Below are 57,671 nucleotides of genomic sequence, written 5' to 3' on the forward strand. Positions count from 1 at the left end.
CGCAGCGGGCTCCGGCGTCCTGGCGCTGGCGGCCGCGTCCCTTGCCGACGGGGACCTCACCCGGCTGCTGCTGGGAGGTTGCACCGGCTGCGCTGCCTACCTTGCGTTCAGCGCACCCATGCTGCGCCGCGTCCTGCCCGCGCACGTCCGCGGCAGGACCGGGCACCTGCTGGACGCCTATGACCGAAGTGAACGTCTGCTGCTCGCACGCCTGCGGCCCAAGGAGGGAACCGCATGACCTCCCAGACCAAACCGCGGCTGCTGTTTTTCCGCTGGGCAAAACCCGGCCTGCCCGGCTTCCTGAACCGGCACCTGGATGAACACGTCCAGACACTGGAGCACTTCTTCGAGGTTCGGGTGGTGGACCGGGACTGCGACTACGCGGCTGAATGCGATGCCTTTGAGCCGGACCTCAGCGTCTTCGAATCCGGGGTCTACGCGGGGGAACGGAGCATCCGGAACACCTCCAGCCATCCGGAGGTCCCGAAACTGGGTTTCCTCCATTCGGACCCCTATGACCTGGCACGCGCGGTCTTCCTCTCGGATATGGACCGGTGGGGGGTTGACCAGTTCTTCACTACATCAGTGGCAATGGCCGAGTACACCCCTGAAATCGCGGACCGGCTCTTTGTCTGGCCCAACTCCGTGGACCCCGCCGTCTTCCACCGCTACCCGGTGGAGAAGAACATCCCGGTCCTGATCACCGGAAGCCAGGAACGCCACTACCCCTGGCGCAACGCCGTCGGAAGGGTTCTTTCCCGCAGCTTTGCAACCATGACCATGCCGCACTACGGGTGGGGCAAGGCCGGAGGCCGCACGGTCTTCGGGCAGGATTATGCCCGGCTGCTCAGTGCCAGTGTCTTCGTTCCCGCGTGCGGAAGCATGTCCCGGGACCTGGTCCGGAAGCACCTGGAGATCCCTGCCTCCGGTGCCTGCCTGATCGCGGAGGACACCCCGGCGCTCGCAGCCTTTGGCTTCGTGGACATGCAGAACTGCGTCCTGGGGGAAGCAGACGCCATCGCCGAGAAACTCGACATCCTGCTGGCCGACCCCCAGCGGCTGCACGGCATCGTCACCGCCGGGCACGACCTTGTGCATGAGTTCCACGTCCAGTCCCGCCGGGACCAGGTCCTTCAATGGCTCCAACTGCAGGCGGTGCGGGGGAGCGCGGACCGCATAGTGCAGGCCGGGCCCGCCGGCAGCCTTTTCCTTGCTCCGGTCCGTGAGCCGCACCCTCCATTCCGGGCCGGCGGCCGGGACCGCGAGAACCTTGCCGAAGGCTGGCGGATGCTGCGCGAACAGGACACCGACGGCGCCCGCCGCGAGTTCCTGAAGTGCCTGAACTTCTACTTCATCCCCGAAGCCGTGGTTGGTGCGGCATGGACGGACCTCTCCGCAGGCGATGCGGAAGCGGCCAGGGACTGGACCACGCAGGCGCTGGTGGACACGTTTACGGACCGTTCCGCACCGGATCCGGACCCGGTGCTGTGGGCTGTACACCTGCGGGCGCTGCTGTGCTCAGGGGAAGCGGAACAGGCGGTGGCCGGGGCATTGCGGTTCCCCGGCCTGCGGCACCCCGAACTGGACCGGATGCGCAGTTACCTGGGGGCACCAGTTCCGGAGAACGTGCCGCTCCGTGCCTCGGTCTGTCCGGTGCCGGAGCAGCCAGCGGAAAGCTGGGAGGCCGAAATCCTGCGGCAGCTGCGCGCGTGCGGGCAGCCCGCGGCAGGGCTGACGCCCTCCGGTGCACTTTTCGCGCCGGGCGGGGAAGCCGGAGCGCAGACCGGAACGCCGCCGGCTTCGCCGGGCACCCGCAGGCAGCCCATGGCACCTGCCGCCGTTGAATCCAGGCTGCGCCGGGCACTGAACCGGATGCTGCGCAGGCTCCGCTGGCGGCTCCGCACCGGCGCAGTGAAGCGGCTGCGGATGAAACTCTCGCCGCTAAAACAGCGCCTGCTGACCGACGAATTCTCCCGGACCCTCACGGACAACCTGCGCCGGGAGGGGCTTGACTCAGCGGTCTTCTATGGCAAGCCGACCGACAGCGGCCTCCAGCGTGCGCTGCAGCGCGGCCTCGCCTTGAACCCATCCCTTCCCCCGCTCGAGTTCATCCCGTCCGCCAACGCGCCGAGGGCTTCCGGGAACCCGGACCCCTCCCGTACGGCTGCCTTCGTAGCCGACGCCGAAACCGCTGAAAGCGACATGGACTTCCTCTCCGAGTGTGCCCTGGTGGTCATCGCCAACACTGTCTCGCCCGGCGGGTACCGGATTCTCTCCGGGCTGGGCGCAGGCAGCTGGCTTGTGCTGCTGGCGCACGACCCGGTCCGCGGGACTGCGCTGCTGGCAAGCAGGGGACGGGCGGGCAGCAAAGACGGTTCCGGCGAAGGACATCCTTCCCGACGCACGGAAGGAAGCCTGCCATGAGCACCAAGGGCACCCTGGTCTGGATCGCCGGCACGCGGTGGGAGAACCTGGCCGGGACAGAGAAGCGGCTGGCGGCCGCCCTGGCCGAGTACCGGGAAGTTCTCTGGGTAGATCCGCCGGCACCTTTTACGGGCGGCACCGTTCACGGGCTGCGTCCCCGGAGAACGGTGGTTTCACCGCAGCTGACCCGGTTGACGGTCCCTGTCCTTCCCGGAGCCTTCCGGCCTGTCCTGGGCACGGTGGCCGGCTGGCTGCTCCACCGGGCCGTGCGGTCTGCCGCGAAGACCGGTCCGGCGGCGGGCGCAGTCGTCGCGGCAGGGCCGCTGGCACGTTTTCCCCGGCTTGAATCCGGCGTCAAGGTCTACTTCGTGACCGACGACTGGCTTGCCGGGGCAGCACTTATGGGTCTCTCCGCAGCGCGTATCAAGCGCTGCATGCTCCGGAACCTCCAAGAAGCGGACCTCGTAGCTGCGGTCAGCGAGGCTCTCGCTGACCGGCTGCGTACGCTGCGCCCGGACATCCAGGTGCTCAACCTTCCCAACGGCTGCGTACCGGAGGCGTTTGCCCCGGACCAAAAGGACCGGACGGAACAGCGGGGAGCCATCCTGCTGGGGCAGCTGAACGAACGCCTGGACTTCGACGTGCTGGACGCCGTCGCGGCAGCAGGCATTCCGCTCAGCCTGGTAGGTCCGCGTACGGAACGGGACCCGGCGGTCCGGGCCCGGCTGGATTCCCTCCTGGCCAACGGCAATGTGACGTGGGAGGGGGAAATACCTGCGGTTGAAGTCCCCTCCCGGCTCGCCGGTGCCGCTGCCGGAATCACCCCGTACGCGGATACCGGGTTCAACCGGTCCAGCTTCCCGCTGAAGACGCTGGACTACCTCTCCGCGGGGCTGCCGGTTGTCTCGACGGATTTGCCTGCCGCCCGCTCGCTCGGCGCCGGCCACGTGGCGCGTGCGGCCACTCCGGCGGACTTCACCCGCGCCCTCCGTAAGGTCCTGGCCGACACCCCGGATCCCCGACAGATCCGTGAACGCCAGCGGTTTGCGCGCGGCCATTCATGGAATGCCCGCGCACGCACCCTGCTGGACGCCGTCGAGGGTGCCTCACCGGCCTGGAAGGGTGACCATTTCCTTGTCACGAGGTTCAACCTGCCCACGCCCGGCCCCGAGTCCCTGGTGCGCGCCCGTGAGGGATGGCTTCGCGAACGGGCGGAACTTTTCGAGTCCTACTGCATGCGCTCCGTGGCCGCACAGTCCAACTCCCGGTTCCGGTGGCTGATTTATTTCGATCCAGAAAGCCCGGCCTGGCTGCGCGAACGTATCCGCCAATGGTCCGCGGACGGGCTCTTCACACCCGTCTACCGGACCGCCGTGGAGCGGGCAGACCTGCTGTCGGACCTGCGCAGCATGGTTGCGGAGCCGTCCGCGGAACTGATGACCACCAACCTGGACAACGACGACGGCGTGGCCACGGACTTTGTTGAGCGGCTGCAGCGCGCCGCGGCTCAAGTACAGGGGAGAACGGCGCTGTACCTGCCAAGCGGGCTGATCCTGTCCGGTTCCGGGCTCTTTGCACGCCGGGACCGGACTAACGCATTCGCCAGCGTGGCAGAACCGTGGTCCGGCGCCGTCAGCTGCTGGGCAGACTGGCACACCCTCCTGGGCCGCAGCATGCCCGTGCGGGAAGTTGACGGCCCTCCCGGCTGGCTCCAGGTGGTCCACGGCGGAAACGTCAGCAACAGGGTGCGGGGAATCCGGGTTTCCCCGCATCCCCACCAGGGGCGTTTCCCCGGGTTGCTTGCCGGTGCCCGGCCGCCTACTGCAGGCCAGCGCGTCAGGGAAATCCTGTTCCACACGCCGAGGCGGAGCATCGGGTCCGGGCTGCGGACGGCCGCTAAGACCGTGCTGCTGAGGGCGGCAGGCAAAGAGGGACTGGACCGGGTCAAGGAACACCTGGGCGCCCTGCACAGTACCGTGAACAAGGGGACGCCGTGACAACACCCCAAAGCCTGGCCGTGCTCCTGCGCCGCTGGTACCTGGTCCTGTCCGGGATTCTGTTCACGGTGCTCCTGTGCTGGGGCGCCGCCTGGATTGTGCCCCCGTCCTATGACGCCCAGGGCAGTATGGTGCTGATGCCGCCTTCTGCGACCGTTGGAGACGAGGGCAACCCGTACCTCCAGCTGGGCGGAATGAGCGAAGCGCTGGACGTGCTGGTGCGCCAGGCTAACGCCCCCGCTGTCCGCGACCGGGTTCTGGAAGAGTATCCCTCGGCGTCGTACACCATCGAGCCGGACCGCAGCACCAGCGGATCAATCGTGGTTGTGCAGGCAACGGCAGAAACCGAAGCCGAATCCCTGACCGTATTGGACACAGCGCTTCAGACCCTCCCGGCCGTGCTGACCCGGATGCAGGATGAACTGGAGGTCATACCGGCACAGCGCATCGACATCATGCCCGTGGTGGTGGACGCCGAAGCCGCCCTGAATTCAAAGCAGACCCTGCAGGCGCTGGCAGTGGCCGTCGTCGCCGGGCTCTCTGGGACATTCCTGCTCACCGGGCTGGCGGACGGCCTGCTGCTCTCCCGGCGGGCCAGGCCGCAGTCGGCTGCCGTGGATTCGGGCGCCGGGGAGGCAAGCCCGGAGCCGGTTTCGAAGGACCTGCCGGCCCACGCAGGAAGCAGTACGGCAACTGCCCTTTTCGCGAAACGCAGACAGCCCCGAGGGAACAGGCCGGGTAAAGCCGGGGTGCGGGCACCGCGCCAGCAGGCGGGTGCTGAACCTGTCTCCGGGGAAGACGCCCGGACACGGTGACTGCTGTCCAGCTCCTGCGCGTGCTGCGGCGCCGCTGGTATGTGCTGCTGGCGGGACTGTGCTGCACCGGGTTCGCATTCCTCTCGCTCGGCACGTCACCGGCCGTTTATGCAGCGCAGGCGGATCTGGTGTTCATGGAACCGGCTGTCCCGGGACAGAGCCGCACCCTGACCGGGGCGGAGCCGCAAACCCTCATCGACTTCACCGCGATCGTGGAGCGGAAGTACCTGGCAGGTGCCAAGTCCGCGAAACTCGCGTCCCCCACTGCGTCGCTGTTCGGCACCGGGATCCGCCGAGGTACCTCCGTGGGCATGCTGGACACCGGCGGCCAGTGGCTCTCTTCCTTCAACCGGCCCGTGCTTTCAGTGCAGGCCGCCGGGCCGAGCCCGGAGGTGGTGTCGGCCGAAATCGACCGGGTGCACAACGAGGTGAGTGCCTTGAGCGACGATCTGCAGCTCGCCGCGGGAGCCGGGCCGGCAGAACTGATCACCGTTGAGCGCGCGCCGGAGGACCTGATCATCAATTCCTTCGGAAAGACGCGCATGGGCGAGGCCAAGGCCATGATCGTGCTGGCACTTACCGGCACGGGCCTGTCCTGCGCGGCGGCGGCAGGAACGGACGCTTTGGCGGCCCGGAGCGCCCGGAGTCTTCGGACCCGCGGCCGGGGCAGACACCGGGAGGCACATCCGAAACCGGCAGCGGAGCCCGCGGGGAGCATCCGGTGAGCGCGCCGGAAACGGGAGCCACGTCCGCACTGCGGCAAGCTGTCAATCCGGCCGCCGGCGACGTCGTCTCCTTCCTCACCGTGTACCTGATCCTGACGCTGGCAGTACCGTCCTACCTGACCGTCGCGGCGCTGGGCTCCATGGGCAGGCCCTCCACCCTCTGGGCGCTGCTGGGTCTTTTCTGGTGGTTCTTCGAACGCCTGCGCCGCACCAGCACCCTGGAAACGGGTTCCAGGGTGGTGCGGTGGATCCTGCTTCTGTTCCTGGCCTCGGTGCTGGTCAGCTACGCGGTGTCGAACCTGCAGGGAATTCCGCCCAGCGAATCCTCGCCGGCCGACAGCGGCATGCTCCGGGTTGCGGGGTGGGCGGGCGTTGCGCTGCTCGCCAACGACGGAATAGCGTCCCCTCAGCGCTGGCTGACCCTGGTTCGCCGGCTGGTCCTGATCAGTGGCCTTGCCGGCGTGCTGGGGCTGGCGCAGTTCCTGGCCGGCCAGAGCCTGCTTGAGTGGGTGTCCCTCCCGGGTTTCAGCGCAGAAGGCGGCCACGAGGTTTCCAGCCGGGGGGACTTCATCCGGCCCACGGGAACAGCGACGCAGCCGCTGGAATACGCCGTCGTGCTTTCCATGGCGCTGCCCCTTGCACTGACCCTGGCGCTCGCGGAGAAGAACCGGGGCCTGGCGGCGCGCTGGTGGCCGCCGATCGCGCTGTCCCTTGCCTGCCTCATGTCCGGCTCCCGGTCGGCGTTCATCGGAGCAGCCGTGGGCCTGGCCGTGCTGATTCCCACCTGGCCCTCCGCCCAACGGACCAGGGTGCTCGGCGCGCTCACCGTCCTGTTGGGAATCGTGTACGTCACGGTTCCCGGCATTGCGGGCACCATCCGCGGCATGTTCCAGACACTGGGAAACGATTCCAGTTCACTGTCCAGGACAGAGAGCTATGTTGTCGCCGCAGAGATCGCGTCCAGGAACCTGTTTTTTGGCCGCGGCTTTGGAACGTTCCTGCCCAACTACCGGATCTTCGACAACGGCTACCTGACAGCCCTCGTTGAGGTAGGAACAGTGGGACTGATACTGCTGCTCCTGCTGCTGCTCAGCGGGGTGCGGGCGGCGGTTTCAACGGCGTACAACCTGTCCCCGGCCGGGAGCCTGTCCCGTGCGTTGGGCTCCGGGCTGGCTGCGTCGATACTGGCAGGCGCGGTGCTGCTGTCCTTCTTCGACGGTCTCAACTTCCCGATTTCGGCGGCGCTGCTGTTCCTCTCGGCAGGACTGGCAGGTGCCTACCGCGGACTCGCCCGGCAGGGAACCGGTTTCCCGGAGCCGGCCCCTGCCCTGCTGCCCGGCAAACCCGCAGCAGGTTCCCCGGTGGAGCTGTAGTGCCGACCGGCGTGCGCGTACCGGCAGCAGCTGCTGCCGCGGCAGCCGCGGGGATTGCCCTGGCCGGATGCAGCGGCGATGCCATGCCCGCACCGGCCGAGCCTTCTTCGCCCGGGCTGGCTCTGCCCCGCATCCCGTGGGAAGGAGGGTCCGAATACTGGGCTTCCTTCCCGAACGCAAAGGCTGCAGGGTGGACTGACCCGGAGTTCTTTCCCGTCGTGGCGTGGCACAACGGCATCAGCACCGACGCCGAGGTGCAGTATGACAAGTCCCTGGGAATCAACACCTACATCGGCATGTCCGAAGGCACTCCGTTCAGTCTTTTCGAGGACAACGGCGTGTATTGGATCGGGGACAGGATCAACGGCTCCTTCGACCCGGGCAGCCCCAACTGGGTGGGCACGTTCCTGGACGATGAAGTGGACGGCCGCTTCAGCCCGCCGGACGGAGTGCACCAGCTGGAGGCGCGGGCAGCGCAGGCACCGCCGGGGACATTCAGGATGGCGAACTTCACGCAGATGGTGATCAGCAATGATCTTCCCGCGGCGGACGCCGAAGCCCTGGTGAACGGTCCCACCGACGTGGTGTCCATGGACATGTACTGGTACACGGTTCCGCACTGCGCCCAGGAGCCTTACCGCAGTCCGTACCTGGTGGAGATCACCCGGCCGGCGTGCCGGAGCGCTTCCAGCTACGGCCGCGCCGTCGAGGCCCTGCGCATCCGCGACGCCGCTGACGGGGAGCTGCAGCAGCTGTGGCATTTCGTGGAGAACCTGAACGGGGGCCCGGTGGAGGGGACGTACTCAGGGTATGTGCAGCCGGGCCAGGTCAAGGGAGCTGTCATGAGTGCGGTGATCAATGAGGCGAGGGGCATTCTCTATTTCAACCAGAGCTTCTCCGGGGACTGCCAGAGCTCCAATGTCTTCAGGGCCTCGCAGATGGACCCCGGCTTCTGCGGCGGGGCGCAGGTGCAGGCCGTGGGGGAGGTGAATCGGCAGATCCATGAGCTGGCGCCGGTGATCAATACCCAGTCCTACGACTATTCCTTCGGTCCCGGACTGGACACCATGCTCAAGGTCAAGGGGGAGCACGCCTACGTATTCGCCATGCTGGAGGGCGGCTCCCAAACCGGTGGGCGGAACTTCAAGCTGCCGCCCGGCGTCAGCAGCGCGGAGATAGAAGTGCTCTTTGAAAACCGGTTCCTTGCGGCCGGCCCCGGCGGGACCTTCGAGGACACCTTCGAACACGAGTACTCCTTCCACATCTACCGTTTCCCCCTGGACGGCTAGCGGCGGGGGACTACCCGCCTTCTGCGCGTTCCCCTCCCCGGGCCCGCACGCAGGTGTCCGGCCTGCGGGGGACGAAAAGCACGCACCGGCCGGTAACGTCCACTCACTCACATTCCGGCCCGGACTTTTACGCTGTGGAGCCTTGTATGTCAGTGAAGAACAGGTCACCACAGATGAACAGCGCATCCCCGAACAGTTCATCCCGGCCCCGCCGCCGGGCACATGCGGCACTGATACTCGCTGCGGTGCTGGCAGCGGCCCAGCTGGCGCTGCCGGATGCACTTCTGCTCCCCGCCGGGGCGACAGGTGAGTGCACCGCCAGTCCGGTGGTGTGTGAGAACGCCAAACCCGGTGCGGACCCGGATGAATGGGACATAGAGAAGGCCGGGGACCCCGGCATCCAGGGCTTCTCCACGGATATCAGCGTCGACGCCGGGCAAAGCCTGGACTTCAAGGTGGACACGGACGCCTCTGCCTACACCATCGATATCTACCGCACCGGCTGGTACCAGGGACTGGGCGCCCGGCACATCGCCTCCGTGGCGCCGTCGGCGGCACTGCCCCAGACCCAGCCCGAATGCCTCCGCGACGTGTCCACCGAACTGGTGGACTGCGGGACCTGGCAGCGCTCCGCTACCTGGCACGTACCGGCAGACGCGGTCTCCGGCGTGTACGTGGCCCTGCTCAAGCGCACGGACACGGGCGGAGCCAGCCACATCACCTTTATCGTCCGCAGCGACGCGTCCACGGCCGACGTTGTGTTCCAGACTTCGGACCCCACGTGGCAGGCGTACAACACGTACGGAGGTTCCGACTTCTACCGCGGCGCGGCCAACGGACGGGCCTACAAACTCAGCTACAACCGGCCCGTAACCACCCGCGCGGACAACGATGGCAGGGACTTCTATTTCAGCGCGGAGTATCCGCTGGTCCGTTTCCTCGAAAAGAACGGCTACGACGTCACCTACATCTCCGGGGTGGATACCGACCGTGACGGGGACAGACTGCTGAACCACAACGTCTTCCTTTCCGTGGGACACGACGAATACTGGTCCGGGGCGCAGCGTGAAAACGTCGAAGCGGCCCGCGACGCAGGCGTGAACCTGCAGTTCCTCTCCGGCAACGAGATGTACTGGCGGACCCGGTATGAGCCGTCAACCACCGACGGCGGCGCCCACCGGACGCTGGTCAGCTACAAGGAGACGTGGGCGAACACCAAAATCGATCCGGCACCCGAATGGACCGGCACCTGGCGGGACCCCCGCTTCGCCCCGCAGGCACAGGGCGGGGGAATCCCCGAGAACGCCCTGACAGGCACCGCCTATGTTGCCAACTTCTCCGACCTGCCCGTCACCGTCAGCGCCGAAGAAGGTAAATACCGGTTGTGGCGGCACACCGAACTTGCTTCGCAGAGTCCGGGAACGGGCACCGAACTGGCAGCGCACACAGTGGGCTACGAATCCAACGAGGACCTGGACAACGGGTTCCGTCCGCCCGGCCTCGCCAGGCTCTCCACCACCACCGGCCCAACGCCCCAGTACCTGCGCGATTACGGCAATACGGTGACCGAGGGAACAACCACTCACCATGTCACCCAGTACCGGGTGCCGAGCGGAGCGCTCGTGTTCTCAGCCGGCAGCGTGCAGTGGACCTGGGGGCTTGACCGCGAGCATGACGGCTGGGGAGCGCCGGCGGACCGCAGGATGCAGCAGGCCCAGGTGAACCTCCTGGCGGACATGGATGCGCTGCCGGCAACGCTGGACCCGGTACTGGTCCGGGCAGCGGCCGGCACTGACACCGTGCCCCCGTCAACGGCCATTGTCTCTGTCCAGCCCGGCGGCACGGTTGTCAATGGGTCGGGCGTTACAGTCTCCGGTACCGCTGCCGATACAGGCGGCCAGGTTGCCGGGGTGGAAGTCTCTACCGACGACGGCGAAACCTGGTCTGCGGCGCAGGGCACCACCGCGTGGAGCTACACCTACGTCCAGCACGGCATGGATACCCAGACCGTCCGCGCCCGCGCCATCGATGACAGCTCAAATTTCGATGCCGCCGGGGTGTCCGTTCCGGTGTCCGTGTCTGGACCCTTCACCGTCCTTGGCAGCGAGGAACCGGCAACGGCAGACGGCCTGGACCGTTCCGCAGTGGAAGTGGGGATGCGCTTCACGCCTTCGGTCTCCGGATACATCAGCGCAGTGCGCTTTTACAAGTCCGCAGCCAACACCGGCCAGCACACCGGGACCCTGTGGGACTCCGCCGGAAACGCGCTCGCCACGACTGTGTTCACCGGTGAGAGCGTCTCCGGCTGGCAGCAGGCGGCGTTCATGGAGCCGGTGGGAGTCACAGCCGGCCGCGGATACACCGTTTCCTACAGCACACAGACCGGACACTACGCCACGGCTCCTGACTACTGGTCCCAGCACGGCAGCACAGCGGCCCCGCTGTTAGTGGCCGGAGGATTCGGAGCGCCGCCCGCCGGGGTTTACAACACAACACCCGGACGTTTCCCGGCGGACAGCTACCGCAACACGAACTACTTTGTGGACGCAGTCTTCGAAACCACCAGCAACGCCCCGCTCTCCGCGTCCTCGCACACACCGGCGGATGGCGCCACCGGTGTCCCGGCCGGAAGCAGGATCAGCGCCGTGCTCTCCCGCGAGGTGCAGCGGGAGAGCGTCAGCATTGTGCTCAGGGATGCCGCCGGAACTCCGGCGGCCGGGACCACGCGTTACTCCGCTGCCAGCCGCACCGCTGAGTTCCTGCCCCAGGATCCGCTCGAGGAAGGTATCCGGTACACCGCGGAGCTCACTGCCACGGACACTGAAGGCCGAAACCTTGGCTCGGGAGGCAACTGGTCCTTCACCACCGCACGGACCGTCGCGGAAGGCGAATGCCCGTGCAGCCTCTTCACGGAAGACTCGATCCCGGCGCTGCCGCAGCTTTCCGACGGTATTCCGCTGAGCCTCGGCGTCGCCTTCCGGCCCGACGCCGCGGGTACCGTGACTGGAATCCGCTTCTACAAGGGGCCAGGCAACACCGGAGTCCACACCGGACGGCTCTTCGCCCCCGGCGGAGCAGAGCTTGCAGCGGTGACGTTCAGCGGTGAATCGTCCTCCGGCTGGCAGAGCGCGTCCTTCGCGGTTCCGGTGCCCGTTCAGGCCGGGAAGGAATATGTGGCTGCCTACAGCTCACCTGCGGGCGGATATTCCGCCAACCTGGGCCAGTTCGCCGGCAGCTACACGTTTGGTCCGCTGACCGTCCCGGCGGAGGGCGGCCGGTTTGTCTACGGCGGAACCTACCCCGAGCGGAAGTCCGCCTCCGGCTACCTGGTGGACGTGGTGTTTGAACGGAGCGGTCCCGCCCTGGGCGTGCACGCCAGGACACCGGCCGACGGCGCAACCGGGGTTCCGGCGGACACCGCGGTATCCGGTGTGTTCTCCCACGATGTGCTCCCCGGTTCCGTGTCTTTCGACGTCCGCGGCCCGGACGGAAGGACCGTCCGCGGGCAGACCGGCTACGACCCCGGAACCCGCACCGCCGTATTCACTCCCGCCTCCCCGTTGGCCGGTGCGGCCGGTTATACCGTGCAGCTGTCGGCCACGGCGGCTGGCCTGCAGCCGGACGGCAGCGGAAGCTGGTCCTTCACCACTGCAGAGCCCACCCCCGGTTCCGCATGCTGCAGCCTGTTCCCGCCGGACGCGGTACCGGCAGTGCCGGTGGTCGCTGACGGTGCGCCGGTAGTGCTGGGCACTGCCTTCCGGACATCCGCTGACGGATTGCTCCAGGGGCTGCGTTTCTACAAAGGACCCGGCAACACCGGAACCCACAGCGGGCAGGTCTTCACGATCGACGGCACCGTCCTGGCCTCAGCGACGTTTACCGGAGAGTCCGTGAGCGGCTGGCAGAGCGTCCGGTTTGCCTCCCCCGTTCCGCTCCGGGCGGGGGAGCGGTACGTGGCGGCCTACACTTCGCCGTCGGGAACATATTCAGTGTCTCCGGGCCAGTTCGCCGCGGCGTACGAATACGGGCCGCTGAGCGTGGAACCCTCGGGCGGGCGTTTCACCTACTCCGGCGGATTCCCTGCCAGCCCTTCGGCGGCCAGCTACCTGGTGGATGTCCTGTTTGAGCCCGGGGAGCTTCCGCCCGAGCCACAAACCCCGGAAACCGCGTGCCCCTGCAGCTTGTACGCCGCGACGGACGTCCCGCTCATCGACCGTGTCCTGGACGGGACCCCGGTTACGCTGGGCACCGCGTTCCAGGTTGCCGAGACCGGCCGGATCAACGCGCTGCGGTTCTACCGCGGGCAGGGCAATGCCGGCCCTCACACGGGGTACCTTTACGACGCCGCCGGCACGGAACTCGGGCGGGTCACGTTCCCGGACGGCGGCGCCGACGGTTGGCAGACCGCACCGCTGGCGGTCCCTGCGAGGCTGGTGCCGGGCACTGAGTACACGGTGGCCTATACCGCGCCGGCCGGGGTCTACTCAGCGACTCCGGACGGTTTTGTGTCCGGCCGGAGCCGGGCTCCGCTGCTGGTTCCCGTGAACGGCGGGCGCTATTCCTATGCCGGGACGTTCCCCATGACGCAGGCCGGGGCGGCGTACCTGGTGGACGTCGTCTTTAGCCGGGACCCGTAGCAGTGCCCGGCGGGTGCCGCTTAGGGTTCCCGGACGACGGCGGGGGACCAGGCCTGTTCGATGAACAGGTACGGTTCCCCGCCGGTCCTCTCCAATGCCCAGATGTCAGCGCTGCCGGGAGCTCCGTCCCGCGGCAGCCCGTAGAGCACCGTGTCCTCATCCAGCCACTCAACCTGGTCATCAACACTGCGTGTTTCGGTCAGGACCGTCTCGCTGAGGGTATCCAGCCGGAGCACCGCGATCCGCCAGTGGGGTGCGGCGGTCCCGGAGACTTCCTTCTTGAAAGCTATCCATTCGCCGTCCGGGGAGAGCGAGGGACACTCCACCCCGTCCCTCAGCGCGGTGAGGGTTCGCGCTGAGAGGCTGCCGCGGACCAGCCAGGTGGAAGAACCGCTGGCCGCCGTGGCATAAAAGGTATCTCCGTCCGAACCGAACGTGACGCCCCAGATGTTGCGGTCCGCGGCGGTGACTTCTTCGCCGTCGACCATAAGGGTGAAGTCTTGGATGTTGCCGTACTGTGTGCCGTCCACTGAAGTGATCCGGGTTTCGGTGGAGAAGCCGCCTCCTGCGTAGGAATGTCCGGTCACGAACGCGGTGGAGGCGACGAAGACGCCGTCTGGAGACACCCTGGTACGGCTGGGGATTCCTGCCAGCGGCCAGGAGGCAAGGGTGCCGCCACCGGCGTCGAGGACGACGTCGGAGAACGTGGTCAGGACACCGGCTGTGGCCTGCAGGCAGGAACGCACCGGGCCTGCCGCATGGATCCGCTCACAAACCGCTTCCTCGATCCGCCGCGGACCAGCGGGGTTAGTGACGGGCACCGTGGCGATGTGCCCGTACCCGGCGCCGGCCGCCGTATTGCGGAACACCAGATGAGTTCCCTCCGGCGTCGGGCTGGATGTCTGCACTGCCACCTGTGGTTCCCCGGACGAGCGCTCGCGGTAATCCTGGAATGCGGCGAATCCGTAGAGGGCGCTGCCGGCAACGACGGCGGCAGTCACCACCGCGAGGATCCGCCAGCGGACCGGGGACTGCGCAGGAAGCTCCGACGACGGGCCGCTCGTCCCGGAAGGCGGCGGGGGAGCGGAACCCTGCGGTATCAATGCGCCGCCGCCCCGCCCGCGGGTATCGGCCGTTGGGATGCTGAACGTATCAGCCACGCCGCGGCAGGCAGGGCCAGGGCCAGGGCTCCCGCCGTTGCCCAAAGGGCTGTCTGCGGTCCGAGGCTGTACCAGAGGACCCCGAAAATGCTCGATGCCACCAGCCTGCCCAGGGCGACCACAGTTTGGGCCGCAGCAATTCCCGTGGCGCGGATGCGTTCGGGCACCAGGCCGCCCATCAGGGCAGCAAGGACCCCGTCGGTTGCCGCATAGAACGCTCCGAGGGCCAGCAGGCAAGCGACAGTGGCCGCCGGTCCGCCGAATCCGGCGCATACATAGGCGGCGAGCAGGCCCGCATGGCCCAGCAGGAAGACGCGGTGCCTTCCCCACCGGTCGGCCGCCCGCCCGCACGGGACGGCGAGAAGCAGATATGCAGCGTTGGTTCCGACGAACAGCAGCGGGAACCACACCGGGTTGAAGCCTCCGGAGGTCAGCAGGAGCAGATAGAGGAACCCGTCACCCACGCTCAGCACGGAAAGAAGGCCCGCCGCCAGCAGCAGGCGCCGGACAAGAGGCGTGTCCAGGGACCGCAGGGATCTGCGCCTGCCCTGCCGGTCCCCGGGCCGCCGCACCGTGCGGGCGGGGGTTCCTGGGCTGGCCTGGGGTCCTGAGCCGGCCTGACTTCGTGTGCCGGCCTGTGTCCCGGCGCCGGCGGTGGCCCGGCCAGAATTGGACCGCAGGTTTGGTACCAGCAGAACCAGCACTGCTGCCCCCAGTACCGCAGCGCCCAGAGAGAACACGAACACCGTGGTGTATCCCTGCGGTATCAGCAGGAGCACCCCGAAGGCCAGGAGCGGTCCGGCAGTGGCACCAATCGTGTCCAGCATCCGGTGGACGCCGAAGGAACGGGCCAGGTGCTCCGGCTGCGCCGCGGCGGTGATCAGCGCGTCCCGCGGTGCGGTCCGGATACCCTTGCCGATCCGGTCCACAGCGATGACGGAGGCCACCGCGCCCACTGAAACGGAAAAAAGCAGTCCTGCCCGCGCTGCCACGGACAGCCCATAGCCGGCCGCAGCCACCCACTTGGGCCGGTCCACCGCGTCAGAGGTCCAGCCCGCAGCAATCCGGACCACTGCGCTGACGCCCTGCTGCAGTCCGTCCAGGAAACCGTACGCAAGGATTGAAAGACCGAGCGCGCCTGTTAGGTACACCGGCAGCACCGCAGCTGCGGCTTCGGAGGAAATGTCAGTGAGCATACTGACGATGCCCAGCCAGATGATCACGGGAGAGAGCCGGAAGGGCACGGCGGCGGAGGTTTGGCGGCCCCTGCGGCGTGCTCGCTGATCGGCCAGTGACAGGTACATCGGCTTCTACCGGCTGGCCCGCAGGACGGCGAAGACAAAGTACCCCGGCCCGGCCCCTGACGCGGCGGCCCCGGTGATTACGGTGACCGAGCTGTTGCCGTAGGACCAGGAAGCCGTGGTGGTTCCGCCGGCAGCTTCGATGGAACCGGCATGGAATCCCAGGGCACCGAAGTGGTCAGCGTAAAAGGCCAGTACGGCTGCGGCTTCGCCCGTGCCGTTTAACCCTGCCTGGAGCGTGTTGCCCGAGGAGGCCACAGATGAAGAGATGATGGTCGACGCCGGTGCCGGCGGCACCAGGGTCCCGGGGAAGTTATGTACGAGGCGCCCCTGGGCGGAGTCCGCGGGCGGCAGCGGAAGGGACAGCAGGGTGTCCGGTTTGGGCAGTTCGCGCGAGGCAGGCAACGGCCCCCCTGCGGGCCCCGCCGCGCCGGGAGGCACTTCCAATGGGCGGCCGGGATCCGGTGCCGGAGCCGGGGGAAGGGAATTCGGCACAGCGGCAGTCCGCTGCGGAGCCGGTCCTCCCGGCGCTGCCGGCCCTTCTGAGACAGGCGTTGCGGCGGCCTGCGGGTACGCGGGGACCGGAACCGCTCCGCCGCCGCCGGGAAGCCGGGACAGCATCGCTCCTGAGGCAAGCAGCAGCACGGATAGCGCAAGCCCCAGGATCACTGCGGTCCGCCCGCCGGCCCGCCGGGGCCGCTTCCCCCCGGGCAGTGACGTTCCGCGGCGCAAAGTCTCAGGACGCAACGGTCCGCTGCTGCCGTCCGGTGCGGGTGCTTTCGTCCCGCTCCCATGCACTGCCCGGCCGGGACGACGCTGCGAGCCTGCGGCCGGCAAGGGTGAAAGCGGTGTACACCGCGGCGTCGAAGGCACTGCGCGGGCCCCGGACACTGCCCAGGACCCCGGCAGCACTCGAACGGAAGGTGCTGGACAGGGCACCCTGTTCGGCATTGCCGCGGTAAGTGCGCCTCAGGACGGCAAGGAGGCCCGGAACGTCCCGGGGCAGCCGCACCAGCACTGGTGGGCAGTCCAGCACGCTTTTCTCCTCAGCGGGGAAGAAGCGCTCCACATAGAGGTCATCGGCGACGACGGCGGGCAGCTGCCCCAGCCTTTCCCCGGCCACGGCACTGAGAGCGTAGGCTCCGGCCCCCCAAAGTGCCTGACCGGCCGCGGGCAGGTTGCGCCGTGCCCGGTAGTAGGACCTGATCAGCAGGCCGGCACCGTCGAGGTCGTACTCAACCGCCGGCCGCACTGCGATGGAACCGGCTCCCAGCGCCTCGAAGATGGCCCTGAGCGTCTCCGGGCGTACCCGGATATCCGCGTCCAGGTAAAGGCGCGGCCAGAAGGAGGCTGCGGCATTACCGGCGTTGATCGCGGCAGTCTTGGACGCCTCGTCAAGTTCGAGCACCCGGACCCCTGCCCGCTCCCGGGCCTGGCGGGCAGAGCCGTCGGTGCATCCGTTGCAGACTACGATCACTTCCGTTCCGGCGGCCACCGCCGGGCCCAGCGCGTCCAGGGTCTGGCCAATGACCAGTTCCTCGTTGTGGCAGGGAATGATGACTGTTCCCTGGGGAAACGGTGCGGGGGACGAGCCGGTCCCTGCCCGCTCTGCGGCGTCCCTGCCCGTTCCCGCATCCGGGGGATGCTGTGCGCGGGGAAGCCTGCTTCGCCTGTCCGCGAGCAGAAGGGCCGGTACCGCTCTGCGGTGCCCGGCCCTTCCGGTCCGCAGCACTTCGGAGAGCAGCACTGCGGCACGGAATGCCGCCACATAGCTGCGCCGACGGTGCAGCTGGGCATATCGAACCCGGTTTACAGCCATCAGTGCGGCCAGGTCCTCGGACTGGCCGGAGCCGCCCCGCCTGTGGACCATGGCGGCAGCCGGTTCGAACCACACCTGCGCACCTGATCGGCGTGCGCGGCGGAAGTACTCCGTCTCTTCGGAGTACAGGAAAAACGACTCATTCCAGTCTCCAAGCCTGCGTGCCAGGGGCATGTCCACGAGGAGGGCCGCCCCGGTCGCCCAATCCACCGGGTGGGCGTACATGTAGGCTTCGGGGTCGTACTCAATCTCCGAGAGCCAGCCCGGCCGCCGGGAAAGCCGGCGTCCGGCCAGGGCGTCACCGAGGGCACGCAGAATACTCGGTTCCCGGCGGAGGGAGTGATAGGTGCTGCCATCCTCGTCGGCGAGCAGTGGCACCACAATGCCGGTGCCGGGCTGCTGCAGCCGCTCCAGCATGGCTGCGAGCGCCCCGCGGCGGACCCGGAGGTCGGGGTTGAGGACCAGGACCGCTCCGGCGTCTCCGGCAAGCCGTGCTGCGGCGTTGATCCCTCCGGCATAACCAAGGTTTCCCCCCGTTTCCACGAGCAGAACGTCGGAATGGGCCGACACCGCGGACACGGTGGAATCCTCAGAGGAGTTATCCGCCACGACCACGCGGATGGCGAGGTCGTCGGTTTCGGCGCGCAGGGAGGCCAGGAGCTCCGGTATGTCATCGGCGTTGTTGTGGGTTACGGCGAGCACACACACGTCGGCGTATCCGCCCGGGGGCATAAAACAACCACGGACGGGCGACGGAGACGGAGCTGCGGGAGGGGGTACATCGCGCACCGGCACGGCAGGGGCGGCCTCACCCGCGGGGCGCTGAAGCCGCAGATAGGCCGGGGGACCCTGAAGCAGGTAGCGCCGTGCCAGCCGGCGCGGTTCCAGCGCCAGCCGCCAAGCCCACTCAAGGCTGTTTGCGCTGGCCCAGTCCGGTGCGCGCCGGATACGTCCGGCAAGGAAATCCACCACTGCGCCGAAGGCCAGCAGCACCGCGGCTCCGGTAGCTGCACCATGCTCCGCGATCCACAGTTCCTGCCGCGGCTTGCCCAGGCCCACAACCAGTACGTCCACCCGGGCCCGGGCTATCTCTGCGGTCAGCGCCAGGTTGGCGGCAGGGTTGCCCAGCAGGGCGCGTTCGGGTGCCCAGCACCCGGCTATGTGCAGCTTCGGGCGCAGCCGGGGCAGTATCTGCAGGATCCGCTGGTGGGTCTGGGGTGCCCCGCCGAGGAAACCGACGCTGAGCCCGAGCTCCTCGCAGCGGTCCAGGAGCGGATTGATGAGGTCGCTGCCGGCAAGGCGGGGCCACTGCTGCCCGGTGATGGTGCTGGCCCGTGCGGCGACCGGGGCTCCGTCCACCAGGTTCAGCCACTGGACAGGCCCGGAACGTCCGCGGCCGCCCAGCGCGCCCGCCCACCGGCCGCCGCTGCCGAAGTAGTGCAGGTGGTCCAGGTTCACCGATGCCACGGCCAGGGGCGGGCCTGAAGCGGTTTGCGCGCGCTGCGTTATGGCGCTGAGCGCCTGGGCTGCGGCCAGCAGGTCAACGCGGACGCCCGCAAGGACCAGCTCGGTGCTGATGCGGTTGGAGTTGGATTCATACCGTGCGGGCGCCGCGGTGCCCGGGTCACTGCCTAGTTGTACCAAGTCCCTCTCCTCAACCTCGTTGCTACCGCCAGCGACAATATGAGGGAGCGCAAAAGGGGCATTGGGTATCGATTACTGGTCTCTGCGCGGGCAGGACCAGCAGCGGCAGGTAATTCTGCTAGGCCGTACCCGGGCTGTGGATTTGGTCAGGCACGATCCCGGGATTATCCGCCCAAACGGTCTCAGCCCCGGGCCCTCGTTTCGTCCTGTGAACAGCTGGGGAAGGAACCAGCCCTCCATCTTCGGCAACTCGGAAGACGGCGTCGGTAACCGGGCAGCGCCACTCGTCCAGGCCCGGGCCGGCTGTCAGGGGGTGTCCCGCAGGGCCAACCCATCCCACCTGCCGTGCCGGGACCCCGGCGACCACCGCGTAGGCAGGAACGTCCCGGGTCACCACAGCCCCGGCTGCAACCGTTGCCCAAGGCCCGATCCGCACAGGTGCTATACAGACCGCCCTGGCGCCGATTGAGGCGCCCTCTTCCACCTCGACCCCTGCGGGCGTCCAGTCACGGGCGGTCTTGAGGGAACCGTCCGGGTTCACCGCGCGGGGATAGGTGTCGTTGGTGAAGACCACGGCTGGACCTACAAAGACCCCGTTGCCCAGGACTGCCGGCTCATAGACCAGGGCGTGGTTCTGGATCTTGCAGTTGTCTCCAATTCGGACACCCGGGCCTATGTAGGCACCCCTGCCGATGACGCAGTCCGCTCCGATCGCAGCGTTTTCCCGTACCTGGGCCAGATGCCAGACAAACGTCCCGCTGCCCACGGCTGCAGTAGCGGACACATCTGCCGACGCCTCGATCATGCCGTTCATACCGGTTCCCCTTCCTCCGTGCGGACAGCGTGTCCGCCGCGCCTGCCACACCCTACCGCTGCCTGCATGGTCCGGGTAGGAGGCTTTCCGTTCCAAGTAGTCACGGCGCCGGGTGCGCCGGCAGGCCGGGAGCAAGTGGTCCAAAGCCAGTACCGACTACGTGTTGGCGCCGCGAATGCCTGTATCTACGCTCGGTCCCGGGCCTACCAACTTGAGGCAGGAATCACATGCGCGCTGCACCACCCCCACAGTTCTACCGCGTCCGTGCGGCCGCCGGGACACAGCCCAGGCTGGTCGGAAGGTCCGAGGAACTTAGTTCAGCGGTTGCCGCGATCGAGTCCAACGGCGGCGCAGTAATCGTTGGCCCCGAGGGGATCGGGAAGACCGCCCTGGCCAATGCCGCGGCCAGGGCCACTGGGCAGGACTATCACGTAGTGCATGTGCGCGGCAGCAGTTTCTCCGCCGGAACGGCTTACGGGGCGCTGGCCTGGGTGCTCAGCGAAATGCCAGAGACTCCGCTGGATAATCCGGTGCTCGTCCTGCGCGCTCTGCGGACACACCTCACGGCGCGGGCAGGCGGACGGCAGACCCTGCTGGTAGTGGACAACCTGCATGAACTTGATGCGCTGAGCCAGACGGCCATCGTCCAGCTGATGCGTCAGTCCGCCACTGCCATGATCGCCACTACGCCTGACCTGCTGCGCTGCGGCGATGAACTGGTGCGGCTGTGGTCCGAGGGAATGATTCGCAGGATTGACCTGGGTCCGCTGGATCCGGCAGGTTCCCTCGCGCTCATGGAAGAGATCACCGGAGGCAGGCTGTCTGCCCTGGCGGCGCATGCTGTTTGGCGCCAAACACGGGGAAACCCGCTTTTTACCTCGCTGCTCTGCCGTGACCAGGTGAGTGCGGGGCGTTTGAGGGAACGCAGCGGCATCTGGACCCTCGCCGGTCCGCTGTCCTTCAGAGGGGAGATCTCGGACTGGCTGGAATCCTGGTACCGGCAGATAGACGGTCCTGAACAGCGGATTGTGGATGTGGTGTCGCTGTGCCCCGGAATACCGCTGCACGCCCTGCTGGACGTAGCGGATGCCCAGGGCGTCGAAGCACTGGAAGAGCGGGGTGTGCTGACTGTCAGCCACGGGGAGGGATCGGTATTGCTCCGTGACCCGCTCTATGCCCGGCTGGTCGCCGAGCGGGTACCCATGGGCCACTTCTTCGAACTCTGGCAGGAGCTGCGGGGCGCCGGTCTTGACCCTGAGACCTGGCCGGACCTCCCGGCCAGGGCCTTCGCTTTATGGGCGGCGGCAGCCGGCAGCCCCATCGGCGCCGAGCTTGCGGCCCGCGCCTGCGCATCCGCGAACAGCGATGGGGAACCGGCCGCGGCCCTGCGGATTGCCGCAGCCGTCCAGGCTCCGGGACCGCATCCCCGGCTCCAGCTTGAACGCGCGCGTGCCCTTCATGCCCTCCAGGAAATACAGTCCGCCGAAACAGAGCTGCGGCAGCTCCTGGACCTGGGCGATCCCTCCACTACGGTGCCGGCCCTGCTGGAACTGGCCATGGTGGCCCGGTCGGTGCCCTCGCCCCGGCGGTCGCCGTCGGAAGCCCTGAGGCTGGCAGAAGCGGCTGCCCACTCGCGGCAGGAACCTTTCCGAACCGAATCCATCCACCAGGTGACTGCGGCCCGGGCCGCCTTTGCCGCGCTTGAGTCCGATCCGGCGCTAGCCCCGTCGGAGCTCGGGGCGCTCTGCCTCGACTGGGCAGTTCCTGCCGCCGTACTGCTGCCCGCACGGGCCAGCCGGTGCCAGATCCTGGCGCTGGAAGGCAGGTCACAGGAAGCCCTGCTGGAGGCGTCGGGGCTCTGGGAAAGCCTGAAACAGGCTCGTGGGCTGCCACCCACCGTCGGTGCCGAAATCCTGAACGGCATTCTGTGCACCTACATAATGTGCGCTGAGCCGCTGCAGGCACTCCAGATGCTGGACCAGGCCAGGAGGGTCCGCTACCTGGAAACCCATCTGAGCGCCTGGTCTGAACTGCCGGCAGGAGTAATCCACGCTTTGTGCGGCAGGTCCGATGCTGCCCTGGAATGCCTGCTTCCGGCCCATCGCCAACTGGAAGTTGATGACCGGGGCGGGTTATTGCCCTTGGCGCTCGCAGCCATGGGCTACTGCTACGCGGAGCGGGGAGAATGGGACCTGATGGCGGAATGCCTTGCCGCCGTTCCGGAATTCAAGACCGCGCCGGCCTCGCATGTGCTCACGGCGACACGCTATTTCCAACGGGCCGCAGCACTTCGTTTCACTGCCGACGGGCAGCCGTCCGCAGAGCTTGCCGCAGAGGGGCGCCGGGCTGCCGGCCGGGGCAACTATCCTGCGGCCATCCTGTGCCTGGCGGCTGCAGCCCTGTCCGGCGACGCGTCGGCCGCCGCGCTGCTGCAAACCACGGCTGCCGCCGGGGACGGCTCCTCTGCGCGCATGTGGCAGGCCCTCGGCCAGGGCCTCGTGGGGAAGGCGCCGCGGGATCTGTATGGGGCGGCTGATGCGCTGCTCACCCGTGGCTTCTACCTGCATGGTTATCGGGCTGCCCTGGCTGCACAGGACGCAGCCGAGGCCGCTAACCAGCGTGAACTGGGCCGGCAGGCCCGGATGGTGGCGAACGAGTGTTACCGCATGCTGGCTGACGCCAACAGCCTGAAGAGCCGCCTGGGGACACTGTCGGACTTTGAACGGGATCTGGCCCACCGGGCTGCTTCCGGCGCCAGCAGTGCCCGTTTGGGAAGCGCGCTGCATCTCTCCCCGAGAACGGTGGACTGGCACCTCGGACGAATTTTCCTGAAGCTCCATGTCTCCGGGCGGGCGGAGCTGAGGCGCCTGCTCGGTGACGGCAAAGGGGGCCGGAACAGGGACCAGAGCCAGTACTTTAAGTAGCGTCTGTGCCACTCAAGCCCGTGAACCAAGTAGCGATCCCGAATAACACCGGTGTAACCCGAGTAGGTACTGCTGATTACTGGTGATTGCTACTCAGGCCGGTGCCGTAGCCCCTACCTAGTGTGTTGAACGCCTGCTGCCGCGGGCATAGACGGTTTGCTAGGAAGAGGTCTCACAGTGGAGAAGCAACATTCGTCCGGCGCCTACTCACTTGTGGCGCGTACCGCCGGCACGGTCCCTGCCCCCGTCCGGCACGGACACGACTCGCCGTTCCTGGGCCGTGCCGCACTGGTCCAGGCCATGGCCGGCTGCCTGAACCCGGATTCGCCCGCTTCCGGATGCCTGATCATCGGCGAAGCCGGGAGCGGTAAGAGCGCACTCATGCGGCACGTGCTGGCGCTGTACGGGCAGGAGGCCTACACGGTAAACGTCAGGGGGTCGGCATTCGCCGGCAGGACAGCGTTCGGGGCCCTGACCTTCATGCTCTCCGAACTCGATCCGGAGACCGCTTCACATCCGGTGCTCATCCTGCGGGGTTTGACGGAACTGATCCGTGAACGGGCGCAGGGACGGCCGGTCATTCTGGCAGTGGATAACGCGGAGGAGCTTGACGAGTTCTCTGCCATGGTGCTCAGCCAGATGGTGGTAAACCGTTCGGCCCACATGTTTGCAGCCTTCCGGGATTTCAGTGCCGCACCGGCAGAGTTCATGGGACTCTGGCGCGAGGGGCTCCTCACCCGCCTGGACCTGGAGCCGATGCTGCCCTCTGAATGTGCCCATCTCCTGGAAGCGGAACTGCGGGGTCCGGTGAGCCGGGCCGCTGCGGAAGACCTGACCAGGATCAGCGGCGGCAATCCCAGCATGCTGCTGGCCGCTGCGGCGGATTACCGCGAGAGCGGCCGGGTGCGCTCAGGCGACGGTGTATGGGTCCTGGACCGCGGACGCCACAGCGCCTTCCCGCGGCTGGCCGCTGTAATGGGCGCCAAACTGGCGGGACTTACCGATGACCAGCGTGACCTGCTGGACCTGCTGGCGCTGGCAGGTGCGCTGCCGCTCAGCCAGGTCCTCGAGCGGGTGGAGAGCCGTCAGGTGGACGCCCTGCAGGAGTCCGGGCTGCTGCAGCTTGAGCACAGAACAGCTCCCGCCCTGTCTCTGGTTGATCCTGGCCTCGGGAAGGTCCTGAGAGGCCAGATCGACGCAGGCCGGCGCCGCGACCTGCTGGAGAAGCTCCCGCCGGATCCGGTGGTTTCCTGGCCGGCGCACGCGGCCGCGTGGCTGCTCTCCGCGGGGGCCAAGGTGCCCGCCGAGCTGGCGCTGGCAGCCGGCCGGGAAGCGAACGCCGAAGGAGAACCGGGAGCAGCGCAGGAGTTCATCACGGCAGACCCCAACCATCTGTCTTCGCGGGCTGCTGTGCTGGAACTGGCGCGTGCTTTCTTGGCCGGAGGCAATGCCTCCGGCGCTTCCGAGGTCATCGCCCGGCACCGTGAGTTCGGTGAATCCGGCGCCCATTCACCCGAATCCGTGCGTCTGCTGATTGTCGAAGCCGCTGCCGGCTGCCGCTGGATGGCCGAGCAGCAGTTCGTGAACGCCGGGGTAGCCGAAGGCCACGCGGCCCGCCTTGAGGAAGCTGAACGGATCCTTGTGGCCCTCACCGCCGACGGACTTGCCCGAGGTGAGTCCGCCCAGCTTGAGCGCGAACTGGTTTTGGCCCGGGCCCGGTGCCTTGCCCAGCACGGACAGTATGGGCAGGCAGCATCATTCCTGTCCGGCGTCTATGCACGGGGGGATGAAAACGGCAGGGGCTTCAGGGCCCTGGTTGGGTCATGGCTCTGCGTTGCGTGGGGCATGACGGACCGTCAGTCCGATGCGCTGGAGCTTGCCGCAGCGCTGTGGCCTTTGCTTTCCGACGTACAGGAGCCCGACCTCGACCCCGCGGAAGCCGCTCAGGCGCAGGCCCGGATACTCCACGTCCTGATGGTTGCCGGTGCCCTCGAGACCGCTGCCGAGTTCCTTGCCCGGGGGGCGGGGACAGAGGGAGCAGGAAGCTTCGGAGGAACTCTCCACGAAGTCTGCGAAGGTGTCCTGCACGCCTTCGCCGGGCGGGGAGCCGCTGCCACTGCGCGGCTGCTTCCGGCCGCCAGGCAGCTCGGGATTTCCGACCCCGGCGGCCTCCTTCACACAGTCAGCGCCGTCGCCGCTTACGCCGCCGCGCTGCAGGGCCAGCATCAGCGTGCCGAGGCGCACCTGCGCACTGCCGATTCTGTTCCGGCCACGCCGTCGTGGGCGCTGCAGCGCACCGCAGCCCACTTCGCCGTCCTTGCCAGGAACCTGCTGGGTTCCGGGGATTCAGGCGAAGCGCTGGGTGAACTGGCAGTCCGGGATGAGGACCGCGGAGCCGGTGCCTACGCCGTGCTGAGCCTGCTCAGTGCCGTCCGCCTCGGGGACCTGGCCCAGGCCCAGCAGCTGCTGGACGTAGCGTCGGGGCTCCAGGGGCGCTTCGCCCGGATGTGCGAGGACTATGCAAAGGGTGCGGCAGGCCGCGATCCGCAGCTGCTGCTGCTGGCAGCCGATGCCGCTGCGGCCCTTGGGCACGAACTGCTGTCCCGGGAAACGGGGGAGCGTGCCCTGCACATCGCGGCTGGAGCGGGGGACCGCGCAACAGTCCGTTTCATCCACCGCACCCGCCGGCTCCAGTCCGGAGAATCGGAGAGCGACGCCGAAGTCGAGGACTGCCTGCGCGGACTGACGGCCCGGGAACGGGTGATCGCCCGGCAGGCGGCGGCCGGAACCAGCAACAAGACGATTGCCGCTGAACTCTCGATTTCAGTACGCACCGTAGAAGGGCACCTGTACCAGATCTATTCAAAGCTGCATGTGGGCAGCCGAAGGGAACTGGCCAAGCTGCTGAGCGCAAACCAGGCACCCGGTTCCAGCCAGTCGACTGCAGTGCAGGGGGTTCGGTGATGCAGCACCAGACATCGGCGGCGCCGGAGATCCTGCTCAGCGCCGAAGCTGAGCAGGTTTCGAACCATCTCCTGGACCCGATGCTCCGCGGTTCGATCGTGCTGGCGCCGGAAGGGATGGGCAAGAGCGCCCTCGCTGAGGAGGTGCTGCGCCGGCTGGAAGGCATCGTGACGCCTTACCGGATCCACAGCAGCCCGGTGCTGGCGCGGATCCCCTACGGGGCACTGACTCCGTTCATGGAACGGGCGCTCGCTGAAGACATGGATTCCCCGCTGGTGGTGCTCCGGAACATCCGCCGGTTCTTCCGCGTCCGTGCCGAAGCCGGACATGCCCAGGCACTCCTGGTGGTGGAGGACGCCCATCATCTGGATGAGGCGTCCAGCCACGTACTGGTCCAGCTGGCGATGTCGGGGGAGCTGCGGCTGCTTGTCCTCTCGCGTGCCCGCAGCACGAACATCCAGGAACTTCTTTCCCTGGCGCGGGACGGCATGCTCTCGCGGCTGGACCTCCAACCGCTCTCGCGTGAAATGATCCATCGCCTGTGCGTCCAGGAACTGGGAGGGACGGTGCTTCGTGCTTCCAGTGCCGTCCTGGCCCGCGTTTCCGGGGGAAACCCGCTGTACGCGAAGGCGCTGCTGGACGGGGCACGCAGACGCGGCGAACTGCTCCAGCGCAACGGCTCATGGTATTTGCGCGCGCTGCCCGGCGCGCTGGAACCCACGGTTCAGGACCTTGCCAAGCGGCTCCTGGCCAGCCGGAGTGACGGGGAGCGCGCGGTGCTGGAGGCGGTTGCCCTGGCCGGGGTCCTGCCCCGGCCCGCACTCACGGCAGTGGCGGATCCGGCGTCCGTGCAGGCACTCGTCGACGACGGATACCTCCTCCAGGCTCCGGAAGCTGCGGATCAGCTGCAGCTGGCACAGCCGCTTCATGCCCACGCCATCCGCTCCCTCGTGCCGCCGGTACGCAGCATGGAGATCCGCAGGCAGCTCATGAAGGGCGATGGGCCCAAGCTCCGCCACTCCCACACCCTTTACGCGGCATGGGCGCTGGACTGCGGTGAAGCGCCGGAGGGTTTGGAATTGCTGCAGGCAGCGCGGTCGGCAAACGCCGACGGCGACGGCGAACTGGCGCTGCGGCTTGCCCAGGCGGTCCAGCCCGGGCCCTTGGCGGCCCGGGCCCGCATTGAAGCGGCTGTGGCGCAGCTGACGCTTGGAAATATCTCAGAGGCAAGGGCAGGCCTGGAAGACGCCGTTAGAGCAGCAGCGGATGCGGAAACCCTGGACCTGGCGGTGCTGGCTTCGGCACAGCTTGCGGCCTGCTCGGAATCCGCAGGAGAGCGGCTCCGTGGCCTGGCACGGGAGTGGGCAGAGCGGGAAGCCCTGCTCAAGGGACCGGATTCCGGAGACGAACGGGCAGGATGGATGGCAGCGGGACAGAGCGTGCTGGCGCTTTGGGCCCGGATCGCCGATGGAAACCTGCTGGTTCCGGGAGAGACTCCTGCCGCCACCAGGGAACTGCTGGACACGGACGCCGTGAACCAGGGGAGGACGGCGGGGCAGCATGAGCTGAGGGCATTGGGTTATTCGCTGGTGTGCGAGGGATATACCGCCGCCGGCGCCATCCGTGAGGCTCTGCAGGCTGCAGACCAGGCACAGCGGGAACTGGCGCTTGAACCACATGCCCAATGCCGGGTGCGGGGAACCGTGTGGATCAGGCGCTCCTTCGCCCTGCTCCACGGCGGTAGCTTTGGAGAACTTGGCGAGCTGCTCACTGAGCAGCTGCGGGCAACACCCCATAGCCTGCTGGCGTACGGTGGCAGTATTGGCGTGCTTGAGGGGGCCCTGGAGATCCACCAGGGACGGTTCCGCAAAGGTCTTCGCCGGCTGAAGCCTGCCATTGGCGCCCTTCGGTTCAGGGACCCGGAGAGACTGCTTCCCTACGCGCTGGCCATTGCCGGGTATACGGCAGTTGTGGTGGAGGACGATTCTCCGGCCGCCCGGTTCGCAGGCGAGCTAAGGGGCCTGGGCTATTCGGGGCCGAAAGGACTTGAACTGGCTGCCCGCGCATTTGCTGCGGCCGCGATGGCTCCCCAGGGCAATGAAGAACCGCCTCCGCCCCAGGTGCGGTCGTTGGCCGAGGAAGCGCGGGCCCTGGGACAGTTCGCGGCAGAAAAGGACATCCTGGAACTGGCACTCGCCGTCGGTGACCTGAAGCAGGCAAAACGACTCATGGACCTCACCGGCGGGTTCGAGGGCGGGGAAGCAGCGGCGCTCCATGCCTATGCTGCGGCCGTCGCAGCGGACAATCCCGAACGGATGGTCGCGGCAGCGGACGAAGCAGTGCGCCGCAGGAAGTACCTGGTTGCCGTGGAGTGCATCGGCCATGCCATCCGTTACTACGGTGCGCACAACAACCTGCGCCGCCAGCGTGCGCTGATTCAGCAGCTGAGGCGGCGCCGCGAGGAACTTGCAGGGGTGACCGTGTCATACCTCAGCCCCAGCGTGCACCAGGTGAGGCTGACCAGGCGCGAGCATGAAATAGTCGAACTGCTTTTGGAGGGGGCCGGCACCAAAGACATCGCGGCGAAGTTCACGCTTTCCCAGCGTACGGTCGAGGGTCACGTCTACCGCATCTACGTCAAGCTCGGCATCAGCAAGCGGACAGAGCTGGAAGCCGTTTACCGGGCGCTGGAAGCTGAACCGAAGGCTGCTACGCCAAAGTGACGCAGACCCCAAATCGGGGCTCCACTGGGATACGAGAGGGAGCGCGGGTAACTGCGTTCCCTCTTCCACGTGTCCGGACGGAGCGCTCGCGTAGGCGCTACGGGTGCCCTGTCTGAATAAGGCTCCTAGCGTTCACGTGGCCGGGTTCAAGTTCCGGCAGTGCAGGTGCAGCTCAGGAGCTTCACCTGCGGAGACCGGGTGCCGGCGGCGTCGGAGCCTTCTGAGACCGAGGTTCCTCCCCAGCCGCCGTCGGCACCCTTTTCCATGCCCAGCGGTTGGCAAGTAGCCGGTGCGTCCACCCTGGAATGCCGGAGCAAGTAGGACGCGCAGCTTGGGCGGGTAGCGGCAGGAAACCCCCGAGTGGGGAGTCTGCTTTTGTGAGTGCTTCCTACTGATGCGCGGTGGCAGCGGGTGGCATTCACTAGGACCGGTCAGCAGGAAAGAAAGTGCAAAGAAGGTCTCACATGCGCAGTGCAGTCAGTAACCAGGGTCCGGTATTTTTTCCGATCCCATCAGCCCTTTCCCGCAGGCGAATCACAGGACGGGCCCGGCATTCCGCTGGGCTGCGGCCTCCCCAAGCGGAGCCGGCGGCGTCGAAGTCTGCTGAGACCCAGACTTCCCCCCAGCCGTCGCCGGCTCCTTTTTCCGCCGTTCCGGAACGGGGCTGGGCACTGTGAGCGCTCCGGCTAAGAGTCCACGTACAAAGAACAGCGGCATCCGCCACCAGTCCGCGGGGCACAAACGGTCGAACCCGCTGCAGGAGCAGCGGATACTCCCCTCTGAACCCGTTGTATTCACGGAGCACTGGGAAGCCGTAGGGAAGGCGCCCAGGAGGTCGAGGGCGGAGGACCGCTGGCGCCGACGCTACCGCTCGGGACTGGTCCTGACGGACCTGGCGGTCACCGTAGTGGCACTGATCTCCGGCTGGGCGGCGGGTTCTTTCCTGACGAACACGGCCCTGGCAGGCAGCGGCGCGTTGCGCCACGCAGGGTTCCTCCTGGCCCTGCTTGTCGTCTGGAATGCGGGTCTTGCGGTTTACCGGACCCGCGAAGAGCGGCTGCTGGGCACGGGGACGGACGAGTATAAGCGGGTGACCGCCAGCAGCCTGCGCATGTTTGGCGGCGTCGCGCTCGTCATGGTCCTGCTGCAAAAGGACATGCCGAGCATCGCCCTGGCCGTCTCCCTGCCCCTAGGCCTCGCGGGACTCCTGCTCGGCCGGTTTGCATGGCGGAGGTGGTTGTCCTCCCAGCGGCAGCTGGGCCACTATCTCTCCCGGGTCCTGGTGTTCGGAGGATCCGAGGACGTGGCCTACGTGGTCAAGCAGATTTCGGCGCACGCGTCGTCGATCTACCAGGTGGCAGGAGTTGTTGTGCCCGAAGGGGCCGGCGTAGGGCTGGAACGGGTCCTTTCGGATGAGCTGCCGGTGGCTACTGACCCGGAAGACATATCGGCGCTGGTACGCGAGCACCAAGCCGACGCAGTGATCGTTGCAGGCCCTGTCCCCGGAGGAAACCGGTACATCCGCGAGCTTGGATGGCGGCTTGAAAACACATCCACGGAACTGATCCTGGCCTCCAGCCTTACGAACGTGGCCGGCCCGAGGATCCATTGGCGTCCGGTGGAGGGCCTGCCCCTGATGCACGTCGAGCTGCCGCAGTACAGCGGCGGCAAGCACGTCCTTAAGCGGGGACTGGATATCGTCCTGGCGGCGTCGGCGCTGCTGGTCCTGTCTCCGGTCCTGCTGGTGCTATCCCTGATCGTCCACTATGACAGCCAGGGTCCGGTGATCTTCCGGCAGCAGCGCGTCGGCAAGCGCGGCCAGACCTTTGAAATGCTCAAATTCAGGTCGATGGTGACTGATGCGGAACAGCGGCTCTCATCGCTTCAGAAGCGCAACCAGGGCGCAGGCGTCCTGTTCAAGCTCAAGAACGATCCGCGCGTTACCCGCTGCGGCCGGTGGATGCGCAAATTCTCACTCGACGAGCTTCCGCAGCTCTGGAATGTCCTCAAAGGAGACATGAGCCTGGTTGGGCCGCGCCCGCCGCTGCCCTCCGAGGTAAAAGGCTATGAGGGCTCAACGCACCGGAGGCTGCTTATCAAACCCGGCCTGACCGGTTTGTGGCAGATCAACGGGCGCTCCAACTTGGCCTGGGACGAGTCCATCCGACTTGACCTGTTCTACGTTGAGAACTGGTCCCTGACAGGCGACCTGATCATCATGTGGCGCACCTTCAAAGTAATGGTCCAGCCGGAAGGCGCCTACTAATGACGGTCGTAGGGTATGCAGCCGGAGCGTTCGATCTTTTCCACGTGGGGCATCTGAACATCCTCCGGCAGGCGAAATCGCGCTGCGACTTACTCGTTGCGGGAGTCGTTTCGGACGAAGTCTGTCTAGAGACCAAGGGTCGGCTGCCGGTGGTGCCACTGGCCGAACGGCTGGAGATCGTAAGCCACATCGGCTATGTCGACCGCGCGGTGGCGGAGACATCGCGTGACCGGCTCGATATTTGGAAAGAGGTACGTTTCGACGTCTTCTTCAAGGGTGACGACTGGCGTGGGACGCCCAAAGGAATCCGGATTGAAGAAGAGTTCGCAAAGGTAGGCGTCGAAGTCGTTTACTTTCCGTACACCGTCCACACCTCCAGCACACAGCTGCGGCGCACCATCGAACTGCTGCACACTGCCCATGCTGCAGCCCACCCAGTGCTGAGTGCCGACGGACGGAGTATCTGATGGGCAGGCATACAGGTGCCCGGACATCCGGACTTCCGGCTGAGTCCCGGGTGAGGATAGCTGGCGTCGATGTCAGCGCCGTCAACATGGACCAGGCTCTCTCCATCCTTGAGGCACATATCGAGCAGGGGGAGCGCGGATACGTCTGCGTCAGCGATGTCCACTCACTGATGAAGGCAAGCCGTTCCCCCCAGCTCGGGAAGGTGTTTTCAGAGACAGTGCTCACCGTGCCCGACGGTATGCCCCTGGTCTGGGCCGGGCGCAGGGCGGGAGCAACCGGCATGGGCCGGGTCTGCGGTCCCGAACTGCTGCCGGCCCTGCTGGCGGCAGGGATAACGCACGGCTGGCGAAGCTATTTCGTCGGCGGACGTGAAGAGGTGACGCAGGCCCTGCGGGAGAACCTGGAAACGGCTGTTCCGGGAGTCCGTATTGCAGGAATGTGTTCGCCCCCGTTCCGTGAACTGTCCCAGGCGGAGGATGAGGCGCTCGTCGCCGAAATCAATGCCGCGCGTCCGGATATTGTCTGGGTGGGCCTGGGCGCACCAAAGCAGGAGTTCTGGATGGCAGAACACCGCGGTGCACTGGATGCACCTCTGCTGATTGGTGTTGGGGCCGCCTTCGACATGCATGCGGGAAACGTTCGGCGTGCCCCGCTATGGATGCGGGAACGCGGACTGGAATGGCTTTTCCGCCTGAGCCTTGAGCCCCGTCGGCTCTGGAGAAGATACCTCGGAACCATTCCGCGGTTCGGATTGGCACTGCTGCGCGAAAAACCACGACTGGTTACTCCGTCATGACAGCCCTCGCTTTGCGCGGCGTGCGGAGAGGACTCGCTGGTCCGGGCAAACGCGTTGGATGGGGGCTAGCAGACCAAGGGCTTAGCAGCCTCACGAACTTCCTGGTAGGCATTGTCATTGCCAAGAATGTGGGCCTGGAGGATTTTGGAGCATACGCTTTGACTTTCTCGGCGTACTGCCTGGTTCTCGGCGTCGGGCGCGCGGTTGCATCAGAGCCCTTCGCAGTCCGCTACAGCGCGGTGAAAAGCGAACAGTCCCAGGCTGCAGCTGCCGCAGCTGCCGGCACAGCCCTCCTGCTGGGAGCAGCCGGTTCCGTCTTTGCCTTGGCCGCATGTGCGCTCTTGCCGGAAGAATACCGCGGCCTCGCCGCGGCACTGGCCATCATCCTGCCCGGCGTCATCCTGCAGGACGCGTGGCGGCTGCTTTTCTTCGCGAGGGGCGAGGGCAGGGCCGCCTTTGCCAATGACCTGGTCTGGGCTGTGCTCCTGGTCCCCGCCTTCGCTGTAGATTTTCTGGACGGAGACGTCTCGGCCGCATCACTCTTCCTGGCCTGGGGCTGCGCCGGCGCCGTAGCTGCGGTCTTCGGAGCCATCCAGTTCGGAGCGTTGCCCTCCGCTGCCGCCTCCAGGGACTGGCTGAAGGACAACAAAGCGCTCTGGCCGCGGTACGTCTGCGAAGGGCTGGCAATCAACGGTTCACAGCAAATCTACATGTTCGTGCTGGCGGGCATTACTGGCCTGGCTTCGGTGGGTGCCCTCCGCCTGGTGCTGGTTGTCCTGGGCCCGGTCAACGTCCTGGTGCAGGGCATTGGGGCAGTGGCGGTTCCTGAAGCCGCACGGGCGCTCACAGTGGGCAGGGCAAAGCTGCGGCGAACGGCCGCCGTCTTTTCCGTGCTGGTGGCTACCGGAGCCGCGGCATGGGGGCTTGTCGTTTTCATCCTGCCAGAGCAATGGATAGCCGCGGTGGCCGGTCCGGGCTGGTCGGCCGCAACGGCACTGGCCCTGCCCCTTGTCCTGGTTCAGGTCCTCAATGGAGCCAGGACAGGACCGATCGCTGCCCTGCGGGCGATGGGGGAGGCGAGGAGAAGCATGTGGACCCGCATAGCAGTGTCCCTGCTGAACATTCTCCTGGCCGTGGGCGGGGCGCTGGCAGCGGGAATCACCGGGGCAGCGTGGGGCTTGGCACTCGCAGCGTTCCTGAACCTGTGCCTGTGGCTCCTGCAATACAAGCTTGCCGGGGCAAGTACTGGTGAATCAGCACGAATGGTCTCGAACAATCGAACGTCCCCGGCACACCGTGCCAGGGAGTCCAGTACCTCAACGCGGGGAAGAGGGAACAATGAATGAATCATCGGCGCCGCTGGAGTCACTCCGGCAGCTGGTCCGGTCCTATTGGAAACTCATATGCATACTGGGGGTGTGCGGCGTCCTGGCGGCGGGGGCGTTCCTCCTGCAGCGGCCGCCCGTATACCGGGCGACTGCAGAAATCGTGACCGGAACCTACAGCCTTCCCTCCGAGGTGGGAACGGAACCAGCCGTGGACAAGGCCGGGCCGCTGGGACTTGAACTGCCTGCGGAAACCCAGGCACGGATTATCGCGAGTCCTTCGGTCGCGGACATAGCGGCCGAGAGCCTCGGACTTGGAACGCTGGAAGCTGCGGAACTGCCCCACCAGGTTTCGGCCGACCCAACTACCGACAACACATTTTCGGTACGGGTAGAAGGTCCCAGCCCGGAAGAGGCAGCCGAACGCGCAAATGCCGTGGCCGATGCATACCTGCAATACCGGCAGGAAACTGGAAAACGTGAGCTGGAAGCCCTTGCATCACGCGCCAACGAACTGGCTAACGACAACCTGGCGGCTGCACGGGCGCTTGATGCACCAATTGATGCCGAGCTCAGGGACGGCAACTCGGGATACGCCTCCGTCATGCTGACCCGGCGGCAGGAACTTGAGCGGACGGCAGCAACGGCCGGAGCTTCTGCGGCGGCTTTCAGTTCCGCGGCGGGTAGCTTCGACGGCGGCGGCTCGGTTCTCCGCCCGGCGTCGTCCCGGACGGTGACGGAGGCCCTTCCCGTCCTTAACGTGCTTGCCTTTGGGCTGGGAGCCGGACTTCTGACAGGTTTGGGAGCGGCCGCGCTGCGCCGCCAGTTCGGCAATGTGAGAGTCGGTCCCGATGTGCTCCGGCGGACAGCCCCAGGGGTGTTCGCCGTTGGTTCCAGTTCTCCGCGGCCGGCAGCCCGCCTGAGTCTGCGGGCCTTGGAACGTACCGCCCGCGAAGAGGGTCTGGAGCCAGGCAGGATCCTGGTCCGTCCCATCGGCAGCGCCCAGGGCAGCGGCAAGGTGCTGCTGGAGCTTGTGTCCACTCTTGCAGAGGACGGCAAAGCCGTAGTCCTTGAAACGCAGGACGCAGGCGTCTGGAAGGAACTGAACGCCTTCCGTCCACGTAGCGCTCTTCCCCTGGAATGGGAGGAAGCCGTCTCCGGCCCCGGCGGCACTGTGCGGAGTGGAGGCGGCCCGGAGGCGGTCCGCATCTACGTCGCAGTGGCATCCAACTCCCAGGACGCCTCGGAATGGGCGGTCCCAGGTGGATCCGATATTCCCAGCATCCTTCTCCTGCGCAACCGCAGGGAACGGCTCAGGGACGTCCTGGACACTATTGCTCTCCACTCCGCGGCCGGACTGCCCGTCCTGGCAGCATTGTTTACCGACCCCAAGGCTGAGAACATCCACAGGTCCCATGAAGCACCGCAGCGGCGTGAGACTTCCGCCGAGGGAACGCGTCCGGGCAGCGCTGAGCCTCTCCGTGTGCAACCGGAGGTCGCCAGAGAAACAGCCGTGGACGACGGCGCGAGCCTTGCGGAAGCTTCATCCGCACGGCGGAAGAGCAGCGGCTAATGAGCGCCCCGGCCCTGGCAGCTCCGAAAGCGGCTGCCGACGGCTGGAAGCGGGGCATTCCCTCACTGCTGCCCACAGCAGTCTGGCTCATCCTGTTCCTCAACGTGCAGCCATGGTCCCAGTCTGAGTCCGGGACGACGGGGGCACTGAAGGGCGCCGTCCTGCTGGCAGTAGCGCTACTCGTATTGCTTGCACTGCCTCCGCGCGCTGCATTCGTGCTGCCGTGGCCCCTGGCCCTATGGGTGGTCTACGCGGGGTACCTGTCCTGCAGTGCCCTGCTGCAGGACGACTTTGCCGACCCGGCGATGCGCGCCGGCCGGATCGCCGTCGGTGTGCTTATCCCGGCCCTTATATGGGGTTTCATCAGGTGCCGTGAAGGAACCCTGGAAGCCGCTGCCTGCTTCACGTTTGCCGTCCTGGCCCTCCTGATAATTCTGGGAGCAATCGTCGAACCTGGTTCCACATGGCTAAACGGCCGCGAATTCTCCTCGGGGGGGCGACTCATGGGCGCACTGCTTCCCATGATGCCTCCAAGGGTTGGAGAAGTCGGAGCGGTCCTGGCTGGGCTGGCGCTCGTTCAGTGGAGCCTGGGCCGAATCAGTATCTGGGTGCTGGCGCCGGTGCTGAGTCTCGGCATTGCGCTCATCATGCTTAGCCGAACGCGGACCGCGGCCCTGGCGTTGGTTCTGGGGCTCCTCCTCGCTTTCGCTGCGACCTTGAGGCACAGGGCGGGCCAGAAGGGTTTCCTGTTCCTGGCCGGGACCGCAGTGGCGCTGCTGCCGGCATGGGGGGCGGTCAGCCAATGGGGGCTGCGGGGGCAAAGCCCGGAGCTCTTTGCCAGGCTTAGCGGCAGGACTGCTGTCTGGGATTTCATCGCAAACGCCGAAGTGGACACCAGGACGTTCCTCTTTGGCCACGGGCTGGGGGAGAAACGCATCCTCCTGCGCCGGGGTGAAGGTGATTTCCAGGCAGTGCCAATCGACAACAGCTGGCTGGATGCCTACTGGGAAACCGGCGTCATCGGACTGGTCCTGGTTGGCGCCGCCCTCTCGGGGGCATTGGTCTATGCGCTGCGGGCGAAAGGCACAGCAGCGAGGGCAACATCGCTGTTCCTGCTGGGCTATGTGTGCGTGGCCTCCGTGAACGAGAGCGGCTTGTGTGACTTTTCATCGCTCACCCTGCTCGTGATTCTCTCGATTTTCATCTGCGCGGTAGACAGGAACATCCCCGGCGGCCAAGGGGCCAGGGACCCCGCAGTACCCCTAAACGCTATTCCCTCCCGCCGGCCCCATCGTGCCGGTTTTGTGCTCCACGGACATTACAAAGGATCATTATGAGTAGGTTATTTCGCCGGGCCCTGGCCGCTCTGGCGGTGGCAGCCGTGCTGGTCTCCGGGCTTCCTGCTGCAGGACATGCCAGGCAGACTGCACTTGCCGCCAATGACACCGCGACGTGGCAAACGAACAACACCGTAAGGAAGCTCGTATACGCCAACGGCATGATCTTCGCCGGCGGGGAATTCACGTCCGTCCGGCCGCCCGGCGCAGCCCCGGGAACCGGGGAAGTCAGCCGCAACTACCTTGCGGCCTTTGATGCGGCTACAGGGGAGCTCATCCGTGCCTTTAACCCGTCGCCCAACGGCCGGGTGTGGTCACTGGCTGCTTCACCGGACGGGTCAAGGGTTTATGTAGGCGGCGACTTCACCTCGATCGGATCGGTAACACGCCAGCGGCTTGCCGCGATCGACACCGCAACCCTCTCCGTCGTTTCCAACTTCCGTCCGAACGTCAGTTACCGTGTCAGCGCCATTACCGCGACCAATGACACTGTCTTCTTCGGTGGTTCCTTCGGCAGGGTCAACAACAATGACCGGCTCCGCGCAGCTGCTGTCCGTGCCTCGGACAGCAATCTCCTGCCCTGGAATCCCGCGCCGGACGGCGATGTCATGACTATGCTCGTATCTCCTGACCAGTCCCGCGTGTACGTTGGCGGCAAGTTCAGCAACATCGGAGGCGTCAACCAATGGGCGCTGTCCGGCGTCGACACGGCTGCAGGCATGTCCCTGCCGCTTCCTGCGGCCTCGGCCATTCCGCCGCTGGCGTCCAATTGCGTGTCGATCCCCAAAGACATGGTCACCGACGGGACCGCTGTCTACGTTGCAAACTCCGGAGACGGACCGGGTTGCTTTGACGGAACGTTCGCCTTCGGTGCTGCGTCGGGAACACTCGCCTGGAAGAACACCTGCCTCGGAGCTACGGAAGCGCTTGGTCTCGTAGGCGGCTGGCTCTACAAGGGCTCACATGCCCACGACTGCGCCTCTGAAGGACAATTCGCCACCGGCAGCAGGCAGCTGCTGGCCCAGGACCTGCAAACCGGTGAGGTCCAGGGCTGGTATCCGAACACGAACGTAGGCGGCACTACGAAAGTCGGTCCCTTTGCAATGGCGACAGACGGAAAGCGGCTGTGGGTGGGCGGTGACTTCACCACGGTGAACAACCGCGGACAGCAGGGCCTGGGAATTTTTGGGCCGGATCCGCAGACGTCGCCGACCAGGCCCCTGACCCCGTCCGCAGCAAGCGTCCGGCCCGGTGCCGTCAAAGTCACCTTCCAGTCCACCCTGGACAACGATGACGAATACCTGACGTACAAGCTCTACCGGGCCGGCACCACGGAACCGATCCACACCGAGGTCATCAGGTCCAGGTTCTGGTCCAAGCCCGCCGTGACAATCGTGGACACCGGCCTCCAGCCGAACTCCCAGGCCGCCTACCGGGTTGAGGCAAGCGACGGTGCCACCACCGTCGCGTCGTACTGGACTCCCTACGTCACCGTCCGCGCTACTGAACCCGTCTACGAAGAAGCCGCGGCGCTTGACGGTGCACGCCCGTACTGGCGGATGGACGAGGCCGCGGGCACCTCCGCGGCTGACGCATCCGGTGCGGGCATCAACGGCACCTACGAGGGAGTCAGCCTGGGACGCCCCGGTGTGCTGGCGGATTCAACAGCGGCCGAATTCGGGCCGAGCAGCAAGCTGACAAGCCGGAATGTTCTGAACAACCCGCAGACCTTCAGCATGGAGGGCTGGATCAAGACCCAGACCACCGGAGGCGGAAGGATCCTCGGCTTCGGCAACGAGGCGACGAACAACAGCGGGAACTATGACCGCCACCTGTACATGCGCAACGATGGCCGCGTTAATCTCGGCATTTACGACGGCAATACCAACGTGGTCACCAGCCAGTCCGCACTGAACGACGGCGGCTGGCACCACGTGGTGGGCACCTATTCCCCGGGCAGGATGGAGCTGTTTGTTGATGGCGTGAGCCAGGGAACCGCCAATGTCGCTGCCGCCCAGAACTATAGCGGTTACTGGCGCGTGGGAGCTGATTCCCTCGGCGGGTGGCCGGGGCAGCCTTCGAACGCAGGCTTCCAGGGACTGGTGGACGAGGTTGCCGTTTACAGCACGGCCCTTTCGGCCGGTGACGTCAGCTGGCATTACGGACTGGCATCCGGCAACGAGCCTCCGGTTGTATCCTTCGTGTCAAGCTGCACAGGATTGTCCTGCTCCTTCGACGGGAGCAGTTCATCCGACAGCGACGGGACAGTCGAGTCCTGGAGCTGGGACTTTGGAGACGGCGAAACAGCGGAGGGCCGCACAGCGACCCACACCTATGCCTCTGCCGGGACGAAGACAGTCCAGCTGACCGTAAGGGACAACTCCGGCCTGGTTTCCCGCCACTCGGCCCAGGTTGAAGTCTCCGTGCCAAACACTGACCCCACGGCCCAGTTCACCGTGGCATGCACGGCACTGACATGCCAGGTGGACGGCTGGGCGTCGGCGGACCCGGACGGAACGATAGTCCAGTGGGCGTGGGATTTCGGTGACGGCACCACCGCCTCAGGGCCTACTGCAAGCCACACCTACGCTGCGTCCGGCAGCTACCAGATCTCCCTGGCTGTCACCGACGACCGGGGAGCCCAGGCCGTACGCGTGCAGGCCGTGCGCGTCGAGGCATCCGTTGACCCGGTGCCCACCGTCTTCGCCAGTGACGACTTTGGCCGGACCATTGCCCGGGGCCTTGGCAACGCGGACACCGGGGGCGCCTGGACCGTGGCCGGAAGCGCAGCGCGATACAGTGTGGCTCCGGGCACGGGGAAGCTCATCATGAGCGCGCCGGGCAATGCCCCCTCTGCCACCCTTGCTTCGGCAATCGCGCGGGAAAGCGATGTCATGATGTCGCTGTCACTGGATAAGGCAGCAAGCGGGGGAGGCGTCTATGTCTCGCTCACCGGAAGGGGAACGGCTAACGGTGACTACCGTGCCAAAGTCCGCTACATCGCATCAGGCAGGGTCTACCTCTCGATCGTGAGGACCGATGCGGCCGGGGCAGAGACTTATCTGACACCGGAGACGCTGGTCCAGGGAGTCACTGCCGTCTCTGGTGAAAAGATAAGGATCCGGTTCCAGACGGCGGGAACTGCAGAGACACGGCTGTCCGCGAAGGCCTGGTCGGGGGAAACCGAACCGGCGGACTGGAACGTCACCGCCGCTGACTCGGCTGCAGGCCTGCAGCAGCCCGGATGGATTGGCGTCCGCGCGCACCTTTCCGGGTCAGCGACCAACGCGCCGGTTGAGCTGAGCGTGTCCGGGCTCAAGGCAACATCTCCCAGGTAGCACCACCGTCTCCGCGACATCACCATTGCCGTCCTGTTTCCCTGCACTGGGCAGAGAAACAGGACGGCACCTGAAAGGGGGAACATGTTGGCAGACCAGCTGCCACGACGACATTCCGGAGACGGCCGTGGCTGAACCGAGCAGAAGGCTTTTTTTGGGCGCCGGTGCTGCCCTCCTGCTGGCTGGGTGTGCTGCCCAGCCCCCGGGTGGCGCATTGCCCGGCACCCCGGATTCGAGGACAGCCCCGCGGGCCGGCGGAGCAACCGTTTCATCCCTCCTGAATCAGTCTCCCTTTCACATAGCGCACCGTGGTTCGGGCGATAACTGGCCCGAGCACACCATGGCGGCGTACCAGGGGGCGGTGGACGCGGGAGCCCCTGCGATCGAAGTTTCGGTCTGCGCTACCAGGGACGGGGTCCTTGTCTGCCATCACGACACCAACACCCTCAGAATGACGGGCGCTGACCTGGAAATCGCGGACAGCGACTACGGGCGGATAACAGTGCTGAAGAATGACGCGCGTTCCTGGCTGGGGCCGGGCGCGCGGCTGGAACCAATTCCCAGGCTGGAGGACGTGTTGGACCGCTTCGCCGGAAATCAGGTGATCTTTATCGAAGACAAACAGGGAACTAATACGCAGGCTCTGCTCGGCCTCATGGATAAGTACCCCGACGCCAACGAGCACTTCGTCTGGAAGCAGACGGCAGGTGCCCCGGGATACGAAGCTGCGGCCTCGCGGGGCTACCGGACGTGGGGGTATTTCATCGACAATTCGAATAACCAGTTCAAAGCCCTGGCCCCGAAATTCGATTTGCTGGGCATTTACCATGGCGCCACGGATGAGGAAATCAAGGCTCTGGTGGCCTTTGGCAAACCGGTCATCTGCTGGGAAATCCACACTCGCTGGATGCGGGACCGGGTGCTTGGGCTGGGTGTCCGGGGACTCATGTGTTCCAACTATCCGTATGTTGCCGGCGACGAAGCGTCTGCCGCGCGGGATGCCTTTGCCACGGGCGTTCGATCTGCCGGCGACCTGCCGTGGGTCCTTGGCCTGAAGTACCAGCCGGAGATCTTGCCGAGGGAGAAGACGGTGCGGCTGGCCCATGATTCAACGTCCGGCTACCTGCTTGGGTCCATGGGACCGCTCACTTCAGGTGACCAGGAGATCCAGCTGGAAATCCGTTGGCCGGAACTTCCTCCCGGCAGGCACGCCGGGGCCGGCCTGGCTTTTGGCATGCCCGACGACAGCCCGTACCGCGCGGGGATCCCGGGCACAGTGGGCGGCTATCACGTGCTGCTGCGTGCTTCCGGTGCCGTCGAGGTATACCGGCGCAACGTCACGCGGGGAGAGGAAGCCACCGCGGACGAGCTCATTGGCTCGTTCGCCACGGAGCCGGTTGCTTCCGGGACATGGACGGGCCTGAGCGTCAGCATGGATTCCCAGGGCCTGACGGTTAAGCGCAGGGGAGGAGCTGAAGCCTGGTCGGCAAGTATCCCGGACACGGCTTACCGCGGGGGATACCTGGGACTCCTCAAGAGCTATCCCGATCCGGTGGCGGTGGACTTCCGGTCTGTCACGGCAGGCAGCGCGACCGCCTAGCCGGAGGACGCAGCAGCAGCAGTGACCGACTCTGCGTAAATCTTCTCCAGCAGGGCGAGATTCCTTTCGGGCGCAAGGTTCTCCAGGTAGAACGTGCGAGCCTGCGCCCCCATGCGTTCGGCCTCGCCCGGGGCGAGGATGGAGGTCAGGGCATCCGCCAGTGCGAGGGGATTCCCGGCTTCGAAGACGACGCCGTTCTCTCCGGCGCGGACCAGCTCCGGAAAAACACCCCGGTTGGGGACAACAGCCGGAACTGAATGGGCGAAGGCCTCAGCCACGCTCAACCCGAAGGTTTCAAACGCCATTGAAGGGTTGACCAGGACGCGCGCCGAGGCGACGTAATCCATGGCAGTTTCCCGGTCCAGGGCACCAACGAACTCGACGGAACTCCCCAAGGGTGCCGCCAACGCCTCCAACTCGGCACGCAGGGGGCCGTCGCCGGCGATGATCAACTGTCCCATTGAAGGCCGCCATGCCCGGAGTAGGATTGAAGCGCCTTTCTCGGGTGAGAGCCGGCCCAGATACAGGACATGACCCGTGGACGGGACCGTGCGTGGAGGCTTAGGGGCAGGTATGAAATGCGGCTTGACGGAAATCTGTTCCCCCGGAATGCCCGCCCGCACCATGATCCCGTGTGCAAATTCGCTCATGACGATGAACCGTGTGACGCCTTTGACCCAGGTTCCCAGGCCGCGGTGGACGGCGATGGAAGCGGTCAGGGGGGCTGTCGCCGCGCGGCTGTCCCTGTAGCAGGCGTGGGCCAGCCCGGGAAGCGGTGTTCGGGGCAGGCAGTCAAGGCAGGGAGCGCCGTCGCGCAGCAGTGTGCCGGCTGCACAAACAAGCCGGTAGTTGTGCAGGGTCATGACCACAGGCACGCCGTGCTTTCGCGCAGCGGAAAGAATGGACGGGCTTATCAGCGGAAATGGATTATGGAGGTGGATAACATCCGTGCTGGAAGCAGCCAGCATCCGGTCAACGCCGCGCCGGTCTTTTGGCGACCAAATGACCCGGCCGGGTACCACCGCCTTTTGATACGGCGGCATCTGGCGAATGTCGTCGCTGTGGGCGGAGTACGTGCGCACCTCGTGTCCCGCTCCGCGCAGCACCGAGAGTTCCTGCTGGACAACCATGTCTTCACCGCTTGGCTGCTCAGATCTATACGAGTTGTGAATCTGCAGAATTCGCACTACGCTACCGTTCGAAGTTGAGGATTTTGCCTCGCTTGGTCTCATGCTACAGCGTACGAAGCGTCACACTACTGCAGAGACGGACAAATCTTTTGGCTTCCAAATCCGCCATTTCCTATGCCCTCACAGCGGCATTAACCCTGGTTCTTGTGTCTTTTGCGCCGCCGGCAATGGCCGCCGAAAAACCCTGCAACGTTGAGGTGTCGCCCGGGAGTAGTATTCCGGATGCAGTCAATCGACAGCCGGCAGGAGCAGTGGTTTGCCTCAAGGCAGGCGTGCACCGGGTTGACCGGACGATCTCGCCGAAAGACCACCAGACGCTGCGCGGACTTCCCGGTTCCCAGCTCGTGGGTTCGGTTGCCTTGTCCCGGTGGCAAAAGGACGGATCCCTCCAGCGGGCGGACAACGTCCTGCCTTCCGCATACTCTGCGCCGGGGGAGTGCGAGAACCAGGCCGCGCCGCTCTGCCGCCAAGCCGAGGCACTGTTTGCCAACGGCGCCCTGCTGACTCCTGTGGCCTCCCGCGACCAGGTAAAGGCGGGGACCTACTTCGCGGATTATTCACGCGGATCGGTTTTTGTGCTGCCTCCCAGCGGAGCTGCACCGGCGTATGAGCTGGCAAAGACGCGTACCGCTGTCTCGTCGCGTGGAAACGGTGTACGGCTGGAGCGTTTGACGCTCAAAGGCTTCGCCAATCTGCCCCAGAAAGGCGCTATTGAGGTTAGCGGTCCTAACTGGGTCCTGAGCGGCAACGATATTTCCCAAAACCACGGCGCCGGGATAATGCTGGCCTATGGAGACAACGCGCTAATCACCGGAAACCGCATCCATTCCAACGGCCAATTGGGAATCGGCCAGTGGCGGTCGCAGAAGGCCCGCATTGAGGACAACCAGATCCTGGGAAACAACACGAGGGGTTTCTGGATTGCGGATTGGGAAGCGGGCGGCGTGAAAATTACCGAATCCTCCTCAATATTGCGGAACAACACCATCGCCAACAATCTGGGGACGGGCGTTTGGGCGGATGAGGCTGCCGACGGCGTTTCTATTATCGGCAACACGATTACGGCTAACGCAGCCGACGGGGTGCGGTTTGAAATCAGCCGCAACGGGGAGATCCGGGACAACCAGGTGAGCGGCAACGCGCTGGGCCTCAGGCGGGGAGGCGGCACCACCCTGATGTCCGGCGCAGGAATCAACGTCAACACTGCGTCGAACGTGCGTGTCACCGGAAACAACGTGTCAGGCAACCTCAACGGCATCGGAATCCAGATGCGTGTCCGCGGCAGTGGGCCATGGGGTGCCTACAAGCTGCAGGGAATCCGGGTCACGGGCAACACCGTCGACATGACCGCACCGGCATCTCCCGCCGCGGCCGTGTCCGGGGTTGTCCGGGCCTCGCAGGTCAAGGAGTCCCTGGCATCCGCAGACGTCGCCTTCAGCCAGAACACGTACATTTATCCCTCCCGCACCGCGGCAAAACTGGCCCACGCAGGTTCCAGCCTGACGTTCCAGGCCTGGCAGGCCGCAGGATTCGACGCCGACGGCCGCTGGCTGGCCGCTTCCGGTGCGCCGGCGCCCGTCCCGCCAACCCCGACCCCGGCCCCGCCGGCGCCCGTCCCCCCAGCACCGACGCCGACGGCGACTCCGACCCCGACCCCGACCCCCGCGCCGCCAACCCCGGAACAGCCCGGGACCGCAACGGCAGTCGCACGTGATGACTTCTCGCGCAGCCGCACGTCCGGTCTCGGGGCAGCAGCCACGGGAGGAAACTGGACCACAGCCGGGGCTTCATCCCTCTACTCCGTAGCCGCCGGTGAGGGCAGGCTGGTGATGAGCGGGCCCGGTCATCTGCCCACCGCGCACCTGCGAAGCGTCAGCGTCCTCGATGCGGACACCACCCTCAGCTTTTCCCTGGACAAGCAGCTGCAGGCAGGCCAGGTCTATGTCTCCGTCGCAGGAAGATCTGTCCAAGGTGTAGGGGAGTACCGGGCCAAGCTGGTCATGGGCAGGGACAACGGTGCCGTGTCCATCGTGCGTACGGACAGCCGGGGCGCCGAGACAGTCCTGAGCGGTGAACGCATCCTCCCGGAACTGCGTGTGCAGGCCGGCAAGCAGCTGAATGTCAGGCTGGCCGTAACGGGAGCGTCCCCCGCTCAGATCCGGGTGAAGGTATGGCCCGCCGGCACCGCTGAACCCGGCCAATGGCACAGGGAAGCGACGGACGGGACAGCCCCGCTCCAGGCCAAGGGCTCAGTGGGAATCCTCGGATCCCTCTCCGGCAATGCCACCGGACACCCGCTTGCGCTTCAAATCCAGGACTGGACCACTCTGGCACGCGTGCCCAAGCCGTAGTAGTCTCGCCCGGATTCTTGAAGCCAACAGCAGGGGGAGCTGTGCCCGAAACCATTTTCACTTTGTCAGGACCTGGCCGGAAGCCGTCTTACCGTGACCTCGTCCAAACCTTGGAAGGCAGGCAGAAGACCAACAAGGGGGCATCGGCCTATGCCCGTTGGGTAAACCGCCCCCTGGGCAGGAGGCTGGCGGCCCTGGCGTACCTGGCAGGGCTCACTCCCAATCAAGTGACAGGAATCAGCGCCCTGTGCAGCGCGGCGGGCCTTGTCTTGATCATGGCAGGACCCGTGGCGTGGGCAACGGGGGCCGCAGCGGCCTTCCTTCTGGTGCTGGGTTATGCCCTCGACGCCGCAGACGGTGCCCTTGCCAGGCTCCGCGGCGGTGGTACCTTCGCTGGTGAATGGCTGGACCACGTAGTGGACGCGGGCAAGATGGCGCTGGTGCATCTGGCAGTTCTGGTGGGCTGGTGGCGGGGTTCGGACCTGTCCGAAGCCTGGCTCGCGGCACCGCTGGTTTACGAGTTCATTGCCGTGGTCTTTTTCTTCACGATCGTTCTCACTGACCAGCTGCGCCGGGCACACCGGGGTTCTGCGCAGATGAGGCTTGCGGGAGAGGGATCCTCGTCCGTGGCTTACAGTGTGGCGGTGCTTCCGACCGAGTACGGCGTGCTGGCGCTGGCGTTCACCCTTTGGGGGACCCCCACCGTATTTGCCTACTGCTATCTGGGATTGCTGGCCTGCAACGCCGCGTTCATCAGCCTGGCACTGCCGAAGTGGTACCGGGAGGTGAAGACCTTTGGCAGCGTCGGTCCGAAGACGCCAGCTGAGGGGAGGCCACTGCCCGCGGAAAGCGAAAATTAGGCCACACTCAGATGCTGCGGCGACCGGGCCGTGGGATGATTACGACAGACTTGTTTTGCGTAATCCCCTTCCCATCATTTCCGGCCCCGAGGAGCAACGAACGTGCCTGTGGTTTCAACCCCCGCCAATCTCCGTACTTCAGCGGGTTCACTGGACAACAACGAGGTACTGCGAATCCGCAATGATTTCCCGGTCCTGGGACAGGAAATCAATGGCCATCCACTTGTTTACCTGGATTCCGGCGCAACCTCACAGAACCCGCTGTGTGTCCTGGAGGCCGAGCAGGAGTTCTACGAACAGCGCAATTCCGCCGTCCACCGCGGTGCGCACACTCTGGCCGTCGGAGCCACGGAGGTCTTCGAAGATGCCCGCAGGAAAGTTGCGGCGTTCGTCAACGCAGGTCCGGACGAGCTGGTGTGGACTTCCAACGCCACCGAGGGCCTAAACCTGATCACCTATGCCTTCTCCAATGCAGCACTTGGACGTGGGGGTGCTGCTGCCGAGCCCTTCAGACTGGGACCAGGGGACGAAATCCTGGTCACCGAGATGGAACACCACGCCAACCTCATCCCTTGGCAGGAACTGGCCCTGCGGACCGGTGCCACCCTGCGCTGGATCCCTGTGGACGAGGCCGGCCGGCTGCGGCTGGACGAGGCAGAGAACCTGGTCAACGCCCGCACGCGCATTCTTGCTTTCTCACACGCCTCGAACGTTTTGGGAACCATTAACCCAGTGGAGGCCTTGGTTGCGATGGCCCGCAGGGTTGGAGCCTTTGTAGTTCTCGACGCATGCCAGTCCGTTCCCCATATGCCTGTCGACTTCAAGGCACTGGACGTAGACTTTGCCGTCTTTTCGGGACACAAGATGCTGGGCCCCACCGGCATTGGTGCGCTCTACGGGAAGGCAGAGCTGCTGAACGCCATGCCGCCGTTCCTAACGGGAGGGTCAATGATCACGACGGTGACGATGGACCGGGCCGAGTACCTCCCCGCCCCGCAGCGTTTTGAAGCCGGCACGCAGCGCATTTCCCAGGCAGTGGCACTGGGCGCAGCCGTGGATTACCTGAGCGAGACTGGAATGGACCGGATCCACGAGTGGGAGGGCCGGCTTGGCCAGCGGCTCGTGGAAGGCCTGGAAAACATCGAGGGCATCAGGGTTGTTGGGCCTCCTTCAGGATCCGAACGGATTGGACTGGCCTCATTCGACGTGGACGGCGTGCATTCCCACGACGTCGGACAGTTCCTGGACGACCAGGGAATCGCTGTTCGCGTGGGGCACCACTGCGCCCAACCGCTTCACCGCAGGCTCGGACTGGTATCCACAACCCGGGCCAGCACCTACCTCTACAACACCACCGACGACGTCGACAGCTTCCTTGCTGCCGTTGCCGGCATTCGGCCCTTCTTTGGAGTGAAGTAACCATGACTTCGGACAGCCTGCAGCAGTTGTACCAGCAGATCATCCTTGAGCACGCGAAAGCGCGCCACGGGGACGGTCTCGTCCACGCACCCGCCGGCACCCTCACACAGGAATCCCACCAGGTGAATCCCACCTGCGGTGACGAAATCGTCCTGCGGGCCGCCTTTGACGGTTCTGTGGTCGAAGGCGTGAGCTGGGAAGGTAACGGCTGCTCGATCTCCATGGCGTCTGCCTCCGTGCTGACCGACCTGGTCGCCGGACTCAGCCGTGACGAAGCAGCTGAGCTGGTGGACACTTTCCGCGAGCTCCTGCGTTCGCGCGGCACGATTGAACCCGACGAGGAAGTGCTGGGAGACGCCGCCGCTTTCGCGGGAGTCTCCCGTTACCCGGCGAGGGTCAAGTGCGCAATGCTGGCCTGGGTGGCCCTGGACGAAGCTCTCAGCCGACCGGCGGGCTGAACACCGGTTCCCTACTTGGTCCGCTGCTTCTAAACGGGTATTTGCATCCGCTGATTACGCTGTCCGGCGCGGCGCTGCTGTTGTTGACTGGCTTGCAGTCATAGCAAGCTTGCAAGCGGGGGGCAACACAGTGAAAAAACGCGCACTAATCACCGGCATCACCGGGCAGGACGGCTCATACCTGGCCGAGCTCCTGCTCCGGAAGGGATATGAGGTCCACGGACTGATCCGCAGGGCATCCACTTTCAACACGGTGAGGATTGACCACCTCTATGTGGACCCTCATGACGGAGGCGCACTGCACCTCCACTACGGTGACCTGACCGACGGCTCGCGCCTGGTAACGCTGCTGGCGGATATCCGTCCGCACGAGGTCTACAACCTGGGAGCACAGTCGCACGTCCGGGTCTCCTTCGACGAGCCCGAGTACACGGGCGACTCCACCGGTATGGGTACCATCCGCATGCTGGAGGCCGTGCGCCTGGCAGGGATCGAAACGCGGTTCTACCAGGCCTCCTCATCTGAGATGTTCGGAGCCACGCCTCCGCCCCAGAACGAAGAGACGCCCTTCCATCCGCGGTCACCGTATGGAGCCGCGAAGGTCTACAGCTACTGGGCAACCCGGAACTACCGTGAGTCCTACGGCATGTTTGCCGTGAACGGCATTCTCTTCAACCACGAGTCCCCGCGGCGGGGAGAGACTTTCGTGACACGCAAAATCACGCGTGCCGTTGCTGCAATCCAGGCTGGCCGGCAGGAACACCTCTACATGGGCAACCTGGACGCGCTCAGGGACTGGGGCTATGCGCCGGAGTATGTGGAGGGAATGTGGCGGATGCTGCAGGTCGAGGAGCCGGACGATTACGTGCTGGCTACCGGTGAGAAGTACTCCGTCGAGGATTTCCTCCAGATCGCCTTCGGCCATGCCGGCCTGACGTGGCAGGACCACGTCCTCTTTGACGAGAGGTACCTGCGCCCGGCTGAGGTGGACTCACTCATGGGGGACGCTTCCAAGGCACAGTCGAGGCTTGGCTGGAAGGCCACGGTGCACACGCCCGAGCTGGCCCGCATCATGGTCGACGCCGATATCTCCGCTCTGAAGCACGCTGACGGGCGCTACGTGGACTCGGTCGACCTCGGCTCCTGGCTGGCTGCCAGTGCCTAGCTGGACGCCCGGGGTTGCCGGGCCGTTGGACCGCACCGCACCCGTCTACGTTGCCGGACACCGCGGGCTCGTAGGGTCTGCGATACACAGCCTCCTGGCAGCTGAAGGATTTGAGAACATCATCGTGCGCTCATCCGCAGAAGTGGACCTCAGGGACAGGGGCAGCGTCGAGTCCCTGTTTGAGCAGACGCGGCCCGAGGTCGTCATCCTGGCGGCCGCCAAGGTGGGCGGGATACTGGCCAATGACACCAGGCCGGTGGACTTCCTCAGCGATAACCTGCGGATTCAGCTCAACGTCATGGATGCCGCTCTTCAGTACGGAACCGAGCGGCTGCTCTTCCTCGGATCATCCTGTATCTACCCGAAGTTCGCTCCCCAGCCCATCACCGAGGATTCGCTGCTCAACGGCCCGCTGGAGCCAACGAACGAAGCCTATGCAATTGCGAAGATCGCAGGCATCAAACAGGTCCAGGCGGTGCGCCGGCAGTACGGGAAAAACTGGATCTCAGCCATGCCGACCAATCTGTATGGTCCGCGGGACAACTTTTCTCCCACGGGATCCCACGTCCTTCCGGCGCTCATTCGCCGATATGAGGAAGCAGCACGGAACGGTGCCGGTTCCGTCACGAACTGGGGATCCGGCTCTCCCCGCCGGGAATTCATGCACGTCGAAGACATGGCCCGGGCCTGCCTTCACCTGCTGGAGAACTACGACGGACCGGAGCACGTAAACGTGGGTACGGGGGAGGACCTGAGCATCAGGGAACTGGCCGGTCTGGTCGCGGATGCCGTGGGCTACAGCGGCGAGGTGGACTGGGATACTTCCAAGCCCGACGGCACGCCGCAGAAGCTGCTGGATGTTTCAGTGCTCGAAGCCACCGGGTTCCGTCCCGGGATCTCCCTGGCAGCGGGGATCAGCTCGACTGTGGCATGGTACCGGGAGAACATTGCGGACGTTCGTATGGCGCATCACGCCTGACGCGGACCAGCCTTGTCACGCCACCGCAGGGCGCGGGGTGAGCGGAAGCTCCACCCGGAAGACCGTTCCGAGTCCAAGGCGGGACGACACGGAGATCCTGCCGCCGTGTGCTTCAACGATGTCCCGCGTAATGCCCAGGCCAAGCCCGACGCCGGGAATCGCCGCCTTCTTCACCGCTGCCGAGCGGAAGAACCGGTTGAATGCTTCCCCCTGCTCCGCCTCTGTCATGCCCATGCCCTGATCGCGGACCTCAAGGACGGCCAGCTCACCCTCGGAGCGGACACGGACGGTGACCGTGCCGCCGTCGGGAGAGTATTTGATGGCGTTGGAGAGCAGATTGTCCAGCACCTGCTGCACGCGGACCGGGTCAAAGGAACCGCACACGTCCTCAGGAATGTCCAGGGCCAGCTGGACTCCGGCGGCATCCGCACGCGGCTGGGCTGACCAGGCGGCGGAGGCGGCGAGTTCGCGGAGGGACAGGTCCACGGGCTCCAGATGCACTGAACCGGCGGCGGTGGTCAGCAGGTCTGCCACCAGGACCAGCAGCCGCTCCGCGTTGCGCATGGCGACGGAAAGCGACGCCGTCAGGGAGTCGGAGCCATGACGCTCCTCGGACTCGCTGATTGCCAGGTCAAGGTAGCCGATGATGGAGGTCAGCGGCGTGCGCAGTTCATGCGAGACGCTGGCCACGAAGTCTTCCTTGGCCCGCAGCGCCCGCAGCATGTCGGTGACATCCCCGAAGGCGATGACCGATCCATTGAAGTCTCCGGAGTCGTCCGTGAGCGGGCGGGCCGATACGGCCATGGCCCGCTGCTCCGCCCCGCGGCCAACGGCTACCAGGACGTCCGAGAATGCCTCCCGGCGCATGGCCCGGGCAACGGGCCTGTCATCGGCCGGCATCGGAGTGACGCCGTCCGGAAGATAGAGATGCATGTCAGCTTCAGTCCGCTCACCGGTGTTCGAGGGAAGAGCGAGGTCATGGGTGGCCAGCTGGCGGCTGTTCATCAGCATGACGTGTCCGTCCTTTGCCAGGACAACGACGCCGACGTCGATTGTGTCCAGCACTGCGTCCAGGAGCCGGGCGCGGCGCCGGCTGTCCTGCAGGCTCTGTTTCAGTGCCCGATCCGCCGCCTCCAGTGCACGGTGCTGTTCGGAGGCATCCTGGGTCATCACCGTGGCCGCCTTGTGCACCAGCAGCATGATGACGGGTACCAGGGCCGAGCGCGCAAAATCCTGCGCGGAGGGCTGCGTCCCCATCAGCGGACTCCAGATAATCAGCAGCGAACCAGCGGTGGTGATGATTGATGCCGTGCGCGGTGCGAAGCCGGACCAGGCCAGCCAGAAGACCGGAAAAACGGTGAGCAGCAGCATGCCGGTGACATCCGGCTGGACCGCCCGGTAAAGCAGGGCGATCGCCGCGAAGTCCAGGATTGGAATAATCCAGTACGCCGGCTGGAAGAATTTCTCCCAGGGAAGGGCGGCGGAGAGCACGGACAATACGGTCATAAGTGCCAGGCCCGCGAGGAAGGCCGGATCCTGGAAAGCCGAGGGCTTGTTCATAAAAACGATGGGCACGGAAACGAGGACGGCCAGGAAGAGGGGAAGCTGGCTTATTGCCACCCGAAGCCGCAGGCTGAGTTCATGAAAATTGCTGCGAATTCCAAGCAGGGACAGGGCATTGACCCGAAAGCTGGACATCTGCCCGGTACCTCGTATTTTCGCCGTGAATGGAATCCTCAGTTTATGCGCTGAGCCTGTAGGATGCCCAATAAGGGGAAGCGGGTACAGCAGGTCTCGCAGGACAGGAAAAACCAAGAAGCTATGGAAACTCAGCGCGTCGCCGTCATTATCGAAGACGACAAGGACATTCGCGACCTTCTGCACGCAGTACTCCAGCAGTCTGGTTTTGAAGTCCATGCCAGCCCCACCGGACTGGAGGGTGTCGAGGCAGTGCGCCGTCATAATCCGGCCGTTGTCACACTCGACCTGGGCTTGCCGGACATCGATGGATTCGAAGTCATTCGGCAGCTGCGTCTCTTCAGCGACGCCTACATCGTGATGCTGACCGCCCGCGCCGAAGAACTGGACACCCTCATGGGTCTCGAAGCCGGCGCGGACGACTACATCACCAAGCCCTTCCGTCCGCGTGAACTGCGCGCCCGGATCTCCGCGATGATGCGCCGGCCCCGCAAGGACACGGCCCCGGCCATCCCCGAGGCCGAAGCCGCGCCTGCGCCCCTGCCGGCGGCCGTTGAGACCGCAGCTGTGGACAGTGAAGACATTTTCAGCCATAACGGCCTGGTGCTCGACGCCGGAACCCGCACCACCGTGCTCTCCGGCCGCGACGTCGAGCTGACCCGCACTGAATTCGACCTTCTGCACGCCCTGCTGGAGAGCGGACGCCGGGTGCGGAGCAAAACGGACCTCGTACGGCGGCTGCGCGGAGAGGACTACGACACAGGGTCCTACATCAGCGAGTCCGATGAACGCACCATTGAAGTCCACGTGGGCAACCTCCGGCGCAAACTGGGCGACGATTCCCGTTCCCCCCGCTGGCTTGAGACCGTTCGGGGAGTTGGCTACCGGCTGGCACCGGCAAACTAGCGGATCACCCTGAGCAGCGCGGGTGCGGCGCTGCCTCCGGGAGGGCAACGGCGCTAGATGCTGCCCAGCATCTGCCGAAGCGACGCCAGGGTGGCTTCACCACACTCATGTATGGGTTCCAGCAGCGACTGCAGTCCGTGGATATCGGCCCGGCCCACCATTTCCTGGGCTATCAGCGCGTAACCGGCCAGACGCTTGGCCCCGGCCATGTGGCTGGAGATCTTAATGCTGAGCACCACGTCCATGGCTTCGGGATAGTCGCCGCCGTCGAGCGAATTCGCCAGCCGCTGGTACCGGCCTTCCCACATGTCGATGTAATTGCCGACAAACTGGCGGCAAATCTCCGGGCCCATCTGCTGGCTGAGGTCGCGCAGGGACGCGCTCGAGACCAGGACGTGGGAAACCGGGCTCTCAATCACGGCGGTCATACCGGGCGGGAACTGGCGGAAGCAATGGCCCGGGCGCGGATCGCGCGGCCCGGAGGCGCAGTGCTGAGGCGGGGAGACATGGGGGTCCTCCTGGACGGCAGCCGTCCCATTCCTGGGAAGGCAGGTGGATCAGTACCGCCAACGGTCCCATGCCAAGCTCAGGAACTCTCCCCGGCGAGGCTCAAGATCGCAGAAAGTTTGCTGGTGATTCCAGCAGATACCACATACGACGGCGTCTGCCCCCCGCAGGGAACAGACGCCGTCGTTTGTGGCGAAAGTGGCTAGTCGGCGATGTAGAAGAGCCGCTTATTCACGAACTCATCCATTCCCAGCGGCCCGAGTTCACGGCCGTAGCCTGAACGCTTAACACCGCCAAAGGGAATATCAGCTCCCTCTCCGACGCCGTTGACGTTGGCCATGCCAACCTGGAGCTGCTGCGCAACCTTGCGGGCGCGTTCCTCATCAGTGGAGAAGACGGCGCCGCCCAGACCGTAGTCGGAGTCGTTCGCGAGCTTGACGGCTTCCTCGTCGCTGCCCACCTTGTAGACCACGGCCACCGGGCCGAAGAGCTCTTCGCGGTAGGCACGCATCTCAGGGGTGATCCCGGTGAGCACGGCCGGTGCCAGGTAAGCGGCAGGGCCCTCATGCAGGGTGCCGCCGGCATGCAGGACGGCGCCCTTGTCCACGGCGTCCTGGATCTGCTCGGCCAGGGCTTCTGCTGCGGCGCGGGAGGAAAGCGGTGCGAAGGTGCCCTCGGCTGCCGCTGCCGGGTTTCCGGGCTTGAGGTCCTTGGCCAGGTTGGTCAGTTCCGCCACGAAGTCATCGAAGATGTCCTCGGTGACGATCATGCGCTTGTTGGAGTTGCAGGCCTGGCCGGTGTTCTCGATGCGGGTGGCCCAGGCGTTGGCGGCTGCTTCCTTCACGTCCTCGGCGTCCAGCACGACGTACGGGTCCGAGCCGCCCAGCTCCAGCACAACCTTCTTGAGGTTTTTTCCGGCCAGCTCGCCGATGATGGCGCCCGCCCGCTCGGAGCCGGTGAGGGAGACTCCCTGGATGCGGGGATCGGCGATGATGTCCGCGATCTGGTCGTGGCTGGCGAAGACGTTCTGGTAGACGCCGGCGGGAACACCTGCGTCGTCCATGATCTTCTGGATCGCCAGCGCGGATTTGGGGCAGGACTCGGCGTGCTTGAGGATGATGGTGTTGCCCAGCATGAGGTTGGGCGCCGCGAAACGGGCCACCTGGTAGTAGGGGTAGTTCCACGGCATGATGCCGAGCAGCGGGCCGACCGGCAGTTTCTGGATGACGGCGCGGCCGCCGCCGATTGCCTTGATCTCCTGGTCCGCGGCCAGCGAGGGGCCTTCGGTAGCGAAGTAGTTGAAGATATCGGTGCAGTACTCTGCCTCACCGGCGGATTCGGGAAGCGGCTTGCCCATCTCCTCGGTGATGATGGCGGCGAGCTCATCCATGCGCTCGGTGAAGAGCTCGGCTACCCGGCTCACAATCCGGCTGCGTTCCTCAAGAGGAACCTCCCGCCAGGACTCGTGGGCTGCCTGCGACGCTGCAAGGGCATCCTGGATCTCGGCATCGGTTGCCAGGGGGAATTCTTCCCCCGGTTCACCGGTGGCGGGGTTCACTACCCGGTAGGACCTGGCCGTTGTCTTGGAAGTGGTGCTCACGTCCGTACTCCTTACGCATGTATGTGGGTTATGTCATCATGCCGCGAAACTCCCTCCCGGGTAAACAAAATGCCTGATGGTGACGGAAAATCCCACCCGGAGGAAGAACCTATCCGGAAGGCAGGGAGGCATCCTTGGCGGACCGGGAACGCCAGGCGTAGACCGCAACCGTGCCGAGCGCCGCTCCCAGCCCGTTGGCCATAACGTCGTGCGGCGTGGCGTACCGCTCCGGAAGCAGCAGCGCCTGCGCAGCTTCTATGCCCACGGAGACGCAGAGGCCGGCGACGGCGGCGAGCCAGGACCACCGCGGCCCAAGCCAGGCGGCCAGCAGCAGCCCGGCAGGAAGGAAGAGCGCCACATTGGCCAGCGATTCCACCAGCGGGTAGTCCACCCACGCCGGGAAGCCAAGGGCATGCAGCCGGCCGAGCAGCTGGTCCAGCTGTCCGCGCATTCCCCGGTCTACGGGACGGGGCCAGAAAACAATGCCCGCCAGCACAATGCCGTAGGCCGCCGTGCCGAGCCCCAGGGGAAGGCTGTGACCGCGCTTCCGGCCCTGATCCAGTGCCTGCATAGTGACTGCGTCCTTCATTGTCGGGTAGCCCGGGCTGGGCAAATCCGGCGAATCCCTGAGCCGGCTGACATCGGATTGCGCAGATGTTGCGGCCGCATTGCGGGCCTCTTGAGCATTGTTGCAAGGTTTTCCAAACCCTGTGCCGGGACGGTCCGGTTTCTTGAGAATCAGGTAGCAGATTAGCCATGTCGGCAGGAATGGTTCCTGCCGGGCACACCACTCTTTTAGGGGATTCAGAATGAACAAGATGGCAAAAGGCGCACTGGCAACCGGCGTAGGCGTGGCACTGCTGCTCGGCGGCGGCGGAACGCTCGCGATCTGGAACGACACCGCCAATGCCACCACCGGTTCGATCGTGGCCGGTAACCTGGATCTGTCCTCCGGCACGGCAGTGTGGAAGAAGTCCGACGGAACCGTCATCCCCAACATCTCCAACTACAAGGTTGTCCCGGGTGAAACCCTCCGGTTCGAGCAGCCCCTGACCATCCAGCTCACCGGTGACCAGCTCAAGGCCACCCTGGCACCGGACTTCGGCGCAACGTCGAACGGCTTCTCCAGCCAGCTGACCTATAACTACAACATCAAGCAGGGCACCACCGAGCTGAAGGGCCGCGACCTGACCGCCGCCAACTCCGGTGCAGCCACGGTCACCGCTGAGGTTACCTTCAACCAGACCGCTGGAAACAACACGCAGAACGCAGTCCAGGATCTCTCCAAGATCAGCTACAAGCTGGAGCAGGTTATCCGCTAGCCCAAGCCTCCATCTGTTCATTCGTGCCGTGCGCGGCGTCCACCGCCGCGCACGGCACCCCCCCCGGCAGCAAAACCATTGGAGTGCAGGACATGGCAAGGACAGCGCTGAAGGCGTCAGGGCTCGTGCTCTGCGCCGTGCTGCTGGGACTGCTCACCGTCCAGGGAACCTATGCGCTCTGGAGCGCGGCCGCTCCGGCGGCGGGTGGAAGCCTCCAGGCAGCTTCCCTCAACGTGCAGATGGACGGCGGGACCGGCGTCGTCATGATGCGCCAGCCTGATGGAACACAGGGCACCGTTGCCCTGGCTACCGCACCGCTGGGAGCGGTGAACGCAGGCCAGCCCGTGTACGCCGGCATCAGGCTGACCAACCAGACCGACGCCGGAGGAACGTTCACCTTGGCAGCATCCGCCGGCCAGCCGGTCATCGGAGGCAGCCTCGCTCCGCTGCTCACCGTTGAGCACCGGGCTGCCGCAGGTTCTGACCTCGCGGCCTGCTCCAACCCGGCTCTCTTCACCGGTCCTGCAGCGCAGGTCCTCGAACTGCCGAAGAGCGCCTCAGGCGTCCTCTGCTTCCGCGTAACGCTCTCTGCGGCAGCAAACGCCGAGGGCCAGACTTCCACAATTTCGATTCCGCTCACCGTCGAACAAAAAGGATAGTGACTTCCATGTCAACAGGCCGCAGCAACCCTTCACCGGCGCTCCGGGCACTGAAGTTCACCGGATCAGCCCTCAGCCTGGCGGCCATGTGCGGTGCCGCGCTTGCCGCCCTGGTGCTGATCATCATTCCGCTGGTGACAGGCTCACAGACCTACACAGTGCTGACCAGTTCCATGGCCCCGAACTACGCGCCCGGCACTTTCCTGGTTGTGAAGCCCACTCCTGCCGACCAGCTCAAGACCGGTGACGTGATCACTTACCAGATCGAGTCCGGGGATCCCACCGTCATCACCCACCGGATTATCGGCATTTCCTCGGGCCAGAACGGCGAGCGGCTGTTCACCACCCAGGGAGACAACAATGACCTGGCCGACGAAGGCGCGGTCCAGGAAGCCCAGATCCGCGGCAAGCTCTCCTACGCCGTGCCGTACGTGGGGTTTGTAGCCAACGGGCTTGGCAGCAGCGACCGCGGAGAGATGGCCCAGTGGGCGGCTGTTGGCCTGCTTGGCTACGGGATCATCCTGCTTGTCCGCGGCGGACTGGAAGCCAAGCGGAAGTCTCCCGGCCCCGAGGTTGACGCGGTGGTCCTGGAGCTGCCCCTCCGGGACGACGCCGCAGCCTACTCCCGTGCCGGCGAATCCATGCCGGATGCCTTCAGCGACGACCCGATCCTGCACGACTGCGACCACTGCGACCACGCCGTTTCAGGCTTCCACTCAGCACATGCTCCCAAGAGCGTGGCAGTCTGATGAATCCTCTCCGCCGGTCCTTCGCGCCCCGCGGTGCCAGGGCCGGCGCGGCGCTGCTGGGCGCCGGGGCCTTTGCCGCCATGTCCCTGGCAGCAGCCCCCGCAGCATACGCAGACGCTGACTACCTCCAGATCAGCCACGAGGGGTCCAGCTTCTCCGGCTCCGCCCGCCAGCCCATCTTCCCGGCCGGCCTGCACCTGGTTCCCGGCAGCTCGCAGCCAGCGGCCCTCTGGGTCCGCAACAACTCAGCTGAGCCGGCATATCTGTCACTGGCAGTGGCCGGGCGCGGAATAGGTCCTGAGCTTGCCGGTTACCTCGAATTCCGTTCCCGGATTGGTGCAGGCGCTGAATCCGCTGCCCTGCCCGGGAGCGCCGCCTGCAATGACCTCGGAACGCCCGTGCTTCTCGAAGCGGGCGCAGTCCGCCGGGTGGACCTCAGCACGGGCCTGGTCCCGGAAACACCCAACTCCGCCATGGACCAGCAAGGGGCGTTTGA

At 65.9% G+C, this 57,671-nt stretch carries 40 protein-coding genes (1 of these 40 cut by a window edge); 30 read left to right on the plus strand and 10 right to left on the minus strand.

Annotated features, from left to right (window positions below; translation table 11 throughout):
• The 8 genes from ABFX29_RS14210 to ABFX29_RS14245 form a co-directional block, all read left to right on the plus strand.
• On the plus strand, positions 1–238 hold a 238-nt coding region (locus tag ABFX29_RS14210), incomplete at its 5' end, for a hypothetical protein (protein WP_346038500.1).
• Positions 235–2,424, plus strand: coding sequence for a glycosyltransferase family protein (locus ABFX29_RS14215; protein WP_152228678.1), 2,190 nt, complete (start codon positions 235–237; stop codon positions 2,422–2,424). The genes ABFX29_RS14210 and ABFX29_RS14215, both read left to right, overlap by 4 nt.
• A complete protein-coding gene (locus tag ABFX29_RS14220) occupies positions 2,421–4,421 on the plus strand; it encodes a glycosyltransferase (protein WP_170287777.1) in 2,001 nt (666 codons plus the stop codon). Before ABFX29_RS14215 ends, ABFX29_RS14220 begins: the two co-directional genes overlap by 4 nt.
• On the plus strand, positions 4,418–5,236 hold the full coding sequence (locus tag ABFX29_RS14225) for a hypothetical protein (RefSeq protein ID WP_152228677.1): 819 nt from the start codon (positions 4,418–4,420) through the stop codon (positions 5,234–5,236). Before ABFX29_RS14220 ends, ABFX29_RS14225 begins: the two co-directional genes overlap by 4 nt.
• Positions 5,233–5,961, plus strand: a complete 729-nt coding sequence (locus ABFX29_RS14230; RefSeq protein ID WP_152228676.1) for a hypothetical protein — start codon at positions 5,233–5,235, stop codon at positions 5,959–5,961. The genes ABFX29_RS14225 and ABFX29_RS14230 overlap by 4 nt, the downstream gene beginning before the upstream one ends.
• Positions 5,958–7,334, plus strand: a complete 1,377-nt coding sequence (locus tag ABFX29_RS14235; RefSeq protein ID WP_152228675.1) for an O-antigen ligase family protein — start codon at positions 5,958–5,960, stop codon at positions 7,332–7,334. The genes ABFX29_RS14230 and ABFX29_RS14235 overlap by 4 nt, the downstream gene beginning before the upstream one ends.
• On the plus strand, positions 7,334–8,623 hold the full coding sequence (locus ABFX29_RS14240; protein ID WP_152228674.1) for a hypothetical protein: 1,290 nt from the start codon (positions 7,334–7,336) through the stop codon (positions 8,621–8,623). Before ABFX29_RS14235 ends, ABFX29_RS14240 begins: the two co-directional genes overlap by 1 nt.
• Before the next feature lie 173 nt (positions 8,624–8,796).
• Positions 8,797–13,260 (plus strand): DUF4082 domain-containing protein, encoded by a 4,464-nt coding sequence (locus tag ABFX29_RS14245; protein WP_152228673.1) that lies wholly within the window; start codon positions 8,797–8,799, stop codon positions 13,258–13,260.
• A gap of 20 nt (positions 13,261–13,280) precedes the next feature.
• Here ABFX29_RS14245 and ABFX29_RS14250 read toward each other — a convergent pair whose 3' ends face one another.
• From ABFX29_RS14250 to ABFX29_RS14270, 5 genes are all read right to left on the minus strand, one after another.
• Positions 13,281–14,420 carry a TolB family protein gene (locus tag ABFX29_RS14250; RefSeq protein WP_246167583.1) on the minus strand — a complete coding sequence of 380 codons (1,140 nt, stop codon included), beginning with the start codon at positions 14,418–14,420 and terminating at the stop codon, positions 13,281–13,283.
• Complete coding sequence (locus tag ABFX29_RS14255) at positions 14,360–15,724, minus strand: MFS transporter (protein ID WP_246167582.1); 1,365 nt, start codon at positions 15,722–15,724, stop codon at positions 14,360–14,362. The genes ABFX29_RS14250 and ABFX29_RS14255 overlap by 61 nt, the downstream gene beginning before the upstream one ends.
• Before the next feature lie 6 nt (positions 15,725–15,730).
• A complete protein-coding gene (locus ABFX29_RS14260; RefSeq protein ID WP_152228672.1) occupies positions 15,731–16,126 on the minus strand; it encodes a hypothetical protein in 396 nt (131 codons plus the stop codon).
• 331 nt (positions 16,127–16,457) lie between these two features.
• On the minus strand, positions 16,458–19,184 hold the full coding sequence (locus ABFX29_RS14265; protein ID WP_152228671.1) for a WecB/TagA/CpsF family glycosyltransferase: 2,727 nt from the start codon (positions 19,182–19,184) through the stop codon (positions 16,458–16,460).
• A 118-nt stretch (positions 19,185–19,302) separates the two neighbouring features.
• Positions 19,303–19,998 carry an acyltransferase gene (locus ABFX29_RS14270; RefSeq protein ID WP_152228670.1) on the minus strand — a complete coding sequence of 232 codons (696 nt, stop codon included), beginning with the start codon at positions 19,996–19,998 and terminating at the stop codon, positions 19,303–19,305.
• 227 nt (positions 19,999–20,225) lie between these two features.
• Between ABFX29_RS14270 and ABFX29_RS14275 the strand changes: the two genes are divergently transcribed.
• From ABFX29_RS14275 to ABFX29_RS14325, 11 genes are all read left to right on the plus strand, one after another.
• Positions 20,226–22,922: an AAA family ATPase gene (locus ABFX29_RS14275; protein ID WP_152228669.1), complete on the plus strand. Its 2,697-nt coding sequence runs from the start codon at positions 20,226–20,228 to the stop codon at positions 22,920–22,922.
• Between the two features lie 177 nt (positions 22,923–23,099).
• Positions 23,100–25,886 carry a LuxR family transcriptional regulator gene (locus tag ABFX29_RS14280; RefSeq protein ID WP_152228668.1) on the plus strand — a complete coding sequence of 929 codons (2,787 nt, stop codon included), beginning with the start codon at positions 23,100–23,102 and terminating at the stop codon, positions 25,884–25,886.
• Entirely contained in the window at positions 25,886–28,609 is a 2,724-nt protein-coding gene (locus ABFX29_RS14285) for a helix-turn-helix transcriptional regulator (RefSeq protein WP_152228667.1), read from the plus strand. Before ABFX29_RS14280 ends, ABFX29_RS14285 begins: the two co-directional genes overlap by 1 nt.
• Positions 28,610–29,282: 673 nt before the next feature.
• Positions 29,283–30,875, plus strand: a complete 1,593-nt coding sequence (locus ABFX29_RS14290; RefSeq protein ID WP_246167581.1) for a sugar transferase — start codon at positions 29,283–29,285, stop codon at positions 30,873–30,875.
• Positions 30,875–31,342: an FAD synthase family protein gene (locus ABFX29_RS14295; RefSeq protein WP_152228666.1), complete on the plus strand. Its 468-nt coding sequence runs from the start codon at positions 30,875–30,877 to the stop codon at positions 31,340–31,342. The genes ABFX29_RS14290 and ABFX29_RS14295 overlap by 1 nt, the downstream gene beginning before the upstream one ends.
• On the plus strand, positions 31,342–32,139 hold the full coding sequence (locus ABFX29_RS14300; RefSeq protein WP_152228665.1) for a WecB/TagA/CpsF family glycosyltransferase: 798 nt from the start codon (positions 31,342–31,344) through the stop codon (positions 32,137–32,139). Before ABFX29_RS14295 ends, ABFX29_RS14300 begins: the two co-directional genes overlap by 1 nt.
• A complete protein-coding gene (locus ABFX29_RS14305; RefSeq protein ID WP_152228664.1) occupies positions 32,136–33,485 on the plus strand; it encodes an MATE family efflux transporter in 1,350 nt (449 codons plus the stop codon). The genes ABFX29_RS14300 and ABFX29_RS14305 overlap by 4 nt, the downstream gene beginning before the upstream one ends.
• Positions 33,478–35,037 carry a YveK family protein gene (locus tag ABFX29_RS14310; RefSeq protein WP_152228663.1) on the plus strand — a complete coding sequence of 520 codons (1,560 nt, stop codon included), beginning with the start codon at positions 33,478–33,480 and terminating at the stop codon, positions 35,035–35,037. The genes ABFX29_RS14305 and ABFX29_RS14310 overlap by 8 nt, the downstream gene beginning before the upstream one ends.
• Positions 35,037–36,374, plus strand: coding sequence for an O-antigen ligase family protein (locus ABFX29_RS14315; protein WP_152228662.1), 1,338 nt, complete (start codon positions 35,037–35,039; stop codon positions 36,372–36,374). Before ABFX29_RS14310 ends, ABFX29_RS14315 begins: the two co-directional genes overlap by 1 nt.
• On the plus strand, positions 36,371–39,712 hold the full coding sequence (locus tag ABFX29_RS14320; protein ID WP_152228661.1) for a PKD domain-containing protein: 3,342 nt from the start codon (positions 36,371–36,373) through the stop codon (positions 39,710–39,712). The genes ABFX29_RS14315 and ABFX29_RS14320 overlap by 4 nt, the downstream gene beginning before the upstream one ends.
• Positions 39,713–39,839: 127 nt before the next feature.
• Complete coding sequence (locus tag ABFX29_RS14325; RefSeq protein WP_275124666.1) at positions 39,840–41,312, plus strand: glycerophosphodiester phosphodiesterase; 1,473 nt, start codon at positions 39,840–39,842, stop codon at positions 41,310–41,312.
• Here the strand turns inward: ABFX29_RS14325 and ABFX29_RS14330 are convergent.
• Positions 41,309–42,442: a glycosyltransferase family 4 protein gene (locus tag ABFX29_RS14330; protein WP_170287776.1), complete on the minus strand. Its 1,134-nt coding sequence runs from the start codon at positions 42,440–42,442 to the stop codon at positions 41,309–41,311. The genes ABFX29_RS14325 and ABFX29_RS14330 overlap by 4 nt on opposite strands.
• Positions 42,443–42,753: 311 nt before the next feature.
• Here ABFX29_RS14330 and ABFX29_RS14335 point away from each other — a divergent pair, with 311 nt between their 5' ends.
• The 6 genes from ABFX29_RS14335 (at position 42,754) to ABFX29_RS14360 (ending at position 49,734) form a co-directional block, all read left to right on the plus strand.
• A complete protein-coding gene (locus ABFX29_RS14335) occupies positions 42,754–44,853 on the plus strand; it encodes a right-handed parallel beta-helix repeat-containing protein (protein ID WP_246167579.1) in 2,100 nt (699 codons plus the stop codon).
• 227 nt (positions 44,854–45,080) lie between these two features.
• On the plus strand, positions 45,081–45,713 hold the full coding sequence (locus tag ABFX29_RS14340) for a CDP-alcohol phosphatidyltransferase family protein (protein ID WP_275124667.1): 633 nt from the start codon (positions 45,081–45,083) through the stop codon (positions 45,711–45,713).
• Between the two features lie 102 nt (positions 45,714–45,815).
• A complete protein-coding gene (locus tag ABFX29_RS14345; RefSeq protein ID WP_152228656.1) occupies positions 45,816–47,132 on the plus strand; it encodes an aminotransferase class V-fold PLP-dependent enzyme in 1,317 nt (438 codons plus the stop codon).
• A 2-nt stretch (positions 47,133–47,134) separates the two neighbouring features.
• Positions 47,135–47,590, plus strand: a complete 456-nt coding sequence (sufU, locus tag ABFX29_RS14350; RefSeq protein ID WP_152228655.1) for a Fe-S cluster assembly sulfur transfer protein SufU — start codon at positions 47,135–47,137, stop codon at positions 47,588–47,590.
• A 130-nt stretch (positions 47,591–47,720) separates the two neighbouring features.
• Positions 47,721–48,755, plus strand: coding sequence for a GDP-mannose 4,6-dehydratase (gene gmd, locus ABFX29_RS14355; RefSeq protein WP_152228654.1), 1,035 nt, complete (start codon positions 47,721–47,723; stop codon positions 48,753–48,755).
• A gap of 25 nt (positions 48,756–48,780) precedes the next feature.
• Entirely contained in the window at positions 48,781–49,734 is a 954-nt protein-coding gene (locus ABFX29_RS14360; protein WP_275124668.1) for a GDP-L-fucose synthase family protein, read from the plus strand.
• Between the two features lie 15 nt (positions 49,735–49,749).
• Here the strand turns inward: ABFX29_RS14360 and ABFX29_RS14365 are convergent, their stop codons facing one another.
• The gene (locus tag ABFX29_RS14365) at positions 49,750–51,432 is read right to left on the minus strand and encodes a sensor histidine kinase (protein WP_170287775.1); all 1,683 of its coding nucleotides are present in this window, start codon (positions 51,430–51,432) and stop codon (positions 49,750–49,752) included.
• A 123-nt stretch (positions 51,433–51,555) separates the two neighbouring features.
• Between ABFX29_RS14365 and ABFX29_RS14370 the strand changes: the two genes are divergently transcribed.
• The gene (locus tag ABFX29_RS14370; protein ID WP_152228651.1) at positions 51,556–52,338 is read left to right on the plus strand and encodes a response regulator transcription factor; all 783 of its coding nucleotides are present in this window, start codon (positions 51,556–51,558) and stop codon (positions 52,336–52,338) included.
• 53 nt (positions 52,339–52,391) lie between these two features.
• On the opposite strand, the gene ABFX29_RS14375 is transcribed toward ABFX29_RS14370, so the two are convergent.
• The 3 genes from ABFX29_RS14375 to ABFX29_RS14385 all read right to left on the minus strand — a co-directional run bounded on the left by ABFX29_RS14375 (position 52,392) and on the right by ABFX29_RS14385 (position 55,016).
• Complete coding sequence (locus ABFX29_RS14375) at positions 52,392–52,766, minus strand: hypothetical protein (RefSeq protein WP_152228650.1); 375 nt, start codon at positions 52,764–52,766, stop codon at positions 52,392–52,394.
• A 281-nt stretch (positions 52,767–53,047) separates the two neighbouring features.
• Complete coding sequence (locus tag ABFX29_RS14380) at positions 53,048–54,445, minus strand: NAD-dependent succinate-semialdehyde dehydrogenase (RefSeq protein ID WP_152228649.1); 1,398 nt, start codon at positions 54,443–54,445, stop codon at positions 53,048–53,050.
• A 109-nt stretch (positions 54,446–54,554) separates the two neighbouring features.
• A complete protein-coding gene (locus ABFX29_RS14385) occupies positions 54,555–55,016 on the minus strand; it encodes a VanZ family protein (RefSeq protein WP_170287774.1) in 462 nt (153 codons plus the stop codon).
• 238 nt (positions 55,017–55,254) lie between these two features.
• Between ABFX29_RS14385 and ABFX29_RS14390 the strand changes: the two genes are divergently transcribed.
• The 4 genes from ABFX29_RS14390 to ABFX29_RS14405 form a co-directional block, all read left to right on the plus strand.
• Complete coding sequence (locus ABFX29_RS14390) at positions 55,255–55,767, plus strand: alternate-type signal peptide domain-containing protein (protein WP_152228647.1); 513 nt, start codon at positions 55,255–55,257, stop codon at positions 55,765–55,767.
• 92 nt (positions 55,768–55,859) lie between these two features.
• Positions 55,860–56,426 (plus strand): hypothetical protein, encoded by a 567-nt coding sequence (locus ABFX29_RS14395; RefSeq protein ID WP_152228646.1) that lies wholly within the window; start codon positions 55,860–55,862, stop codon positions 56,424–56,426.
• Between the two features lie 8 nt (positions 56,427–56,434).
• Positions 56,435–57,175, plus strand: coding sequence for a signal peptidase I (locus ABFX29_RS14400; RefSeq protein ID WP_152228645.1), 741 nt, complete (start codon positions 56,435–56,437; stop codon positions 57,173–57,175).
• Positions 57,175–57,671 carry the 5' portion of a hypothetical protein gene (locus ABFX29_RS14405; RefSeq protein WP_152228644.1) on the plus strand. The gene runs 418 nt beyond the window's last position, so the window shows 497 of its 915 coding nt (coding positions 1–497); the start codon lies at positions 57,175–57,177; its stop codon lies off the right edge, out of view. The genes ABFX29_RS14400 and ABFX29_RS14405 overlap by 1 nt, the downstream gene beginning before the upstream one ends.

It is taken from the genome of Arthrobacter gandavensis (assembly GCF_039528575.1).
GTDB classification, from domain to species: Bacteria; Actinomycetota; Actinomycetes; order Actinomycetales; family Micrococcaceae; genus Arthrobacter_B; species Arthrobacter_B citreus_B.

Coding starts and splice junctions, on each gene's coding strand:
- ABFX29_RS14245 (WP_152228673.1), top strand. CDS start 8,797: ATGAACAGCGCATCCCCGAACAGTTCATCCCGGCCCCGCCGCCGGGCA.
- ABFX29_RS14305 (WP_152228664.1), top strand. CDS start 32,136: ATGACAGCCCTCGCTTTGCGCGGCGTGCGGAGAGGACTCGCTGGTCCG.
- ABFX29_RS14220 (WP_170287777.1), top strand. CDS start 2,421: ATGAGCACCAAGGGCACCCTGGTCTGGATCGCCGGCACGCGGTGGGAG.
- ABFX29_RS14390 (WP_152228647.1), top strand. CDS start 55,255: ATGAACAAGATGGCAAAAGGCGCACTGGCAACCGGCGTAGGCGTGGCA.
- ABFX29_RS14315 (WP_152228662.1), top strand. CDS start 35,037: ATGAGCGCCCCGGCCCTGGCAGCTCCGAAAGCGGCTGCCGACGGCTGG.
- ABFX29_RS14295 (WP_152228666.1), top strand. CDS start 30,875: ATGACGGTCGTAGGGTATGCAGCCGGAGCGTTCGATCTTTTCCACGTG.
- ABFX29_RS14300 (WP_152228665.1), top strand. CDS start 31,342: ATGGGCAGGCATACAGGTGCCCGGACATCCGGACTTCCGGCTGAGTCC.
- ABFX29_RS14395 (WP_152228646.1), top strand. CDS start 55,860: ATGGCAAGGACAGCGCTGAAGGCGTCAGGGCTCGTGCTCTGCGCCGTG.
- ABFX29_RS14330 (WP_170287776.1), bottom strand. CDS start 42,442: ATGGTTGTCCAGCAGGAACTCTCGGTGCTGCGCGGAGCGGGACACGAG.
- ABFX29_RS14320 (WP_152228661.1), top strand. CDS start 36,371: ATGAGTAGGTTATTTCGCCGGGCCCTGGCCGCTCTGGCGGTGGCAGCC.
- ABFX29_RS14365 (WP_170287775.1), bottom strand. CDS start 51,432: ATGTCCAGCTTTCGGGTCAATGCCCTGTCCCTGCTTGGAATTCGCAGC.
- ABFX29_RS14275 (WP_152228669.1), top strand. CDS start 20,226: ATGCGCGCTGCACCACCCCCACAGTTCTACCGCGTCCGTGCGGCCGCC.
- ABFX29_RS14385 (WP_170287774.1), bottom strand. CDS start 55,016: ATGCAGGCACTGGATCAGGGCCGGAAGCGCGGTCACAGCCTTCCCCTG.
- ABFX29_RS14375 (WP_152228650.1), bottom strand. CDS start 52,766: ATGACCGCCGTGATTGAGAGCCCGGTTTCCCACGTCCTGGTCTCGAGC.
- sufU (WP_152228655.1), top strand. CDS start 47,135: ATGACTTCGGACAGCCTGCAGCAGTTGTACCAGCAGATCATCCTTGAG.
- ABFX29_RS14215 (WP_152228678.1), top strand. CDS start 235: ATGACCTCCCAGACCAAACCGCGGCTGCTGTTTTTCCGCTGGGCAAAA.
- ABFX29_RS14270 (WP_152228670.1), bottom strand. CDS start 19,998: ATGAACGGCATGATCGAGGCGTCGGCAGATGTGTCCGCTACTGCAGCC.
- ABFX29_RS14310 (WP_152228663.1), top strand. CDS start 33,478: ATGAATGAATCATCGGCGCCGCTGGAGTCACTCCGGCAGCTGGTCCGG.
- ABFX29_RS14400 (WP_152228645.1), top strand. CDS start 56,435: ATGTCAACAGGCCGCAGCAACCCTTCACCGGCGCTCCGGGCACTGAAG.
- ABFX29_RS14285 (WP_152228667.1), top strand. CDS start 25,886: ATGCAGCACCAGACATCGGCGGCGCCGGAGATCCTGCTCAGCGCCGAA.
- ABFX29_RS14255 (WP_246167582.1), bottom strand. CDS start 15,724: ATGTACCTGTCACTGGCCGATCAGCGAGCACGCCGCAGGGGCCGCCAA.
- ABFX29_RS14370 (WP_152228651.1), top strand. CDS start 51,556: ATGGAAACTCAGCGCGTCGCCGTCATTATCGAAGACGACAAGGACATT.